This window comes from Pseudomonas sp. MCal1 (genome assembly GCF_026341415.1).
Lineage (GTDB): Bacteria > Pseudomonadota > Gammaproteobacteria > Pseudomonadales > Pseudomonadaceae > Aquipseudomonas.
Map to the genome: position 1 here is coordinate 55,528 of NZ_JAKUMP010000018.1, position 55,727 is coordinate 111,254.

Here is a 55,727-nt window from a genome sequence, read left to right on the forward strand (position 1 = left end):
GGAAGAACAATGCTCAGCCCAACCCGACTTTTCATCGCCCTAGGCTTTCTGGCCGTTACCACTCAGGCACACGCTGCCTGTCAGGTAAAAAAACTCGACGGCCACTCCCTGTCACGCTGCAAAGTGTGGCCGGCCTTCCCCGACAAGGCGATTTCGGCGAAGTCCACGTTCGTGCCCGATTCCGAAGGTGACCAGGATGGAGTGTTCGACCTGGAACTGTCGCTGCTCAACGCTTCCGACGCCAAACCGCTGGCGACTTATACCAAGCCCGGCGCCTACAACTCTGATGCTACCCGGTTCGATGATCTGAAGATCGATACCGCCCGTTACCGTCTCGCATCGGAGGTTCGCGCGTTCGGTCTGCGCTCGGATTTCTCTGTCCATCTCTCCAGAGCCAATCCCTATGCGAGGACAGACTTGGCGCTGTACGTCCGCGAAGGCGCCAAGCTACGACCTGTACTGGAAGGTCTGGTCATTCGCAAGGAGTTCGGCGAGGGTACGGGGGAGTGCGAAACCAGGGACACGAAAATCCTCAGGACCTTGGAAATCGGCCCATCCAGCCATAATGGCCTCGCTGACCTGATCGTTTCCTCAAGTGGTGTGGTGTACACCTCGACCCAGTCAGGCAAAGAGTGCGTTTCCAAAACCACCGACCTGAAGAAAACCCAAATCACCCTGACCTACGACGGCAAGCAATACACCATTCCCGAAGACCTCAGAGGTTACTGACCGATGCTCACCGGCCTCAACCACCTGACCCTCGCCGTCAGCGACCTGGACCGCAGCCTCGCGTTCTACCGCGATGTGCTGAAGCTGCACGTCGAGGCCATCTGGGACGGCGGTGCCTACCTGTCGCTCCCGGGCCTGTGGTTGTGCCTGTCGCTTGATCCGAAGCGCCATCCCGAGCCCGCCGCCGACTACACCCACTACGCCTTCAGCATTGGCGCTGCGGACTTTGCGCTGTTCGTGCAGCAGCTGCGTGCCGCCAACGTGCAGGAATGGCGCGACAACCGCAGTGAAGGCGCGTCGTTCTACTTCCTCGACCCGGACGGGCACAAGCTCGAAGCCCACGTCGGTGATCTCGCTTCGCGGTTGGCCGCGTGTCGGCAAAAGCCCTACGCGGGCATGCGTTTTTTCAACGAGCCGTGAATATCCACAAACCGCTGGGATAGACTGGCGGCCACGTTTTCCGGGACTTGCAGGTTTTCCATGACTCCATCGTTGCTAATGGCCGTGCTGGCCTCGGGTTTCATCTACGGCATCACGCCGGGGCCGGGTGTGCTGGCGGTGTTCGGCATCGGCGCCGCACGTGGGCGGCGGGCCGGGGCGGGGTTCTTGTGCGGGCATCTGCTGGGCGATGTGATCTGGTGCAGCACCGCGTTGATCGCGATTGTCGGCGCCCGGGAAATCGGCAGCACCGCGTTCGATGTGCTCGGCGTACTCAGCGGCCTGTACCTGTTCTGGCTCGGCTGGCGCGCGGTGCGGACCAAGCGCAGCAACGGCGAACAGCCGCAGGGTGCGGCGCGTCAGCCGTTCTGGCACGGCATCCTGTTCGGGCTGACCAACCCCAAGGCCTACCCGGTGGCGGTGGCGACGTTCACTGCGTTGCTGTCGAGCCGCGCCGAACTGCTTAACTGGTCGATGCTGCCGATGCTGATCGCCTTGAGTTTCCTCGGCGGATTGCTCGCCTACGCTATCCTCATTGGCATCGTCGGGGCGCGGCAGGTGCGTACGCTGTATCAGCGCCACGAACTGGCGATCACCCGGTTGTGCGGGATCATGTTCATCGGTTTTGCCATCAACGCGCTGGTGCATGCGCTGCCGGGGTTGATGCCGAACAAGGCTTGAAAACAGTCGCAGGGATGCGAGGTCGAGGTCATGGATGGTTGAACAGTGCTGCATTGCCCGGACACCTACGCTGAACCATGGAAAGCCGAAATTCCGCGCCGCTGGCGAGTTACATCGATCTGTTGCTGGACGCCGTTTGCGCGGTCGACAAGCAAGGTCGTTTCGTATTTGTCAGTGCGGCCTGCGAGCGGATTCTCGGTTACACGCCTGACGAACTGATCGGCCAGGCGATGATCGACTACGTCTACCCGGCGGATCGTGAGCGCACCCTGGCCGCCGCCAGCGACATCATGGGCGGCGAACCCAAGCTCAATTTCGAAAACCGCTATGTACGCAAGGACGGCAGCGTCGTGCACATTCTGTGGTCGGCGCGCTGGTCGGAAGTCGATCAACTGCGCATCGCCGTGGCCCGTGACATTACCGAACGCAAACTGGCCGAATCCCGACAGGCGGCGCTGTACGCGATCTCCGAAGCGGCCCATGCGGCGGAGGATCTGCTGGCGCTGTTCAAGCGCATCCATATGATTATTGGCGAGTGGCTGCCGGCGCTGAATTTCTCCGTGGCGCTGTACGACGAACATTGCGCGCAGTTGAACTTTCCCTATCACGTCGACGATAACGAGTTGCAACCGGAGCAACCCGGCACCGTCACCGGGCGCCTGTGTACGGAAGTGATTCGCAGCGGCCAGCCGATCCTCCTGACCCCGGATTGCCCACACGCGCCGCCGGAGTTCGCAGCGCTGGTAACCGGTCAGCAATCACCGTGCTGGCTCGGCGTGCCGCTGAGTTCGAAAGACCGCACCATCGGCGCGCTGATCGTCAAAAGCCTGCCCGGCGGCGAGCGCTACACCGAGCGCGACAAGGAATTGCTGCAATACGTCTGCGCCCAGGTCGCCACCGCCATCGAACGCCAGCGACTGCACGCCCGTCTGCGGCGCATGGCGCAATACGATCAACTGACCCAATTGCCCAACCGCGAACTGCTGCGCGACCGCCTCAAGGCAGCGCTGAGCCGTGCGCGGGAACAGTCCGGGCACATGGCGCTGCTGTATGTCGATCTGGATCGCTTCAAACAGGTCAACGACACCTTTGGTCATGGGGTCGGTGACATGCTGCTGCAGACGGTGGCCAACCGGCTCAAGGGCTGTGTGCGCGAAACCGACACCGTGGCGCGGATCGGCGGCGACGAATTCGTGGTGCTGTTGCACAGCGTCCACGCCGCCGACGATGCCGACAGCGTGGCGGAAAAAATCCGACAGGTACTGGTGCAACCCATGCGCCTGGACGGACACAACCTGCACATCGAACCGAGCATTGGCGTGGCCCGTTACCCCGAGCATGGCGACGAGGAACAGCAACTGTTCCGCCACGCCGACCAAGCCATGTACAGCGCCAAGCGCCAGAATCATCGGCGGCTGGACAGCTGATTGGCGGTTCACCGTTCGTCGCGGCAACCGCAACTTTTCTAAACCTTTGGCGGCGAGGAAATTCTCAATCTAGGCGGGCACCTGCTCGCTTACGATCAATGCCAAGAGGTAGAGAATCATGCCTAACTCAAGAAACTCGAACTCGGGAAACTTCGCCAACGATCGAACGAAGGCGTCTGAAGCCGGTCGCAAAGGTGGGAAAACTACCACTACGACTGTCGACAAAGAGCCTAAAACCGACATGGGCCGCAAGCCTGCTCAGAAATCGAAGTAGTCGGCGAAGGTTGTTTTGATTGAGAGGCGGGGGCGCAAGCTCCCGCTTGAATCTGCAAAGAAGGAGGGCGCGACCATGAGCCGGATGGCCACCCGAGTACGCCGCATCAGTTTTGTCAGCCTGTTGGGGTTGTTTGCCAGCAGTGCGTTTGCCCAGTCGCCAGCCGACTTCATCAACGAAGCCTCGGCCAAAGGCATGGCCGACATCGAGGCCAGTCGTCTGGCGCACAGCAAGGCGGAGTCCAAAGAAGTCAAGGATTACACCATCGTCGTCATCAACGACCGCACCACCGCCAACCAGCATCTGGCGAAAATTGCCAGGAAACTGGATCTTCCGGTCGCGCCCCGCGAAGAAGTCGCCGACAAGGCCAAGGCGTTGATGCCGGAGGTCAAAGAGGGCGCGAGCTTCGATCAGGCGTACGCCGCCAGCCAGGTCAAGGCCACTGAAGAAGCCATCGAGCAGATCCAGCAGGAAGCCCAGACCACCGACGTGCCGGAGATCAAGGCGTTTGCCGACGAGACTCTGCCGAAATTGCAGAGTCATCTGGAAATGGCCAAGGCCCTGGCCAGTCGCTAACGCCGAGGTAAAGAAAACGGCGCTCATGGCGCCGTTTTTGTTGTCTTCAACAGTCGTTCAGATTCTGTTTCGGCTTGCTCTTTTCCCCCAGGCCTTCCAGGTCAAACACCTCGTTTTCACCCATTGCCCGGTAATGCCGGCGCAGCGCTTCCAGCTGCTTGAGATCCAGCGACTCCAGCCCGAGCATCGCGTTCTGCGCTTCCTTGGTTACCCGCAGCAACTCATCGAGTTTCAAATGAATGATGTCGGTGTCGCGGTTCTGAGTGTTCTGGATCAGGAACACCATCAGGAACGTGATGATCGTGGTCGAGGTATTGATGATCAGTTGCCAGGTGTCGTTGTAATCGAAAATCGGCCCGCTCAACCCCCAAAGCCCGATCAGAATCAAAGCCCCCATGAACGTCTTGGGGCTACCGGCCCAGAGCGCCAGCGTTTGTGAAACCTTTGCGAATTTCATGACCGTGTTCCTTGTTGGGGGGCTTGAAATTCAGACATCGGGGGCCGTGTGAAAATTCTACTTACAGTTTTCTGAATCCCTGTGCGCATGGTGAAGACAGCGCTCCCGGCGATATCGGACGTACGTAGGGGAAGGCAGATAAACACGATCGCTGTATCGTGACGGCAGCCGCTTTTGCACGTTTCGCCAAAACGTCCACGACAGGAGAACGCAATGACCTGGTCCGCCAAGCAATACGTCACTTTCGAAGATGAACGCACCCGCCCGGCCCGCGATTTGCTGGCGGCGATTCCGACGCCCGATGCACGTTCCGTGGTTGATATCGGTTGTGGTCCCGGTAACTCGACCGAGCTTTTGGTGGAGCGTTTTCCGGGGGCGAAAGTGCGGGGGCTCGACAGTTCGCCGGACATGATCGATGCCGCGCGCAAGCGTCTGCCGCAGTTGCAGTTCGAGGTGGCGGACATTGATCAATGGGCGGATGCAGGGCCGTTCGATGTGATTTTTGCCAACGCCGTTTTGCAGTGGGTGCCGGATCACGCGACCTTGTTGCCGGCGCTGGCGGGCAAGTTGGCGCAGGGTGGCAGTCTGGCGATTCAGATGCCGGACAACCTCAACGAGCCGTCCCATCGGTTGATGCGTGAAGTGGCGGCCAACGGGCCGTGGGCCGACAAACTGGCGGGCGCGGCGGGGCAGCGGACCGAGATGGCGGATGCCAGTTCTTATTTTTCGATGCTGCGTCCGCATTGCGCACGGGTCGATGTGTGGCGCACCACGTATCACCATCAGTTGGCGGGCGGGGCTTCGGGCGTTGTCGAGTGGTTCAAGGGCAGCGGTCTGATTCCGTTCCTCAGCCCGCTGGCGGAAGCGGAACGGGCGGAGTATCTGGCGCACTATCTGGCGGAGGTCGCGAAGGCGTATCCGGCACTGGCGGATGGTTCGGTGCTGTTGCCGTTTCCACGGTTGTTCATTGTCGCCACACGTTGATACGAAAAAGGGCCGATTTGATCGGCCCTTTCTTTGGCGGTCAGCGCTGTACGGCGACCAGCATCATCATCGGCCGCTCACGCTCTTCAGCGAGCGCTGGTTGCGCGGCGACTTCGGCATCGCTCGGGCCCCATTCGTTGACGTGTTGAATCTTGAACCCGGCGTCGATCAACGCGTTGAGTAGCGTGCCGACCGTACGATGCTGCTTGATTACGCCGTCGGCCAGCCAGTTGGTCACCCGCTCGCCTTCCATCTGATAACTGTCCAGCGGCCAGCGCTTGTTGCCTTCGCTGTCGACCAGCCAGCCCGGATTGCGCGGCGCCATGAAGATCGGATGCTCAATGGAAAACACAAAGTGCGCACCGGGTTTAAGCGCCGCGTGCAGTTTGGCGAACAGCCCCGAGAGATCCTTGATGTAGTGCAGGGCCAGTGAGCTGTAGGCCAGATCGTAAGTGCATGCAGGCAAGTCGAGATGTTCCAGGTCGGCACGTTCGTAGCGGATGTTCGCGGCCGAGGTGGTTTCCTTCGCTCGTGCGAGCATTTTCTCCGAGACATCCAGCCCCAGCACCTCGGCTGCGCCGTGTTCGCTGGCCCAGCGACAGAACCAGCCATAGCCGCAGCCCAGATCCACCACCTGCAAACCGTGCAGGGAGGGCAACAAAGCTTTCAGCGCCGGCCATTCCGGCGCGGCATCGAGGCCGCCGATGGAGCGGTTCATCTGGCTGTAGCCCTGGAAAAATTCGGGGTCGTCGTAGATGTTTTGGGTCATGGGTTTGCTGCTCTTTTGAATTTGATTTGGGTGGCTCGGAGGCCACGGATTTGAATCCCTCGAAACGTGAAGGCGCGTATTCGTCGATGGCCGCGCAGGGGGAGGGTGGTGGGCGATGGGGAAATGCTAGCGGGTCGTGGCGAGCGTGAGAACCGGGGGAATGTTGGGGATCTGTAAACGTGGTTTTTCGATTCGGGATGTTTAAAGAGTGGGTTCCGTTCACTGAACCTTCCCACAAGGTTTTCAGGTTGTCCGTCGGAAGTGCGGGCTCTAGCCTGTGAGGATCGCTGATGAATCGGCGATCGGGATTGGAACCCCGAGTAGAGTTGACGACGCACAAGCGTTGTTCATGACGTATGCTGCGCACCTTGAATGTGTGCACTCAGTTATGGCGGCTGTGCGCGGGAGACCTTTGTGTCTGTCGGGTTGTCTCTCCCCGGGTTCCAACCCGCGTACAGCTGCCTCCTCTCGCGTGGAACCGAGTGGATCAGCTCAAACCTATACTTTGAGAGATGAAATCATGTTCAAGCCAACACCTAATCCCCCTGAAGTCGAAACCGACCCGACGTCCCCGTATGTCTCTATCGACTGCAGAAAACTCAACGACGCCGCCAACCGCGCCCTCGACCACTACCTCAGTCCAGGCGCCCATGTCATGGGCACGACCAACCAACCCGACCCGATGTACTTCGCCAACCCGGCCTACGACACCGAATCCCTGCTGGCCAACGCCAGCGAGTCCCTGGGCTCGGCCTCCGAGATGCTCAACAACTTCGCCGCCACCCTCGACCCCGCCCACCGCAGAACCGCGATAGGCATTGCGCAACTGGTGATGCTGGGGGAATTGGCGGTGAATCAGGCGCTGGATCATGTTGAGGTGAAGGACTGATTTGCAGATGTTTTGGCAGGTATAAAAAAACCGGTCATCGCGACCGGTTTTTTCATTTTTGGCGCTTTGGCAGAGCAATCTCAGCGAAGCCGCTCGACGTTTTCATCGATTCGTTTCTGGATAGTCTGCAACGTGTCCTGAGTGATGATGCCGGGGTACATCTTTTCTGCCATCGTCGCGAACTGATCAGCCACCTCGCAGAATCGGGCGATGATGCCGTCGGCCGTTTCAGCCGATACTTCCGCTTCCTCTGCAAGGTCGAGCATGGCTTTTCGTCCGATCTCCAATGCTTCGCCCATGACGTCCATCTGGTGGTATCCGCCGGGACCCTCACAGAAGGTCACATCGTAGGCGGGCGCCAGCGTCCATTGGCCCGATTTAGACATGATGTAGGCGAAGTTCTTGGGGTGGTCATCGCGGTTGTTGAACGCGACGTTGAAGACTACACGCTCAAACGCGAGCGCTTTCTCTCGTACGTCATTGGTGCAGAGATGGGTCGCACGCAAGAAGTTGACGTAGTCCAGCGCACCGGCATTCTGGAAGTCGGCGGCAGTGAAGGCCGCGAGACTTTGCATCGGCACGCGTAAGTTGTCTTCGCGATCAAAGCGTTTGGTAGCAAACGCTGCCAGCCCGTTTGGCAGGCTGAAGTACTGAGTGTCAGGTGTGTTTATTCCACACATCCGCAAGCATTCGGCGTAGACCATTTCGATGGCACATACCTCGGGGTGCTCCTGCCGGGCGGGAAACTTGACCAGCCAGGCCTCGAAGCCTGATCTGGCTATGGTGGTAAAGATGCCTGTTCGCGGATCGCGATAGACCAAGGCTTTGGGTCTGGCACCCTGCGGAGATCCACCCACCAGCAACAGCTGTTGCAAGAACTCGCCACCCTCACCCTTGAGGACTTCCTGCACCTCGGCAGCCAGCAGATCAATGGAGACCTCAACTTGCGGCTCCAGCGCCTCGGGTGCTACCGGCTCGAATGACATTGCGCCCATGGCATTGTTGCCGATGTAAGCGAGGCGCTCGAGTGGGCCGATACGTGCGGAATTAAGGCCGCGCCGCTTGAACAATCGATCCATCAGCAGCATGCCCCAGCCATCCGGCAGCGCATCGTAGACCGGTCCAGGCAAACCCAATTGATGGAGCGGAAAGTCCCGCCGTAACTTGGGGCCTTCCAATGGAAGTCTGTACGCCGACAATTCCAGACCTCTGTTCTTTGCCTCGTCGCTGTACTCGAACACGATCAGTGGGCGACCGGTGATAGCCGTCGTGGAAACGAGCGTGCCCCACCGCCAGTGTTCACCCCAGCCATCGTAGTAGACGTCCACTTGTTCAAGCATTTCCTGATTTCCTTTTTATGCGCTGACGCCTGGAGCTGTCTTCGTAACGAAGGATGTCGTCCAGGCTGTCCAGTTTTGGCAAGAACAGGTCTTCGATTTCCTGGACGCGCCCCACAACCATGGCCACTCGAACTACGGTTTCGAAACTGACATTGCGCCCGGCTTCAAGGTTGGCCACCGTATTGGTGCCGACACCTGCGCGAGCAGCCACATCGGCTTGCGTCATCTGCAGGGCTATCCGCTCTGTGCGCAGGCGTTGGCAGAGCCGTTTGACGATCTCGCTTGGTTTGCTGAGGCTTAATTCCAGCATGGTGTGCCTTATGTCGCATAAAGGTCGGTTAATACCCAAAATTATAGAGTTAACCTTCATTGCGTCAAATCAGTTAACTCCATTTTGATGTGGGTTATATGCGATTAATGCCGATAAAACACAATAATTCAGAATTAAATTGTCGGTGTTAAAACCGCTTTAGCTTGGCTTTACGTTGAGACTCCATCGAAACCCTTCGCATACCCTTGATCGCCTCTGTCCTAGAAGCAGCCGGGGAAGCATGCGGATCTCTCCCTTGAAGCCGAACGCTTCGATAACGAGCGCTCACGACATGAGTGACTGACTGTCAGGAGCGTAAGCGCAGATGGGGGGAATTCAATCAACGTGTTGTTTCTGAATGGTTCAAAGCTGGCTTGCTCGCTACTAAATCCCGGACACAAAAAAACCGGCCATCAAGGCCGGTTTTTTCTGTTTGCGCATCCTTCGTCAAACCACGACGCAGGACATGAATTCGGTTGGAGCGGGTGAAGGGAATCGAACCCTCGTTATCAGCTTGGGAAGCTGGAGTAATGCCATTATACGACACCCGCTCAGAGCGGCTGACTTTGTACCAGACTCGGCCACGGATTTGAAGTTTTCTTTGCACGCGAACTACGGAAAGTCCTGAAACAGAGCCGAAATCGGTCAATCGCGGGCAAGCGCTGCGGGCTGGACGACGGCTGAATCTCAGCTCTGCAGGCTTGCTCGCGAGGACGCTGTTTCAAATGGCCAATGCATGGTGATCCTGGACTAACTGGTAACGCGTTCGGCTGGCCTGTTGCGCCGGTTTCAGGAAACCGAGCAGGGCGTTCTGGCTGTCCCGGCAGGCGGACTTGTGTTCCATGTCGAGGAAGTGTCCGGTGGCCTGCAGGGTGGTGAAGGTGCTTTGTGCGACATGGTTGCCGAACAGGCGCGCGTCTTCGGCGGCGGTGTATTCGTCCCATTCGCCGTTCATGAACAGCACCGGCACGTTGATTTTCTTCGCCGCGTTCAGATAGCACTGACGGTCGCTGTGCAGCACGTCGTTGATGTGGAAATGCATCTGCCCGTATTCGTGCTCGGCCAGGCTGCTGACGTGGCGATAGTTGAAGCGCTTGAACAGCGACGGCAGGTGTTTGCCGATGGTGTTATTGACCAGGTGCCCGACCCGGTCGCCGTCACGTTGGCCGAGGCATTCGACGCCGCGTTCCAGGTAGTCAAGCATGTGCGCGTTGATCACCGGGGAGAACGAGCTGATCACGGCTTTTTCGATTCGCCGAGGCTGATGGGCGAGGGCGACCATGGTCGCGGCGCCACCCCAGGAGAACGACAAAACGTGTTCAGCGGCGAAGTGATCGATCAGCTCCAGCAGGATCAGACCTTCGACTTCTTTCGTCAGATGTTTCTCGTGGCGATTGTGGACTTTCGACTTGCCCGCGTAGGGCTGGTCGTAGCAGACCACATTGAATTGCGGGTGCAGGTTTTTCACGGTTTGTGCAAACGACGCAGTCGTGGCCATCGAGCCGTTGACCAGGATGATGGTCTTTTCTGCGGCGTCTGCGCGATAGAACTCCGTGTAAACCCGATACTGACCCTGTATATCCAGCACAGCGATTTCTGGCCTCATGTCATAAGACTCCTGGCAAGCAAGCGGGTATGCGCGCAAATAGAGATTGCACGAGCTTTGTGACAGGTAGGCATACGCCTGGAATTTTGGAGCCCATGTCGATCCGGAACGGCAGGTCGACGGGTATTGTTATTGGCGGGCAGTCTGTCGGCTGAGGCGCAGCCCTGATGGGCTGTCTACCGACAAAAAGTTTCTTGGATGTTATGTGTGACTCATCGGTCACAATTTGGCCGACGTCCTGATTCAAGCAGGGGGATCCGGATCGCGCAAGTGCCGTTGGTAAATTGTTCGACAACTTCTGCTGAGCGGTCGGCCGCTTGGAACAAATGAATCTCTTCGGTGCGCAAGGCCCGGTATTCGCCCGGTTTTAGCGCGTTATCCAGGTTCAGCAGGCCCATGGATTCGCGGTGCAGCCGCAGCACTTTGTTGTTGAAGTGACCGAACATGCGCTTCACCTGATGGTAGCGACCCTCGACGATGCTCAGCCGCGCCGTTCGCGGGCCGAGCACTTGCAGTTGCGCCGGTTGGGTGGTCAGGTCTTCGAAGGCGAAATAGATCCCCTCGGCGAACTTGATCGCATATTCCGGGCCGATCTCCTGCTCGGTCTCGACGTAATAGACCTTCGGCAGCTTGGTCTGCGGTTGGGTCAGGCGCCGCGACCAGGTGCCATCGTTGGTGATCAGCATCAGCCCGGTGGTGTTGAAGTCCAGACGCCCGGCGATGTGCAGGTCGTCCTTGTCCGGCTCATGGATCAGGTCGAGCACGGTCGGGTGCTCGGGATCGCGGGTGGCGCTGACGCAGCCCTGCGGTTTGTGCAGCATGAAATAGCGTGCCGGTTTGCCGCTTTGCAGCACTTCGTCGTCGACTTCGACACGGCTGAATTCCAGGACTTCGCTGTGGGGATCGCTGACGATTTTTCCGTCAATGCGCACGCGCTTTTCCACCAGCAACAGGCGAACCTGCTTGCGGTTGTAGCGGGGCAGGTTACTGAGGAAACGGTCGACACGCATGATCAGGAATCGGCAGGCAGCGGGGCGCGCATCTTACGGGATCGACGGCTTGGCCGCTTGCAGTTGCGCTTCGACCTGGGCGCAACGCGGGCACAGGCAGGATTGGTCGCGCAGTTGCGGCGGCAGGGCTTCGAGCACTGCCGGATCGATGGTGACGCCGTAGCACCAGCAGGCGCGGTCGGCGGTGCGCGGGTCGGCCAGGGTGCAGTCGTTGCGGGCGCCACAGGCCGGGCAGAGGTCAGGTTTGTTCATGGGCTTCAGGCATAGGTCGAGTGAGGCATTTCCACGCAGGTGCGATTGCGGCCAGTCTGTTTGGCCCGATACATCGCATGATCGGCCCGGGACAGCAGGCTGTGCAAGGTGTCATCCCGTTGCAGGGTGGTGGCGCCGATGCTGACCGTCAGATTCAGCGTGTGGCCGTTGTAGGCATATTCATGCTGTTCGACGTGCTGGCGGATCTTCTCGGCAATCTTCTGACCGGTCTCGCCGTCGGTGTCCTTCAGCAGCACGATAAATTCCTCACCACCCCAACGGCAGACGATGTCGGAATGGCGCAGGCAGCTTTGCAGGTCCCGGGCAAAGCCGATCAAAACCTGATCGCCGGCCATGTGTCCGAAGGTGTCGTTCAACTCCTTGAAGTGGTCCAGATCCAGAAGCAACGCTGTCAGTGGTTTTGGCTCGCGGCGGGCTTCCTGCAGGGCTTGCGCGGCGAGCAGGTCGAAGCCGCGGCGGTTGGGCAGTTCGGTGAGGCTGTCGAGGGTGGCCTGGGCGTGGATCTTGTCCTGGTAGCGTTTGATCAAGCGGTTGACCAGCCACAGCACGATCAACGTCACCAGCAGGCAGATCAGCAGATTGATATACAGCGACTGGCGGATTTCGCTCAGCGCGCCGTCTTCACGTTTGTCGACGAACAGGTACCAGTTCAACTCGGGAATGAACCGCACGTTGAGGAAATGTCCCTGGCCGTGGGCGGAATATTCGTAGCTGCCGCTGTGGGGTTTGGGCAACTGGCTGACCAGGCTTTTCATGCTGTCGAGATCGTTGAGGCTTTTCCCGACCCGCGCACCTTCCGGGCCGCCCTCGGCGCCGGTCAAGACCAGTCGGCCGAAGGTGTCGACGAAGTAAACGCTGCGTTGATAACGCTGCTGGTACTTGTCGATCAGCTTGATCACCGCATCCACCGTCAGCCCTACGCCGGCGGCGCCGATGAAGCGATCGTTGTAGTCGTAGACCTTGTAGTTGATGAAGAAGGTCATGTTGTCTTTGTTGGCCAGGTCCGGGTCGACATTGATCTCGTAAGGATCCTTCATGTCGCGCACGCGGAAGTACCAGGTGTCACGCGGCTCGTCGATTTTCACCTGCTTGAGCACGCCCTTGGCGTGGTAGTAGGTGTGGGTGCTGTTGGAGACGAAGAACGCGGTGTAGGCGCCGTAGTGGGTCATGACCTCGTCGAGGTAACGGGTCATCTGGTCGCTGTCTTTTTCGCCGTTCACCACCCAGTCGCGCATGAAGGTGTCGCGCGACATCATCGAGGAAATCAGGATTGGTCTGACGAGGTCTTTCTGGATTTCCGAGTACACCGTGTCGGAGGTCAGCGGCAGTTCGGTGTTGACGATGTTGTCGCGGATCGAGGCCCGCGAGGCGTAGTAGCTGAGCAGCGAGGTGGCGAGGAAACCTGCGCCGAGGAAGGCGACCAGAGTCAATACCAGCGAACGTTGGGAGTAAAACGCAGATCTGAGCGGCATTGGCAATTCCGTTGACAGTGACCCGATGGGCAGCATTCTAGTGGCACGGCGGGGAAAAGACTGCGGGATTTGTGCCTGAAATGCGGGGGGATCAGCCGGGCAGGTGTGTCTGGAGAATGGCTTGCTCATCCAGCCCCCCTCCCGGAACGAGAGGGGGCCGGTTTTCGAATCAGGTTCTGGTTTGCAGATACGCTCGCCACCCACCCAAATGGCTGATATCGGTTGCACCTTCCAGGCCGTAAGGTTCGCAGATGAATCCGCTTTCCCATCGGCCGTCCGCCAGTTGCACCTTACCCAGGCCCAGCGGCGCCGGGATCCCGGTCAGGAACGAGCCCAGTTCACTGCTCGGTAACTCCCAGACTTCCACCGCGATGGCCACGCCACCGTCGGCCACGCGCAGCATGCCCGGGCGCAACGGCGGGCCACCGGCCAGGGCATAAAGTTTGTAGTCCTTCGAGCTGCAGGTGGCTTCGATCAGGCGTGCGCCGCGCTGACGCAGTTGCCAGTTCAGGGCCAGTCCGTCCAGATGCGCACCGCAGACCACCAGTCGTGCACGGTCATGGCGCGCCGGGTTATTCGGCGTCGGCAGCGCGCGATCCTGCTGGCGCTGCAAGGCATCGGCCACGCCCAGCAGATACTGATCGGTGAACGCTCGACCAAACAGTGTCACACCCCACGGCAGCCCGTTGGCCATGAGACCGCCGGGTACGGCGACGGCGGCGTAATCGAGCAGGTTCATGAAGTTGGTGTAGTAGCCCAGTTCGGAATTGCGCAGCACCGGTTCCGCGTCGAGCTCCGCCAGCGTCACCGGACGACCAATAGTGGGCGTGAGCACGCAGTCGAGTCCTTCCAGTGCTTTATCGCAAACGGCTTTCAGTGCTTGCAGGCGATATTGCGCACGGAACGTCTGCACGCCGCTGACGGCTGGTGCTTTGGCCAGCACCGCGCGGATCACCGACAGCACCGCCGCAGGATTTTCTTCCATCAACTCGCCGGCCACGCTGTAGCGCTCGGCCACCCACGGCCCTTCATAGAGCAACCGCGCCGCTTCGAGGAATGGCGACAGGTCCAGCTCGACAGCCTCACCGCCCGCTGCCTTGAGCCGGTCAATGGCATCGCCGAACAGCCGCGGGCCCTCCTCACAGCCGAAAAATTCCAGGTCTTGCGCACGTGGTACACCGAAGCGGAACGGCCGTGGTACGCCGAACGCGGAACCGTCATTCCATGACGGATTACTGCGGCTGTATTCGTCCCTCGAATCGAGGTGCGCGGTCAGCGCCAGTAGCTGACTGGCTTCCCGCGCCGTTGCGGTGAACGTGGTGACGCAATCGAGCGTGCGGCAGGCCGGCAGCACGCCGGCGGTGGAGATCAGCCCTTTGCTGGCCTTCAGACCCACCAGATTGTTCAACGCCGCCGGCACCCTTCCGGAGCCCGCGGTGTCGGTGCCCAACGCGAAACTGGCGACGCCGAGCGCCACCGCCAGCGACGAGCCGGCACTGGAACCACCGGAGGGATATTCCGGCAGCACGCTGTTCGGGCAAGCGCCGTACGGTGATCGGCTGCCATTGAGGCCGGTGGCGAACTGGTCGAGGTTGGTCTTGCCGAGCGGAATTGCGCCCAGCGCCAGCAACTGTTCGACGATGGTGGCCGAACGTTCGGGAACGTAGGCGAATGCCGGGCACGCGGCCGTGGTCGGGACACCGGCCAGGTCAATGTTGTCCTTGATCGCGAACGGCACGCCATACAGCGGCAAGCTCTCTGGATCGCGACCGTCGAGGCTGGCGAGGTACGGCTCCAGTTCCTCGACGCTGAGCAGATGAATAAACAAGTGATAGTCGGGATTGAGCGCAGCGGCTTTTTCCCGCAGGGCCAACAGCAATTTGCGGGGTGTGGTCTGGCCGTCGCGGTAGGCCTGGCGCAGGGCATCGAGTTGCAGATTCATGGGGTCATCCTTTGCAAAAATGGGTTCAGTCGAGTTCCAGCACCACGACCCGTTGACCGGCGCGTACCGCCGAACCGGGTTGCACGCGAATCTCCCGGACCACGCCGGGCAGCGGTGCGAGTACGGGGATTTCCATCTTCATCGACTCCAGGATCACCAACGCATCGCCGGCGGCGACGCGACTTCCGACCTCGACCTGGACCTGCCACAGGTTGCCGGCGATATGGCTGTCGACACTCTGCTGACCGCAGGCCAGTGGCATTTCTTCGCAGCTTTGCGACACGGCCTCTTCGCTGTCGAAATGCGCCTGGCCGCTGGCGATCCAGCGTTCGCGCTCGGCGTTGAACGCGGCTTGTTGCTGCAGGCGAAAGGCGTGGATGCTCTCGGCCTCGCGGTTGAGAAACGCTTGATATTCGCCGAGGTTGAGCTGGCTCTGTTCGATGTTCAGGTCGAAGCGGCCGAGAGGAAAGTCGCGGCGGATGCGCAGCAGTTCTTCGGCGGTGACCGGGTAGAAACGGATCTGATCGAAAAACCGCAGCAGCCACGGTTTGCCTTCGAACGCGGCGACTTCGCGATATCGGTTCCACATCTGCAAGGTACGCCCGACGAACTGATATCCGCCCGGGCCTTCCATGCCGTAGACGCACAGGTAGGCGCCGCCGATGCCCACCGAGTTTTCGGCGGTCCAGGTGCGCGCCGGGTTGTACTTGGTGGTCACCAGCCGATGGCGCGGGTCGAGCGGTGTGGCGACCGGCGCACCGAGGTAGACATCACCGAGGCCCATCACCAGATAGCTCGCATCGAACACTGTGCGTTGCACCTCGTCGAGGTTGGGCAGGTCATTGATGCGGCGGATGAACTCCAGATTGCTCGGGCACCACGGCGCGTCCTTGCGCACGGTGGTCATGTATTTCTCGATCGCCAACTGGCAGGCCGGATCGTCCCAAGACAACGGCAGGTGGACGATGCGCGACGGTACTTGCAGATCCCCGGCAGCGCACACGGCATCCCACTCGCCCGCGACGATCCCGAGCAGATCGGCCAGCGGCAGTTGTTCGGGCTGATAGTGGATCTGCAGTGAACGAATGCCGGGTGTCAGGTCGATCACGCCGTGCAGGTTTTTGCCTTCCAGCGCCTGCATCAGTGCGTGGGCCCGGAAGCGCAGGACCAGATCCAGCTCCGCAGCGCCGATTTCCAGCAGCAGATGGGTATCGCCGGACACACGCCCGACCAGCCGCTTGTCGTCCTGACCCAATTCCAGAACCACAGGCGAAACCAAGCCCTGTGGGAGCTGGCTTGCCAGCGACAGGGCCCGAGCAGACACCGCGTCAACTTCATCGCTGGCAAGCCCGCTTTCACAGGAATCCCATTTCAGAGCGAGATCGCGTGCAGTCTTGAGGTCAACGGGCACGAACTGCACTTTGTCCCCGGCCTTGAGTTGACCCAGTTGCCAGAGATCCGCCTCGATCACCGTCACCGGGCACACGAAACCGCCAAGGCTCGGGCCGTCCGGGCCGAGGATCACCGGCATGTCACCGGTGAAGTCCACCGCACCGATGGCGTAGGGATTGTCGTGAATGTTCGACGGATGCAGGCCGGCCTCGCCGCCGTCAGCGCGCACCCACTCCGGTTTCGGCCCGATCAGGCGTACGCCGGTGCGGCTGGAGTTGAAATGCACTTCCCATTGCGTGGCGAAAAAGGTGTCGATGTAGTTTTCAGTGAAATACTCAGGCGCGCCATGGGGGCCGTAGATGACGCGGATCCGGCGCACGGCAGGTAATTCGCTGACGTGATGGGGGGGCAATGTCTGCCCGGTGCTGCGCTCACTCAGGGCGGCCAGATGCAGTACGTCGCCGGCGCGCAAGGCCCGTCCGCCATGACCACCGAACTGACCGAGGGTGAAGGTGCTTTTGCTGCCCAGATAATCCGGCACTTGCAACCCGCCGCGCAGGCACAGGTAGCTGCGGGCTCCGGCGCCCGACAGATTGCCCAGATGCAGCTGGCTGCCCGCGGGGATCAGCAGGGCGGTATTCATCGCCTGCGGCTGACCGTCGAGTGTCAGGGCAATCGGTGCACCGGTCACGGCCACCACCGCATCGCAATTGAAGCGCAGCAACGGCCCGCTCATGGTGATTTCCAGCGCCGCCAAGCCTTCATCGTTACCCAGTAGACGATTGCCCAGACGCAGCGCGCGACTGTCCATCGGCCCCGAAGGTGGCACGCCGACCGCCCAGTAACCGAGGCGACCGGGGTAGTCCTGGACGCTGGTCTGGGTGCCGGCGCTCAGCACTTCAAACGTGTTGGCCCGGTACACCAGGCCTTCCAGGCAACGGGTCCAGGGCTGGCCGCTGGCGAAAGGCGTATCGAGCAGAATCTGCCGCAGGTAGTCGCGGTTGGTTTCCACGCCGTACAGCTGGCTGTCGCCGAGGGCCTGATGCAGATCGGTGCGGGCCTGTTCGCGGGTCGGCGCCCAGCTGATGATTTTGGCGATCATCGGATCGAAGTAGGGCGGGATCTCACACCCGGCCTCGACCCAGGTGTCGATGCGCAGGTGCCGGCCATTGGCGACCGGGAAATCGACCGCCGTCAGCAAGCCGGGGCTGGGCTGGAAATCGCGGCCCGGATCCTCGGCATACAGCCGCGCCTGAATCGCATGCCCTTGCGGTTGCAGGCCTGCGAACAACTCGGCCAGCGGCGGCAAGTCACCGGCCGCCAACTCGATCATCCAGCGCACCAGATCGACGCCCCACACCTGTTCGGTGACGCCGTGCTCAACCTGCAACCGGGTGTTCACTTCCAGAAAATAGAAGCGCTGCGCATCGCTGTCGAAAACGAATTCGACGGTGCCGGCGCTGCGGTAATTCACTGCCTTGGCCAGTTTGATCGCCGCTGCGCACAGCTCATCCGCCATGCCTTCGGGCAGGTTCGGTGCCGGGGTTTCTTCAAGGACTTTCTGATTGCGCCGCTGCACCGAACAGTCGCGCACGCCGAGGGCGATCACCGCACCGTGGCCGTCGCCGAACACCTGCACTTCCAGATGCCGCGCACGCTGGATGTACTTCTCGATGAACACGCCGGCGTCGCTGAAGTTGTTCTGACCGAGGCGCTTCACCGCGTCGAAAGACTCGCTCAGTTCGCCGGGGTTACGGCACACGCGCATGCCGATGCCACCGCCACCGGCAGTGCTTTTGAGCATGACCGGATAACCGACCTGTTCGCCGGCAATCAGTGCGGCTTCAAGGCTGTCGAGCAGTTCGGTGCCTTCGAGCATCGGCACACCGTGCTGTTTGGCCAGGGCGCGTGCGGTGTGCTTGAGGCCGAACACCCGCAGTTGCTCCGGTGTCGGGCCGATGAAGGCAATGCCATGGTTTGCGCAGGCTTCTGCGAACGCGGCGTTTTCCGAAAGGAAGCCGTAACCGGGGTGGATTGCTGTGGCGCCACTGGCTTTGGCGATGGCAAGAATCTTGTCCACGGCCAGATAGGTGCCGGCCGCTGCGCCTTCGCCGAGGCTGTGCGCTTCTTCAGCTTGCAGGATGTGCAGGCTGGCGGCATCGGCTTCAGAGTAGACCGCGACGCCTTCGACGTGCAGTTCACGCAAGGTGCGCAGAATGCGGCAGGCAATCGCGCCACGGTTGGCAATCAGGACTTTTTCGAACATGGAAAATCCCCCGGAGCCCGCGCAGGTGGCGGGCTCGACTGGGAGGCGGGCCGTCCCGCCGTTTTTGTTCAGGCGCCAGGGTCGTCCCCGACGGCGAAATCACTTCACTTTTTCAGGCACTGGCCCGAGCGCGCCTGGCACAGGCCAAACAACCAGCGGCGCAGACGGACGAATTTCAGTTCCATACCAGTAGCTCCGCAGGTGTCGGGTTGTAGGCGTTGCACGGGTTGTTCAGTTGCGGGCAGTTGGAAATCAGCACGATCACGTCCATCTCCGCGCGCAGGTCGACGTATTTGCCGGGGGCGGAAATTCCGTCTTCGAAGGTCAGGCCGCCCTCGGCAGTGACCGGCACGTTCATGAAGAAATTGATGTTCGGCCCGATGTCACCTTTGCCCAGGCGCCCGTCGTGGGCGCAGGCGCGCAGGTAGTTGTCGCGGCAGCTGTGCATGTAGCGTTTTTCCAGGGCGTAGCGCACGGTGTTGCTCTCTTGCGCGCAGGCGCCGCCGAGGGTGTCGTGGCGGCCGCAGGTGTCGGCGATGATGGTCAGCATCGGTTTGCCGATGTTGGAATACAAAACGCTGCCGGTGCTCAGGTAGACGTTGTTTTGTCGACGCAATGTGCGCTGCACGTCGTAGCGCTCACGGGGATTGGCGGCGCTGTAAAACAAGGTGTCGACCGCCTGATTGCCTTCCAGATCAAGGATACGCAGGGTCTGGCCGGCCTTGACCTCCATCAGCCAGGGTTCGCCGGCGGGAATGGTGGCGCGGTATACCGCAGTGTCCGGTTGTTTTTGCGAAGTGGCGATAGCAACTGACATGGCGACGATCCTCAGGCGAACAAACGGTCGGTGTTGATGAAGCCGCGCTCGTTCTCCGGGCGCGAGGTACGGCAGTGCTCGGCGACGCTCGGGTCGGCGTTCATCCAGCTCAGCTTCAGCGGTTTGGGCGCGTATTGCGGCGACGGATCCAGCGGATGTTGCAGGGCAGTGAGCACAACCAGGGTGTCCATCGGTGCATAGAGTTCGATGTAGTCACCGGCCTGCGAATGGCCTTCGACAAAGTGCAAACGCCCGCTGTCGTCGACGTTGACCCGGCTGAACAGGTTGAGGGTCATCAGCAGGTCGGACAGGCCCAGCCCCCACTTGCCGAGCTCCACCAGCAGGTTGTCGGTGCCGTTGCGAAAGAAGCCGTTGCGCAGTTCCTGATAGCGGCCCTGGCCGTATTTCTCCGCGACCTCCTCGGCGCACAGCACGCCGCCGAGACTGTCACTCCAGCCGCAGGTATCGGCCGTGATCGCCGCCAGCACGCGGCCCATGTCCGAGTAGAGGCAATGGCCCGCGGTCAGCTTGGCGGTGTGTTGACATTTGAGGCTGTCGGGCAGGTTCAGGCGCTCGGTTTTTTCGTTGGCGTTGAGCAAGGTCAGGCTGACGTTGGCACCACCGCGCAGATCCGTCAGGCGCAGCAGCTGCCCGCGTTTCAAGACGAAGGAGCGATGGCCGCCGCCGGGCAGGGTTTCTTCGGCGAAGGGCGGGAAAATTCGGGTTGAATCAGTCATGGGAAATTCCTCTCAAGCGGTTCGAAGGGCGCTCACCAGTTGCTCCGGCAGGGCGTCGACGGCGGCGCGTTGGGCACGGCGGTCGCTGTTCAAAGGGATGTCGTAGGTGATGCGGGCGCCATAGGCACCGGGGGCGTGCGGATCGAGGCGGACCTTGTCGAACACCAGCAGACGGGTGCCGAGGCTGAAGCCTTCGGACAGGTCGTGGGTGACCATGAATACGGTCAGTTGCGTCTCGCGCCACAGCTCCAGCAGCAGCGCGTGCATGTCCTTGCGAATGCCCGGATCGAGCGCGCCGAACGGTTCGTCGAGCAGCAACACGCGCGGTTTCATGATCAACGCCTGGGCGATCGCCAACCGCTGTTGCATGCCGCCGGACAGTTGCGCCGGGTACTTGTCCAGCGCGTGGCCGAGGCCGACTTTTTGCAGCAGCGCCGTGGCCTGTTCGCGGGCGTCGCGTTTGGCGCTGCCGAACAGACGTCCGAGCAGTGGCGCCCGGGGCAGTTCGAGGCCGAGGGCGACGTTGTCCAGCACACTCAAGTGCGGGAACACCGAGTAGCGCTGGAACACCACGCCACGGCTGGCATCCGGTTCGCGGGCCAGTGGCTGGCCGTCGAGCAGAATCTCGCCGCGACTGGCGGTTTCCTGACCCAGTAGCAGGCGCAGGAAGGTCGATTTACCGCAGCCCGAAGCTCCGACCAGCGTGCAGAACTCACCCTCGTTGACGTTGAGGTTCAGCCCTTCGAGCACCACTTGGTCGGCGTATTGCTGCCAGACGTTTTTCACTGTGATGAAGCTCATTTGGCTGCTCCCTCATACCAGGGGAATGCACGCCGGGTCAGGCACTTGAGGCCCCAGTCCATCAGCCAGGCGAGCAGGGTGATCCACACCACGTACGGCAGAATCACATCCATCGCCAGGTAACGACGCACGAGGAAAATCCGGTAGCCCAGACCGTCGGTGGAGGCGATGGCTTCGGCGGCGATCAGGAACAGCCACGCCGAACCGAGCATCAGCCGCAGTGAAATCAGCAGACGCGGCAACAGCTGCGGCAGAACCACACGCAGCATCAGGGTCCAGGTCGAGGCGCCGAGGGTCTGCGCCTTGATCAGCAGTTCGACCGGAATGTCCCGCGCGCGCTGTTCCAGATCTCGGGCGAGAGCCGGGGTGATACCGATCACGATCAGCATCACCTTCGACAACTCGCCGAGGCCGAAGACGATGAACAGAATCGGCAGGATCGCCAAGGGTGGCACCATCGATAACACCGTCAGCATCGGCGACAACGGTGCGCCGAACAGCGGCAGGGTTCCGGCCGCGATGCCCAGGCACAGCCCGGCCAGCGCGGCGATACCGAGACCGATGGCCAGGCGTTGCAGGCTCGCGGCGGTGTCCTGCCAGAGCAGATATTCACCGGTGCGGCTGTCGGCATTGAATGCCAGGCGTTTCACCGCATCGGTCATCTGCACGGCACTGGGCAGCAGTTTGTCGTTGGGGTTCTCCGCCAGACGTTCGGCCGAGCCCATGAAATAGGCGAACAGCACCAGGGCGAACGGCAGGATCACCAGCAGCAGACGACTGGGGCGATCCGGGTGGCGATTGATCAGGCGCATGGCCAAATCCTCCGTGGCTTACAGCTTGGCGTCGGCGGCCATCTGCACGTAGGTCGGATCGAAACGCAGCTTGAGATTGGCGGTGTCGCCGCTGGTCACGCCGTTGGCGAACGCCATGCCGACCGCACTGGTGTCTTTCGCGCCTTCGCCGAGCAAACCGTGCTCAAACGAAAACTCGGCGACCCTGCGCATGGTTTCCGGCAGTTGCTTGCTGGTGGCGAACGCCAGGGCTTCTTTGGGGGTGGCGAACAGTTTGGTGGTGTCCAGTTGCGCCTGGAATCCGGCCAGGTCGGTGCCCGAGGCCTTGGCCATGTGCTCAAGCGCGGCTTTGCTCGCAGCGTTTTTTGCGTTCATCAGCTCGACCACTTCGAACCACGCGCCGGTCAGCGCCTTGCCCAGGGCCGGGTTGTCTTTGAGGGTGGCGCTGTTGACCACCATCATGTCCATGATTTCGCCGGGGATCTGGCTGGAATTGAAGACTTCGGTCACGCCGGGTTTGGCCTTGATGTCCGAGAGCATCGGGTTCCAGGTGGTGACGGCGTTGACCTGCTCGGTGTTGAAGGCGGCAGAAATGTCGGCGTCGGAGGTGTTGACCACTTTCAGGTCTTTCTCGGTCAGGTCGACCGAGTCCAGCGCGCGGGCCAGCAGGTAATGCGAGACCGACAGTTCGACCAGGTTGACGTCCATGCCCTTGAGGTCGGCAACTTTCTTGCCCTCGCCTTTGAGAACGATGCCGTCGTTGCCGTTGGAGAAATCGCTGACGATCAGCGCGGTGCTGTCGACGCCGCCGGCGGCCGGGATGGTCAACGCGTCCATGTTGGTCATGGTGCAGCCGTCGAACTGACCGGCGGTGTACTGATTGATCGATTCGACGTAATCGTTGAGCTGGACCACGTCGATCTTGATCCCGTATTTCTTCGCCCATTTATCGACGATGCCCTGGCTGCCGGCATATTCCCATGGCATCCAGCCGGCGTAGATCGTCCAGCAGACACTGAAGTGGTCTTTCTGCGCGGCGGGGGATTGGGTGCTGACGAGCGCGGCGAACGCGGCGGCGAGCAGGGCGGGCAAACGTAGTCGGGACATGGTGGCTTCTCCAGTTGATCGAGGGCGGGCAGGAAGGCAACGCGGCACCGCGAACGGTGGCTTGTCTCCCGGGCTTTTGTCCCGCCGTGTAACCTCAACTGGAGGTCGCCAACTCTCGGACCAGCCACTCGCAGATGCGAGCCGGAACCCTAGTCAGCCATTGCAAATTGTGGTGCCGCGAACCTGTGATGACTCCTGCACGGGTTTGCTAAAGCGAGAGGCGTGCCAAGTCGCGGCGAGCCTTCTGCGACGCGGCTTGCGGGTGGAAGGATGCGGTTGGCAGGTGGCGGCGACGCTTTGTGTTGGTGCGCGCCTGCACCGTGATGCAGCGCGATGGCCGCTGATCCGATGCTCGGTGGGGCGTGGGCACTCGGTAGCGGTCAGCCAGTCAAACGTGATGTCAGCCGGTCTGTGCCGACTGCTGTCACAGGTCTTTCAGGAGGCCGCCATGCGTATTTCAAAATTGCTGCGTTGGGTGCTGCCGGGAGCAGTGCTCGGTCTGGGGCTGTCCGGTTGTTACTACTACGCCGGCGGCTACGATGTTTATTCCTCGCCCTATTACTATCCCGGCTATTACTCGCCCTATTACTACGGTGGTTATTACGGTCCGCGCTACTACGGCGGTGCCCGCTATTACTACGGCGGTTATGGCTATCGCGGCGGCTATGGACGGGGTTATCACGGCGGTGGATACCACGGTGGGCACCACTAATCAGCGGCTGAATGAAGGCGTTTTTGGATGAACAAGGTTTCATGAAGCACTTGTTTCAAGTTGTTGCAGAAACGCACCAGATGCCGAAAACGCTGTCTGATTTTTCGTCAGTCGCCGAATAAAAGACTGACGCCTGCCAGCGTCGCTGGTGTGGCTACCCGCGGTCCAGGAGGCCGCCATGTATCGCCGAATTCTTCTGTTCACCGTGATGCTTTTTTCCCTTGGCGGATGCGTCCCTTATTCCTACGGAGATGGCTACTACAGCTCAGAGGTCTACACATCGCAGGCACCTTCGTATTACAGCGGTGGCACTTATTACACCGGCGGCAGCACGTACTACTCGGCGCCGCGCTACTACCAGCCAGCACCGCGCTATTACCAACCGGCTCCACGCTATTACTCGGCGCCTCGTTATTACCAACCGGCCCCGCGCTACTATGAGAGCCGTCGCTGGCACGGTCATGATCGCGGACGCTGGGATGACCATCGCCGCGGTGGCTGGGATGATCGTCGGGGTCGCGGCAACTACGACCGTCACAGCGGACGCGGCGATTACAACCGGCACGGCAACCGCTGGTAACCCCTCGCAAAAAAGCGGCGCATTGAGCGCCGCTTTTTTTGTGCCTGCTTTTTGTGCTGGTGTGGATCGCACCATCTCCTAGGGGGTTCTCGGATCCCTCCTACAGTTTTACTTCTGAACATTTGTTAGCGTTTGTATGCACATGTTGATGTTGAAAAACTTCAATTTCATGGAGGTGTATAAGCGCGGGATATTGCTCAGATATGAATCTTCTTATCATTCATCAGAATTTTCCCGGTCAGTTTCGTCATGTGGCGTTGGAAGCATTGCGCAGACGTTTGGGAGTTATTGCAATTGGACGCGATACAGCGCCAGGTATTGCCGGGGTAAGGTTATTTCGATACCGACCATCAAGGCATATGGCTAATGGCGTTCATGGCTATTTGCATAGATATGAAGAGGCCGTTTCGGACGGGCAACAAGTTCAACGAATATTGAAGAGGCTCAGCCAGGCAGGCTTTCGGCCTGATGTGATTCTTGCCCATCCGGGGTGGGGTGAAACGCTATTCGTCAAAGATGTTTACCCCGATGTGCCGCTAGTTCATTTCTGTGAGTACTATTACCGAGCGCGTGAGGCAGACTCTGGTTTCGATCCTGAGTTTCCCTGTGCGATGGATGCGTCCTCAAGGCTTAGAGTCTTGAATTCGATGCATCTCCTGAATATTGAGCAGTGCGATGCCGGGATTGCACCTACACAATGGCAGCGCAGTCTTTTTCCGAAAATATATCAGTCGAAAATTCGTGTCATTCATGAAGGCATTGTTCAATTTTCCGAATCAGAAAAGGTCGAGTCTGTAACGCTGCCGAGTGGGCGCGTGATAAAAGCAGGTCAGTCTATCGTGACTTATGTCGCCAGAAACCTCGAACCGTACCGAGGCTTTCATAGTTTTATGAGATCCATTCCCTATATCCATGAAAAGTGCCCCAGTGCACAGGTTGTTGTAATCGGTGGTGATGGTGTCAGTTATGGGCGGATGCCCATTGGATACCCCAACTGGCGAAGCAAGATGATTGCGGAGGTGGATATTGATATTTCCAATGTTCACTTTGTTGGGAAGTTGCCTTATCAAACATACAGATCGGTTCTGGGTCTTTCAAAGGCTCACGTGTATTTGACGTATCCGTTCGTACTGTCGTGGTCTCTGTTGGAAGCAATGGCTTCTGGCTGTGTTGTCGTAGGTTCAAATACCGCTCCCGTACAGGAAGTTGTCGAAGATGGAGTCAGCGGGATGCTTGTTGATTTTTTTGACGCTGAAGAAATCGCCTCGGCAGTTTGCAGGGTTATAACTTCTCCCGGTGAGTTTGACTCAATGAAGGAAGCGGCGAGGTTGACGGCAAACAAATTCGATGTGGTTAAGGGTGTAAGCGGATACTTTGATGTGTTTAAAAGCTTAACGGATGGTGGTCGCGTCGAGTGATGGGTTAGTCATTTTAAAATGGAGATTTGAAATGCTTAAGATGTCTCGCAAGGAAGTTTTTCGCCAGTGCGGAAGGGGAATTAAATATGGAGTGTTACTAGCGATCTGTTATTGGGTCGTTGATTTCTGTATCCGATGGGAGGAGGCCGCAAAAGCGCGGGCCATTTATCAGAAGAAACAAGGGGCGTGCAGCAGGAAGCTGGCGGGTATGGAGCAGGTTCCGATACTTGGCGGCAGTCTTCTGGACCGAACAAAGATTCCCGGGTTTCATTTTGGATCGACATTAAGGAGCGACGGTTCCTGTATTGCCGATCTTCTTGATGGCTCATTCTGGTGGACGGGAAAAGAACTGTTTCCTGTGTATGAAACTCTTGGGGTAGAACCACCCAGCAGCTGGACGCATTACCACGTTACCGCCAGGCTTTTCACCAGAGGGAATACCACGGCACCGCACAATATGGGCGGGCGGCATGTGAGTTGGCCGGATGAACTGATTGTTAAGCTGAAAAATTATCCAGGCCTGGAACTTTGGCTTACCGCGCCTCCACCCAGTATCAAAAATGAATTCTCTGTTCGAATTTTTGTTATGCCCGACTGGCGCCGGCGTGATGGAACACCACGGAAGATAAATTGTATTGGTTTAAATTCGCCCGAATCTAAAGCTTCTGCCAGTGGTTTGAGTAAAGCATATCTTTTGAAAATGAATAAGGAGCAGTTGGAGAATTTGGAGTTTGGGAGTTTACGTACGTATTGCACGGTCGAGTTGCACCATTTCGACTTTGCAGGTGGGGATGCTCGTATACATTTGGGTACCGAGGGCTTGCGGGGTGCTCCAGAAGCGCTTAAGGCTGTCAGCGACTATCTTTCACATTCAATTATTACAGGGAAATGAATATGAGCTATATATTCAGTGGTTTGGAAAAGTTGGAAATTTTGCAGGCTGCAAATATTTGTGAGGGAATGAAATTCAATGTCGAGGAGGAAGAGTATTTTGCGATGGCAGTGGAGGGGCGAAACTGCGCTGTACTTTATCGTACATTGTCGAATATTTTGGGTGGGAAATTCTTAGGCGGTTCTGCGTTCGATGAGAGCGTAATGGGCATTTTTAAAGATGCCAAACTCTGGCTCGATGTAGCAATTGATGCAAATGGCGGAGTGGGCGCTTATTCTGCATTGATCCGAGCTTATACCCTGCGGCAGGGGGAGTTAAGGTTAAATAAAAAAATCAGCGATTCGAAGATGCAACAGTCATCTAATCAGGTGGCTGTCAATCTCATGAATACGTTGATAAAAGGCTCCGTTGAGCATGATTTGGCTCCATGGACTGTGCCCTCCATAAGCCAAATTGCAGAAATCGATGCGAGCGCTATTGGTAAAGTATTATTTCGTGAAGATGTTGATGAAATTGATACAGCTACCAGTCGTAATGCGGGATGGTCTGGAACAATCGGCTTCAGCCTGTTGGGTGGAGAAAAACCATATGAAACTTGGAGGTTGATCTCCGCCGGTGATCCGGATTCCCATATAAAAGGGAATCATGGTATTGCCAAGTTCAACAGACTAGATGATCTAAAAAATATTTTGTTTGCCGTGGATTCATACGGTATAGCCTTGCAGGCAGTGATCAAAAACTTCGGGTTGAATATGGTCGAAAGCCTGTTCTCAGTCCTGCCTGAACAGATAAACATCGCTCTTGCCAGTGGCAGCATCAATCCGCTTATTCAGCACGTGGTGAAAGGTACGCCCATTTCACCTATTGTCAGCCTGATATTGCGATATAGCCTGAATGACTTCTTTGACATGCTCAGGCGAACCTACGACGGGAACTCGGCCGCCACACCGACCACCGATGAAACCTTCGCCTCCAACGCCTACACATTTTTCTCCGCACTTTCTCCGTCTCAATCGCAAAGCATCGTTACCAGAACCATTGGCGAGTATGGCAGTGCCAAGGACTGGGCAACGTTGGCCAGTCAGGCAACGCCAATCGGCGCCGCGTTACGCAATTCCCTCAAGCAACTAAGCGAAATCGTGATTGAGCGGGCCGACGGTTTTTCCGGACGCAGCCTGGAGCTTTACGACCCCGAAACGGGCGAGGGCTTCATCACTGAACAGTGGCTTGCCGATCGCTCTGAAATGCTGGCCCGGCTGATTTCCCGAACCAATGGATCGTTCGGTCGAAATACTGTCCAGACCTTTTCCTATTCAGACTTGGCTTCGGGCAAACAGGCCCTTATGACCACCGGCGTCTCAAACCCTCTGGTCATGTTTGGTGATGATGGCGGACGATCATTTGGTGGCGGGGCAAATACCGATCATCTTTACGGCGGTGGCGGCAACGATTCAATCAGTGGGCTGTCCGGTAATGACTTTATCCAGGGAGCTCGCGGCAATGACTCTTTAACAGGAGGCGATGGCAATGATGCGTTGTACGGTATGGCCGGTGATGATGTGTTGGTGGGTGGCAAGGGTAACGACTCTCTCGCTGGTGGGCCAGGTAACGATCGGTATGAGTTCTCCAGCGGAGATGGAATCGACGAAATTTTTGATGCGCACGTTGGGGGCGGATTGCTGATAAATGGACTTCCGATCCCACCTCTCGAACGCAGTGCTCCGCTCAGCAATATCTGGCTTACGGAAGATCGAGCCATCAGCTTGACGCTCATTGAAGATCAGGCTGAAAACACGCTGAACATTAAATACGGACTGAGTGATCTCATCGTCGTGAAGAACTTCAATCCGGGGATGCTCGGCATTGATCTTCCTGATTACCAGGACCAGGCGTTCCCCGCTCCCGATCTGGTCCTTCAAGGCGACTGGAAAATTAAAGATAACGACCCCAATGTTCGCGGAGATCAGCCTTCTTACGATGAGTTGGGCAACGCTTTGCTTTTGCCCAATGTTAAACAGAGGAACAAAGCGGACCTGCTTTACGGATCACCGAAAGATGACCTCATCGTTGGTCTTGGCGGGTCTGATCGACTGTTCGGCAAAGAAGGCAACGATCGTTTATTCGGTGACAAGCAGACGACGCTGGAAAATGCATTTGCCGATGCAACAAAAGGAAAGGCTAGCCGTGGCGATTGGCTGGATGGCGGGCAGGGTGATGACCTGCTTGTCGGCACTGTCTCGCGAGACGTGCTGCTCGGCGGCAACGGTCGAGACACGCTGATTGGGGGAGCAGGTGATGACAATTTGTCCGGTGATCAAACAACCGGTGCACATGAGCAAAATTGGACAGTCAAGCGCATCGACGTTCCACTCAGTGATGGCGTCATCAGCATGCGTAGCGTCTTTGACAAATTTTCATTGAATAGTCCCACCGAGGGCGGTGACGACATCCTCTATGGGCAGGGTGGCCGGGATTTTATTATTGGCGGCAGAGGAGATGACCTGCTCGATGGAGGAAGTGACGACGACACGCTGTGCGGCGAAGAGGGTAATGACACGCTGGCTGGCGGGAGTGGCAATGACACATTGCAAGGAGACAACCTCGATTGGGGTGGCGGTCTCGACAGCCGCCATCATGGCAACGATTTGTTGGCGGGAGGCAGTGGCGATGACTACCTTGATGGCAATGGTGGTGGCGACGTGTTGTACGGAGGCAGCGGCAATGACGTTCTGAAAGGTGATGACGACGTACTGCGAGGCGTTTCGGGTGTTGCCGCAGACTTTTTCGGAAGTGATTTTCTGGATGGCGGCGAGGGAAATGACACCCTTTGGGGCGGCGGTGCCGGTGATTCGCTTTTCGGTGGCAGCGGTAACGACGAATTGGTCGGTGATTACCATGAACACCCGATTCGTTATCACGGTGATGATTATCTCGATGGCGGTGCGGGTGACGACACACTCCGTGGCTTGGGTGGCTCCGACACACTGATAGGCGGATCAGGCGCCGACGCTCTGGATGGCGATGAGCCCAACTTGAAAGCGGGCGGAACCAACGATGACCACATTCAAGGTAATTCAGGAAACGATACGCTCTGGGGTGGTTTGGGCGCCGATACGCTTTTGGGCGGTGCCGATGATGACCTTTTGGTGGGGGACTACGAGCAAACATCCGAAGCAGAACATGGCGCCGATTTTCTTGACGGCGGCTCAGGCAACGACACTTTGCTGGGCAGTGGTGGAAACGACACGCTGGTTGGCGGGGAGGGAGTCGATTATTTGCGCGGCGGCCCTGGCGATAACGTGTTTGAGGGTGGTGCCGGCAACGATTATCTGGAAGGGATGCAGGGTAACGATGTTTTCTACTTCGGAGTGGGTGATGGACTGGATGTTGTTACCGATACAGGTGGCAACAATGTCGTAAGTTTTGGTGATGGATTTTCTGCGGAGAACTTGCAGGCCAAGATCGTCAATCTTGATGTGGGCACGGCGTTGCGGCTGTCGAATGGTATTGGTGACGCGCTTCTGATTCTTCACCATGAAAAGTGGGCAGGTTCGACGTTCAGGTTCAGCGACGGCGTGATCCTGAATTTCCAGGATGTAATCAAATTAACGGTGCAACCGGTAGATATAACGGATCCGTCTACGACAGTTGCTGCGGTACCCGATCCCGAAAAAAAGCAGGACATTGAGAGTGAGAGCGAAGCAGTCGTCCAGACACTGCCCGATGACTTAGCCGCTTCTACTGAGAGGGAAGGCAGTGAAACGGGTCGTCACACCCGGTGGGATAGCCTTTTTCTTTCGGAACTGAACACAAAGCGCTCAGCGGCCCGGCAGGCATCAGGATTTGCACTGAACGATCAGGGTGTTTGGGTTAGAAGTCATATTGCTACCGACAAAAGTGGCTATGTCATCAGCGCCGAACTGATCCATGAGGACGTTGAAGCCGGAGTCTTTTCCAATACACCTGAGTGGATGGGGGCGATTGCCGCTGACGCTGTGGTGACTGAAAGGCAGTCAAATTCTGCAACGAAAACCACGTTCAAGTTTGTAAAAGCAGAAACTGCGCAATTACCGAAACAAAAGCCAAAATATTACCCGTCTGGCTCCAGTTATTCGGGGTTCTCGTTCAACGTGGGTGATGCTGTAGTCGAAGATATAGACCACTCGGGCGCTATTCTGGGGTGGTACGTGTACCCCGCTGGCAGTTTTGAAAATCATGAAATTGTTCGTAAAGCGTTTCGCTGGAGCTCTACTACCCAAACGATCAAGCATAAAGTTGTTCATGGTAATGACGCTGGCGGCAGGGTAAATCTCGAAGTGGGAAATCTCTTTCATGGCGGTGCAGGAGATGACTTGGTGGTTACCTATGCTGGTTCAGTGCTTAAGTACGGCGGGGTGAGCGACAGGATCCCAGGCGCATTTTTATCAGCTGGCGCAGGCAACGACACACTGCTCGGCTCCGCGGGTGCCGATTATTTGATCAGTGGGCCGGGAGAAGATTGGCTTTACGGCGAAAACGGTCCCGACACTTACATAGTTGAAGCGCATGATGGCGCAACCACCATTATTGCCGACGTTCTTGACCCTGTTTTTTTGCGCCCCGAGGTTGGAGCCTCTGGGTGGCATGAAGAGTTTGGGGGGCTTGATATTGATACCGTCGTTCTTCCGGAAGAGGCGAAACCAGATAAGTTGAAACTAACCTGGGGTGCTGTGTTGGTTGAGGCGGTAAATATTGAACTGTCACCCACCCCACCGCGTGGGGCTCATCGTCAACCGCCTCGAGCCCAGATGCTGTACACCACACTCGATATCGAATGGGGCGGAACTCAAAAAGTACGAATCGTTTTGCCCAATCCGAACGATCTCAGTGGTTCTGGAATTGAAAGGGTGAGGTTTGCTGATGGCTCGAGCATCAATTTTAAAGACGTCGTTAGCCGCTTAGGCATTGCCCCCGATACTTATCATCATGGCATCACCGTTCAGTACGCTACTCAGGTTAAGTCTTTTCGAGACAACCGTTTTCTACCGCTCGTGGGCGGTCGCGGTAATGACACCCTCAGCGGCACTGGTGAAATAAGAGGGATGCAAGGAGATGATCTGCTCGGCGGTGGCTCAGGTGATGAAGTGCTTTACGGTGGGCCGGGCAATGACACCTTGTCCGGTGGCGGGGGCAATGATGTTTATAAATATGATGGGCTTGGGCGAGACCTGGTAATCAATGCCGGCGGCGGAACTGACGGTATAGATTTTTCGGAGGTCGGACTGTCGATTGGTCAACTCAAGTTCCACCGTGAACGGAATGATCTCGTCATCGTAGTGAGTTATGGCATGTCTCCAAAGGTTCGTGTCTCCGAACACTTTTCAGGAGGCGATGCCGCTATCAGCTTCATCAGCGTTCAAGGAGAAGAGGGCGCTGTTAAAAATTACACGGCGAACCAGCTCACTGAGCTTTTGCACCCTCTACCTCCCTTACGGGACGTAGAGGATATCTTGCCGAGAAATGATGAAGAGGCGTTGCGGGCAATGAAGGAAATAATCGCGTTTTATGAGTTGAATATTTGATCGCAGATAGTTTCGCAACGGGCTCAAACTTCCCGCGACAGAGCCCAAAAGACTGCCATCGCGGGTAACGATAGGTTCTAGTATTGCGACAGATCCGCCAACGGATGCCGCCCCTCCCACACCTTGTGAAAGTGCGCCTCGACCACCGCGTCCGGCACCCGGGCGATGTCCGGCCAGTGCCAGTGCGGTTTTTGATCCTTGTCGATCAGTCGCGCCCGGACCCCTTCGCTGAATTCCGGATGGCGGCAGCAATTGAGGCTCAGGGTGTATTCCATCTGAAAGACTTCGGCCAGTGACAAGTGGCGGGCACGAATGATCTGTTCCCAGACCAGATGCGCCGTCAGTGGCGAGCCTTCACTCATGGTTTTCGCCGCACGGGCAATCAACAGGTCGCTGCTGTCCCGATGCAGGCTGATGGCTTTCCAGGCGCAGGTCACGTCGCTGACATCCAGCCATTCATCGATCTGCTGCCGACGCGGCAGCCATTGCGCCTCAGGCATTTGCGCCACGGCTTCCTGCTGCAGCGCTTTGAGCAGGCTGTTGAGCTGCATGGCGGTCTGTTCCTGCCAGTTCAACTGCAACAAGCCGTCGATCAGTTCCTGTTGCTGGTCGTCAAGCAGGAAGCGGTCGGCCAGATCCAGATCGATCGCATCGCGACCGTTCATGTGTGCGCCGGTCAAACCCAGGAACAAACCGAGCCTGCCCGGCAGCCGCGACAGAAACCAACTGGCGCCGACATCCGGGTACAGGCCGATGCTGATTTCCGGCATCGCCAGTCGACTGCTCGGCGTGACGATCCGGATGCTCGCGCCTTGCAGCAGGCCCATGCCGCCGCCGAGCACATATCCATGGCCCCAGCAGATCAGCGGCTTCGGGTAGGTGTGGAGGCTGTAGTCCAGCCGATATTCAGCATTGAAAAACTGCGCGGCCAGCGGCGGAACCTCGCCGGGATGGGCGCGACAGGCTTCCACCAGGCTGCGCACTTCGCCACCGGCACAGAAGGCCTTGGCGCCGTTACCGCGCAGCAGCACGCAGACGATTTGCGGCTCCTTGGCCCAGGCGTTCAGTTTGTCGCTCAGGGCGTGGATCATCGGCAGGGACAGCGCATTGAGCGACTTTTCGGCATCCAGCGTGGCCACGCCGATGCGTGCGCCGTCGGTGCCGGTGAGTTCTTCGAAGTGCAGATTCATCGTGACCTCGATCGGGAATTTGAACGATCAGTATGATCGCTGTGTGGGAAAGTGCCGGATCTGCGTCAGATCAATTGACAAGCGTGGTCGGCTTTCCTAGGGTTCGCCCCACTGATTTTGCCGGGTATGACCATGACTGCTGACGACCGTATCAAACTCGAACCGAGCTGGAAGGAGGCACTGCGTGCCGAATTCGACCAGCCCTACATGGCAGAGTTGCGCACTTTTCTGCAGCAGGAGCGGGCGGCCGGCAAGGAAATCTATCCGCCGGGACCGCTGATTTTCAATGCGTTGAATTCGACGCCGCTGGACAAGGTGAAAGTGGTCATCCTCGGCCAGGATCCGTACCACGGCCCGGGCCAGGCCCACGGCTTGTGTTTCTCGGTGCAACCGGGCGTGCCGGCGCCGCCTTCGCTGGTCAACATCTATAAAGAGTTGAAGCGCGACCTGAACATCGACATTCCCAACCACGGCTACTTGCAGAGCTGGGCGGATCAGGGCGTGCTGATGCTCAACACCACCATGACCGTAGAGCGCGCCAACGCCAATGCGCACAAGGACAAGGGTTGGCAGTTCTTCACGGACCGGATCATTGAGGTGGTCAGTCAGCGGCAGCCGCATCTGGTGTTCATGCTCTGGGGTTCCCATGCCCAGAGCAAACAGAAGCTGATCGACGCCACCAAGCATCTGGTGTTGACCTCGGTGCACCCGTCGCCGCTGTCGGCCTATCGCGGCTTTCTCGGTTGCGGGCATTTCAGCCGCACCAACAAGTTCCTGGAGCAGAACGGCGAAGCGCCGATCGAGTGGCGTCTGCCGTCGGTGGTCTGATGCTCAGGGCTGGCGGTTAATCTCGTTCCCACGTCGAGGCGTCCGCGTGGGAACGATCAAAACCGGATCAGGCTTCGGGATTACGGTTCCAGTACTTGAACAACGGTTCCGCCAGAAACAACACGAACAACAACCGCATCACCTGCATCGCCGTCACCAGCGGCACTGACAATTGCAGGGTTTCTGCCGTCAGGCTCATCTCGGCGATTCCGCCGGGCATCATGCCCAGGGTCAGCGATCGCAGATCCAGATGGGTCATGGCACTCAGTCCCAACGCCGCCAGTGTCGCGATCAACATGGTCAGCGCCGTGCCGATCAACGTCCGTCCCATGAACGACGGTGCCCGGCGGAAGAACTGGCGGTTGAAGTGACAGCCCAGACCGCTGCCGATCAGCCACTGGCCGATCTGACTGCCGCCATTGGGCAGACCGATGTGCAGATCCCAGCCGATGCTCACTGCTGCGCTGACCAGCAGCGGGCCGAACAGCCATGGGTTGGGTTGACGCAAACGTTGCCAAAACCAGGCGAGCAGGCCGCCCGCCGGAAAAAGAATCGCCAGCCAGCGCCAATCGACGCTGCCGGCGTGAGAAATCGGTGCGCCATCGCCCAGCAGATATTTGAATGCCGCCGGCACACACAGCACCACCACCAGCACCCGCAAGCTCTGCCCGGCCGCGACATGGCTGAGCATCGCGCCGTTGCGTGCGCCGAGGTTGACCATCTCGCCGGAGCCGCCGGGCATGCTGGAGAAGAATGCCGTGGCGCGATCCTCACCGGTGCGGCGCATCAGCCACACGCCGACCACCGCCGACAGGCTGGTGACCAGCGCGCCGAAAAAGATCAGGCCGAAGTGGCTCAGTACCTGCTCCATCACCAGCGGGGTGAAGTGCAGGCCGATGCCGATCCCGACGATCCACTGGCCGCATTTGCGGCCGCCAGGGATTTCGGTCAATTGCCACGGGGTCAGGCAGCGCACCAGGATGATCGCCAGCAACGAGCCGACCATCCACGGCAGCGGCCAGCCGATCTGGCTGGCGATGTAACCGCCAAGCAGACCGACCAGCGGGGTTCCCCACCACGTTTTAAGGGAGAGCCGATCAGACATCGGCGATAGCGCGTTGCGCGGCCGAGCGTTTGCGCCAGATGCGCAGCAGTGGCATCAGCAACATGATCGCTGTCAGCACCCAGACACCGAAGGTGATCGGGCTCGACCAGAGAATCTCCAGCGCACCGTTGGAAATCGACAGCGCCCGGCGCAGATTCTGCTCCATCAGGCCGCCGAGGATGAAGCCCAGCAGGACTGGCGACAGCGGGAAGTCCAGTTTGCGCAGGATGTAGCCAAAGATGCCGATGCCTACCATCAGGAACAGGTCGAACGTGGTCGCGTGCACGGCGTAGACGCCGATCCCGGTAATGATCGCGATCACCGGCACCAGTGCCCAGTTCGGTACAGCGAGGATGCGGGTGAAGATACGGATCATCGGGATGTTCAGGATCACCAGCATGATGTTGGCGATGAACAGCGAGGCGATCAGGCCCCAGACGATGTCCGGTTGTTGCTGGAACAGCAGTGGGCCCGGAGTGATGTTGTACAGCGACAGGGCGCCAATCATCACCGCCGTGGTGCCCGAACCCGGAACGCCGAGGGTCAGCATCGGCACCAGCGCGCCGCAGGCGGAGGCACCGATAGCGGTTTCCGGCGCAGCGAGGCCGCGCGCGTCGCCCTGACCGAACTTGCCGCTGGCTCCGGCGATGCGTTTCTCGGTCATGTAGGCAACGGCGCTGGCCAGGGTCGCGCCAGCACCCGGCAACACACCCATGATGAAACCGAGCAGGCCGCAACGGATGTTCACCACGAACACCGAAGCCGCTTCCTTGAAGTTGAACATCATCCGGCCGGTGGCTTTTACCGCTTCCTGGCCGCGATGGGTTTTTTCAAGCAACAAGAGAATTTCGCTGACCGAGAACAGGCCCAGTACCAGCACCACGAACTGAATGCCGTCGGTCAGGTGAATGTTGTCGCCGGTGAAACGGTACACGCCACTATTGGCGTCGATGCCGACGCTGGACAGGAACAGGCCGATCAACGCCGCGATGAAGGTTTTCAGCGGTCGGTCACCGGCCATGCCGCCCAGGCAGACAATTGCGAACACCATCAGCACGAAATATTCCGCCGGCCCGAAGGCAATCGCCCATTTCGCCAGCAGCGGTGCGAACAGCACCATGCCGCAGGTGGCGATGAAGGCGCCGATGAACGAACTCCATGCCGACAACGACAGCGCCACGCCAGCCAGGCCTTTGCGGGCCATCGGGTAGCCGTCGAGAGTGGTCATCACGGTGGAGGCTTCGCCGGGGATGTTCAGCAGAATCGAACTGATCCGGCCGCCGTATTCGCAGCCCAGATACACCGCTGCCAGCAGGATCAGAGCCGATTCCGGTGGCAAGCCGAGGGCGAATGCGATGGGGATCAGCAGCGCTACGCCATTGATCGGCCCCAGACCCGGCAACAAGCCGACCACGGTGCCGATCAGCGTGCCGGTCAGGGCCGTGACCAGGTTGTACGGGCTCAGCGCGACGCCGAAGCCCTGACCCAAATAACCGAGAGTATCCATATCAGTTCTCCAGAACGTCGAGCAGGCCGAGGGGCAGCGGAACGTCCATCAAACGGTCGAACAGCAGGTAAAGACCTACGGCCATCAGGCTGATGATCACCACACTCGGCAACCAGCGGCCGCCGTACAGTCGGGCCATGGGTACGCCGACGATGATGCTGGCGACGATGAAACCAAGGGGTTCGAAAGTGCCGGCGAACACCAGCAGCAGGGCCACGCAGATGCCGATCTTGGTCAGGGTTTCGCGGTCCAGTGGCGGCTCGTCGTCGCTGTGCTTGATGGGCGCTGGACGAAAAACCATGTACAGCAACGCCAGGCCCATCAGGCCGAGCATCAGCAATGGAAACGCCCGGGGGCCGACCGGTTCGTAGGAAAACGCCGCCTGGTAAGGCCACGCCATCAGTGCCAGGCCGACGCAGGCCAGCAACAGCACCGAGGCAAAAATGCGTTGAATAAGCATGAGGGAACTCCTGCCATGGCCCCGGTGAAAGGGCCATGGACGCTAGACAGAGACGATCACTGAATCAGGCCGAACTCTTTGGCCAGCACCTTGTAGTCCGCCACTTGCTTCTTGACGTAGGTGTCCAGCTCGGGACCGGTCATGGCGAACGGGAAGAGTTCACGCTGATCGCGCAGCTTGGCGAAGTCGTCGGAGGCCAGCAGTTTGTCGAAGGAGGCTTTCCACCAGGCGTAGTCTTCATCGCTGACTTTCGGCCCGAGATAGAAACCGCGCACCACCGGCCAGACGATGTCGTAACCCTGTTCGCGGGCAGTCGGGATGTCTTTCATTTCCGGCTCGTCCAGGCGTTTCTCGGCAAACACGGCCAGCAGGCGCATGTCACCACTCTGGATGTGCGGCATGGAGTCGGAGATGTCGGTACTGCCAACCTGGATGTGGCCGCCGAGCAGGGCGGTAGCGATCTCGCCGCCACCTTCGAGGGCGACGTAGCGCAGGTCGCGCGGGTTGATCCCGGCGGCTTTAGCGATCAGTGCGGTCTGCATCCAGTCCTGGCTGCCGACGGTGCCGCCGGAGCCGATGACCACGGAGCTCGGATCTTTCTTCAGCGCTTGCACGAGATCGTCGAGGGTTTTGTAGGGGGAGTCGTTTTTCACCGCGATGGCGCCGTAGCTGGTGCCGACCGCCGCCAGCCAGCGCACGTTGGTTTCATCGAACCGACCGAACTTGCCTTGGGCCAGGTTCAACAGCGAACCGCTGGACCACGCCACCAAAGTGCCCGCATCAGCCGGACGCTGCGCCACGACGGCGTTGTACGCCACCGCGCCGACACCGCCGGGCATGTAGGTCACGCGCATCGGTTTGGTCAGCAGTTTTTCGTTGACCAGCGCGCTTTGCGCCAGTTTGCAGGTCAGGTCGAAACCGCCGCCGGGGGAGGCGGGGGCAATGCATTCCGGACGTTTGGGTTCGGCCATCAGTTGGCCGGCGAACAATACGCAACCGGCGGCGAGGGCGAAACGGCGCAGGGATCGGTTCATGAGTGTCTCCATGGGAGTTGTTGTTTTTGGGGATATTTCAGGTGCGGCAGTTTCGCGCGTGCAGGCTGACAGGCTCAGACCCGGACGGGTTGAACGCCGCGCAGCCGACGATGGCGCTGACAAGCGAAAACGGGGAAATACGAGAGGAAGAATGAAACGGGTCAACCTGAAGCTGTGTGGACAGCATGATGCAGTACCTCGTTATTGTTCTTATTGGCGAAAACGCATCGTGGCGTTTTTCGAGAGCTACGTTTTGAAGCTATGGTGCAGGAACGGAGAAAACGGCGAAGGTCGGCAGTCGGGACCCTCGGTGAAGCGACTGTAACGGCCCAACCTTTCGCTAACCTTTCAGTATTCTTTCGCGTGTTTTCGGGCTTCACAGTGGCGGTTGCGGCTGTAAACTCCGCCGCAAAGAATGGCGTCGGCCATCCCTGAATGAGGTAGAGATCCATGCGTGTCCTGCTCGTCGAAGACCATTTGCCGCTGGCCGAAAGCGTTGCCCAGGCGCTCAAGAGCACCGGTCTGACCGTGGATGTCTTGCACGATGGCGTTGCTGCCGACCTGGCCCTGGGCAGCGAGGAATACGCGGTGGCGATCCTTGATGTCGGCCTGCCGCGCATGGACGGTTTTGAGGTGCTGGCGCGCCTGCGGGCCCGGGGCAAGAACTTGCCGGTACTGATGCTGACCGCCCGTAGCGACGTCAAGGATCGGGTCCATGGGCTCAATCTTGGGGCCGACGATTACCTCGCCAAGCCGTTCGAACTCACGGAACTCGAAGCGCGGGTCAAAGCCCTGTTGCGCCGCAGCGTACTCGGCGGCGAACGTCAGCAACGTTGCGGCGTGCTGGCCTACGACCTCGATACCCGGCGCTTCACCCTCGGCGAAGAATTGCTGACGCTGACCTCCCGCGAGCAGGCGGTGCTCGAAGCGTTGATTGCCCGTCCGGGAAGGGTGATGAGCAAGGAGCAACTGGCTGCTCAGGTATTCGGTCTCGACGAAGAGGCCAGCCCCGACGCCATCGAAATCTACGTGCACCGCCTGCGCAAAAAGCTCGACGGCCATTCAGTGGCCATCGTGACCTTTCGCGGTCTGGGCTATCTGCTGGAAAGCCGCGATGCATAAGCCCAGCAGTCTGCGCTGGCGGTTGGTGTGGAACCTCGCGCTGCTGCTGGTGGTGTTGATGCTCGCCAGCGGATTGAGCGCGTACTGGAACGGTCGCGAAGCCGCCGACACCGCCTACGACCGCACACTTCTCGCGTCAGCACGGACTATCGCCGCCGGTCTGTCCCAGCGCGATGGCAGTCTCAGTGCCGACGTGCCTTATGTGGCGCTCGATACCTTCGCTTACGACAGCGCCGGGCGCATCTATTACCAGGTCAACGACATCAACCAGAAGTTGATTTCCGGCTACGAAAACTTGCCGGGCCCGCCGCCGGGCACACCGAGAACCGACAGCTATCCCGCCTTGGCGCGCTTTTACGACGCGAAATATCAGGGGCAGAACGTGCGCGTGGTGAGTTTGCTCAAGGCAGTGAGCGAACCGAACATGAACGGCATGGCGGAGATTCGCGTTGCCGAAACCGACGAGGCGCGCGTCAGCATGGCCCGCAGTCTGGCGGCCGATACGCTGCTGCGGCTCGGGATGCTGGCGATTGGCGCGTTGTTGCTGGTGTGGTTTGCGGTGAGTGCGGCGCTGCGGCCGATCGAGCGTTTGCGCACGGCAGTGGAAGAGCGTCAGCCCGATGACCTGCGGCCCTTGCCTTTGGTCGAAGTGCAGCACGAGTTGTGGCCATTGGTGCGAGCGCTCAATCACTTTACCGAGCGCCTGCGCGGGCAGTTCGAGCGGCAGGCGCAGTTCATCGCCGATGCGGCTCACGAGTTGCGCACGCCACTGGCGGCGCTCAAGGCACGGCTTGAACTGGGCTTGCGCTCAAACGAGCCGCAGACCTGGCGCGACACGTTGGAATCTTCGGCGCAAAGCACGGATCGCCTGACCCATCTGGCCAACCAGTTGTTGTCGCTGGCCCGCGTGGAAAACGGCGCCCGGGCGATTGCCGAGGGCGGTGCGCAGTTGCTCGATCTGAGTCAGTTGGCGCGGGAACTGGGCATGGCCATGGCGCCGCTGGCCCACGCGCGGGGTGTCGCGCTGGCGCTGGAGGCGGACGAGCCGGTCTGGCTGCGTGGCGAGCCGACGTTGCTCAACGAGTTGCTGAGCAATCTGGTGGATAATGCGCTGGCGCACACGCCGCCGGGCGGCAACGTGATCCTGCGGGTTACGGCGCCGGCGGTGCTGGAGGTCGAAGACGATGGGCCGGGCATTCCGCTGGAGGAGCGGGATCGGGTGTTCGAACGCTTTTACCGGCGCAACCAGCAGGTGGCCGGTTCCGGGCTCGGGCTGGCGATCGTCGGGGAAATCTGCCGCGCGCATCTGGCGCAGATCAGTCTGCACGATGGGGAACAGGCGGGTTTGAAGGTGCGGGTGAGTTTTGTCGCCGGTTGATCAGTAGAACATCGACCGCGATTCTTCCAGATCGGCGCACAGCGCCTTGTTTTCCGGATCGATGCCGAGCTTGCGGAACGCCGGCACGCTGAACGGATCGATGCGGGCCATCGGGTGGTCGGTGTCCTTGTGGCAATACAGGCTGGCCACTTGCACGATGTCGACGTAATCGATCTGTTGCGATTCGCGCTTGAGGTCCTCATACAGACCCGGCAACTCCACCAGACGCTCGGGGAATTCCCAGACCCGCAGCAGCTTGTCGCCGAGCAGCGGGTGAATGTGGTCGATCACATGGTTGAGGCTGACCGGATCGGACAGCAATTCGTAGTGGTCTTCAGCGTAAGTCAGGATCGGCAGCACGCCGATCTGATGAACCAGTCCACCGAGCGCGGCTTGATCGGGTTTGAGTTGGGTATAGCGGCGGCACAGGGCGTAGCTGACGCCGGCGATCTCCAGACTCTTGCGCCAGACTTCGCGCATCTTTTGTTCTACCACGTCGGAGCGGGCGTGGAAGATTTGCTCCATCACCAGACCGATCGCCAGATTGCTGCTGTAGTTGACGCCGAGCCGAGTGATGGCGGTGTGCAGGTCGGTAACTTCCTGAGTGGCACGCAGCAGCGGGCTGTTGACCACTTTGATCAGGCGCGCCGACAACGCTGTGTCGCGGCCGATCACTTTGCTCAGGTCGCTGACGCTGATGTCCGGATCTTCAGCGGCCTTGCGAATCTGCAGAGCCACTTCCGGTAACGTTGGCAGAACCAGGTCATCGTTATCGATGGCCTCAACCAAATCCTGTTGGACCTTATCCGCCAGCTCACTCATGTCGTTTCTCTAGGGTGTTGCAACAAATGCTGCGATCAACGCTGGATTTCGCGGTCGCGATCCAGTTCGTAAGGCAGGTCGAGCAAGTGCAGCGCCGGGCCTTCGGCTGCGCCCAGATGCAAATCGCCTGCGTCGGCAGCTTCGGCCTGCAACACCGCCAGCAGTTCAATATTCTTTTCGGCACGGGCAGCCAGTACCACTTCGCCGATGGAGCTGCCGTGGCTCGGGGCGAACAGCGGGGTGCCCGGCTCCGGCAATTCGCTGGCGTCCAGTTGCACGCGGTACAGGCGACGCTTGAGTTTGCCGAGGTACTGCATGCGCGCGACGATTTCCTGACCGGTGTAGCAGCCTTTCTTGAAACTCACGCCGCCGACGGCCTGCAGATTGAGCATCTGCGGGATGAACAGCTCGCGGGTGCTCGGCATGACCTGACCGATCCCGGCGCGGATCTGGCCCAGCAGCCATTGATTGAGTTCGGCTTCGCTCAAGTGCGCGGTCAATTTGCCTTTGACGGTGTCGGCCTGATCGGCGGGCGCCCAGAGTTCGGCACGGTTCGGGGAGACGCGAATCGCGATCAGACCTTCGTGGCGGGCCACGCTGTCGGTTTCTGCCGGCAGTTCCAGACACAGACTGCTCAGGGCCGCATCGCCATGATCGAGGCCGAAGCGTACCCAGGAGGCGCTTTCGTCGGTCAGTTTCGATTTGGAGAACACGGCGTACTTTTTCAGATCCGCCAGTTGCGGCTCCAGCAGCTCGCCGGCCATCGCCAGCAGCACGCCGTCGCCTTCCAGCACGATGCGGAAACTCGACTGCATGCGGCCTTTCTGCGTGCAGCGTGCACCGAGGCTGGCCTGGGTTTCGCTCAGATAATTGATGTTGCAGGTCAGTTGGCCTTGCAGGAATTTGCCGGCATCCGCGCCGCGAACCGCGAGAACGCCTTCATGAGAGAGGGTGCAGAAAAAAGCAGAATCGGCCATGGGTCATCGCAGGGTAAATAGACTGGGGCACATCATAAGGGGGTGCTGTTGAAATGGGTAGTTGATAAAGGATCGGTGGTGCCCGACCAAAGCCGACTGTTCGGCCTGCTTCGGGCCTGTATACTTGCGGCCTATTTGAGGAGGGCTCCATGGTCGAACAAGTTGAACTGAATCGCCTCTTTTGGCACAGCCGTCGCGGCATGCTGGAACTCGACGTGTTGCTGGTGCCGTTCGTGAAAGAGGTCTACGCCAATCTGAATGAGGTGGATCGCGCGTTGTATGTCCGCCTGCTCGAGTGCGAGGATCAGGACATGTTCGGCTGGTTCATGGAGCGCAGCGAATCGGAAGATCCCGAGCTGCAACGCATGGTTCGCATGATTCTGGATCGTGTCCAGCCCAAGTAACACGTTCGAATGCCGCTGGCACGCCTCACGGCAGTTGCTGGCGGCGTATCTGCTGGCCCAGGCATTCGCGCTGGGTTCTTTGTTTCTGTTGTCGATTCCTTTATGGGGTTCTCTGCTGGGGGCATTCGCATGTCTCGCCCATGCTGTCTGGGTGTTGCCACGGCAGATTCTGTTGAGTCATCCCAAGGCATTTTGCCGATTGCGTCGGGACGCGGATGGCTGGCAGCTGTGGAACAAGGCCGATGGCTGGCAAGCGGTGCAATTGCGCCCGGACAGCCTGGCGCTGCCGCTGATCGTGGTGTTGCGTTTTCGATTGCGTGGTGAGCGGCGCGTCAGGTCGATCTGCGTGCCGCGGGATGCGCAGGCGTCGGATTTGCACCGACGCCTGCGGGTACGCCTCAAGTTCAGCCGGCGTAGGTGGGCGGCACCAGAATAGTGTCGAGCGCTTCAGGCAGCAGGTCCGGGTAGTCGAGGGTGTAATGGAGGCCCCGGCTCTCCTTGCGTTCCATGGCCGAGCGGATCATCAGTTCTGCCACTTGCGCCAGGTTGCGCAGCTCGATCAGGTCACGGCTGACCTTGTAGTTACTGTAGAACTCGTCGATTTCGTCCAGCAGCAGACGCACGCGATGCTGTGCCCGTTGCAGGCGCTTGTTGGTGCGCACGATGCCGACGTAGTCCCACATGAACCGCCGCAATTCGTCCCAGTTGTGGGCGATGATCACGTCTTCATCGGAGTCGGTCACCTGGCTGGCGTCCCAGGCGGGCAGGGCGCGCGGGATCGCGACGTCGGGCAGTTGCTCGAGAATGTCCGCTGCAGCTGAGCGGGCGTAGACGAAACATTCGAGCAGCGAGTTGCTGGCCATACGGTTGGCGCCGTGCAGGCCGGTGAAGCTGGTTTCGCCAATGGCGTACAGGCCGGGCACATCGGTGCGGCCCTGTTGATCGACCATCACGCCGCCGCAGGTGTAGTGCGCCGCCGGTACGACCGGAATCGGTTGCTTGGTGATGTCGATGCCGAAGCCGAGGCAGCGCTCGTAGACAGTCGGGAAGTGCGATTTGATGAAGGCTTCGGGCTTGTGGCTGATGTCGAGGTAGACGCAATCGACACCCAGGCGCTTCATTTCATGGTCGATGGCGCGGGCGACGATGTCCCGTGGTGCCAGTTCTGCACGTGGGTCAAAACGTTGCATGAAGCGTTCGCCGTTCGGCAGCTTCAAATGGGCGCCTTCGCCACGCAGGGCTTCGGTTACCAGAAAGCTCTTGGCTTGCGGGTGGTAGAGGCAAGTGGGGTGGAACTGGTTGAACTCCAGGTTTGCCACGCGGCAGCCCGAACGCCAGGCCATGGCGATGCCGTCACCGCAGGCGCCGTCGGGGTTGCTTGTATATAGATAGACTTTCGCGGCGCCGCCGGACGCCAGGATCACAAAGCGTGCTCCGAAGGTATCGACTTCTCCGGTTTTTCGATTGAGCACGTAGGCGCCCAGGCAACGTTCGCCTTCCAGCCCCAACCGACGCTCGGTGATCAGGTCGACCGCTACCCGCTGTTCGAGCAATTCGATGTTCGGGCGTTCTTTGGCCTGGGCCAGCAGGGTCGTGAAAATCGCAGCGCCAGTGGCGTCAGCTGCGTGGATGATCCGGCGATGGCTGTGGCCGCCCTCGCGGGTCAGGTGGAATTCGAAACCGCCGTCTTCCGTACCGGACTGCTCGTCGCGCGTGAACGGCACGCCCTGGTCGATCAGCCACTGGATTGCTTCCTTACTGTGCTCGACGGTGAAACGCACCGCGTCTTCATGGCACAGGCCGCCACCGGCATTCAGAGTGTCATCGACATGGGACTCGACGGTGTCGGTGTCGTCCAGCACGGCCGCGACGCCACCTTGTGCCCAATAGGTCGAGCCGTTGGCGAGGTCACCTTTGCTCAATACGGCGATGCGCAAGTGACCGGGCAGGGTCAGCGCGAGACTCAAACCGGCAGCACCGCTGCCAATCACCAGAACATCGTGTTGAAACTGTTGGCTCATTTCAGGATTCCGCTCAAAGCGACCCGGGTCGGGGTTGGCGCAGGACTGGCGGATGGGCGAGTCGAGGCAGCCACACAGCCCACTAGTATATAGAGGGGTTGGGCGGCACAATAGCCGGGCCGATATGGCATTGTGAAACTACCGTGACGGAAAATCCCGACGCTTTGTCGTCAGTTTTTTCAGCGGTTTTGGGGAAAAGCGACTGTATCGACGATGAAACAGGCTTTTTCCGCTCACGGTTGCACAAGGTCGGTGCGACACGTCTATAAATATTTGGAACTTTTGCCAGAGGCCCAAGATCAATAGACAGTTGCCCGAAACAAGGGACAGTGTCGGCTTCAATGCGGAACCTGCGGTTGGGTTCTTGCCGGCGAGCCGATGACAAGATTATTCGCGCAGCCGGTTCATCCCGCGCTGCGTTTTTCGTGCGTGCCAAATCAGAGCTCGCAGGAAACTTGCTTGGAGGGGGAGAACTTTTGCGAAAAGCCCGAGTCTATGTTTGCAAGTCCGGTCGATTGGTCATGCAAGCCTCCTCCGAGTTTATCGAGGAGTGTTCATGCTAACCCAGGAAGAGGATCAGCAGCTGGTCGAACGCGTTCAGCGTGGCGACAAGCGAGCTTTCGATCTGCTGGTGCTGAAGTATCAGCACAAAATTCTCGGGTTGATCGTGCGTTTTGTGCACGACACCCATGAAGCCCAGGACGTCGCACAAGAAGCCTTTATCAAGGCATATCGAGCGCTTGGAAATTTCCGCGGCGACAGTGCGTTTTATACGTGGCTGTACCGCATCGCCATTAACACGGCGAAGAACTATCTGGTTTCACGCGGCCGTCGGCCGCCGGATAGTGATGTAAGTTCCGAAGATGCAGAGTTCTATGACGGCGATCACGGCCTGAAGGATCTCGAGTCGCCTGAACGTGCATTGCTGCGGGATGAGATCGAGGGCACCGTCCATCGAACCATTCAGCAACTGCCAGAGGATTTGCGCACGGCGTTAACTTTGCGTGAATTCGATGGTCTGAGTTACGAGGACATCGCGAGCGTCATGCAATGTCCGGTTGGTACCGTGCGCTCCCGGATTTTCCGCGCCCGGGAGGCCATCGATAAAGCCCTGCAGCCGTTGTTGCAGGAAAACTAAAGACAGCGGCGACAGCCAAGAGAGGAACGCCATGAGTCGTGAAGCCCTGCAGGAATCGCTGTCCGCAGTGATGGATAACGAAGCGGACGAACTGGAATTGCGTCGAGTGCTCAATGCACTGGACGATGTTGAAACCCGTGAAACCTGGGCTCGTTACCAGATCGCTCGGGCAGCCATGCACAAGGATCTGTTGCTTCCACGTCTGGATCTCGCTGCGGCTGTTTCTGCTGCACTGGAAGACGAAGCGACCCCTGCCAAAGTGTCCCGCGGTCCATGGCGCAGCCTCGGTCGTCTGGCCGTAGCCGCTTCGGTGACCGTTGCCGTTCTGGCGGGTGTTCGCCTGTACAACCAGGACGAAATCGCCGGCGTGGAACTCGCCCAGCAATCCAATCAGCCAGTGTTGGCCACTCCTCAGGTCAAAGGCCCGGCGGTATTGGCGGGCTACAATGAGAGTTCGGAAGCCACAGGCCCAATGGCCAATGGCGTATTGCAAGGTCAGCCAGGCTGGCATGATCAGCGTCTGCCAGGTTACCTGCGTCAACACGCTCAACAGGCTGCCCTGAAAGGCACCGAAAGCGCGCTGCCCTATGCACGTGCAGCAAGCCTGGAAAACCGTTAAGGGGGATCATGCGCGCCATACCTCTACTTTCGCTTCTGCTCAGCGGCTGGTTCATTGTTCCAGCCCACGCCGACGAGGCTCAGGACTGGTTGACCCGCCTGGGCCGGGCCGAGCAGCAGCAAAGCTTTCACGGCACATTCGTTTACGAGCGTAACGGTAGTTTCTCTACCCATAACATCTGGCATCGGGTCCAGAATGGCCAGGTCCGCGAGCGTTTGCTTCAGCTCGACGGTTCGGCTCAGGAAGTCGTGCGCATTGATGGACATACTCAGTGCGTCAGCGGCACCCTGATTGCGGGTCTGGGAGACTCTCCCAATACTGCCGCTCGTCCTCTGGATCCTCAAAAGCTTAAGAACTGGTATGACCTTGCCGTCATCGGCAAGTCGCGCGTAGCCGGGCGGGAAGCGGTGATCGTATCGCTGACGCCGCGGGATCAGCACCGTTATGGATTCGAACTGCATCTGGACAAGGAAACGGGTCTGCCGCTCAAGTCGCTGCTGTTGAACGACAAGGGACAGTTGCTCGAAAGATTCCAGTTCACGCGGCTGGACACGTCTGATGTCCCGTCCGATAAAGATCTGCAAGCCGATTCCGATTGCAAGACGGTTACTCTAGACAGCGACAAGGCGTCTGCAGTCAAGACCGCCCAGGTCTGGCGTTCCGACTGGCTGCCTCCTGGCTTCGAGCTCACCAGCAGCTCCTCCCACAAGGATCCGGAAACCAAGACCCAGGTCAACAGCCTGATGTACGACGATGGTCTCGCCCGTTTCTCTGTCTTCCTGGAGCCGCTCAACGGCGCAACCGTTACCGATACCCGGACTCAACTGGGCCCGACCGTTGCCGTATCCCGCCGTTTGACAACGCCTCAAGGCGAAATGATGGTCACGGTGGTTGGCGAGATCCCTATCGGGACAGCCGAACGAATTGCCCTGTCGATGCGCAATGATGGCGCTGCAACCAGCAAGCAGTGAGCTGATTCCAGCTATCTCCACTTCGTCTTCGAGACGTGAAATGTTTGCTGAGCTTTTTCATTTGCAAAACACCCGAAAATTTTTTATAGGTCAGAGCCTCTCGGCTCTGGCCTTGTTTGTTGTTCCCGGAACAAAAATGCCGGCCTGTGGTTTCCGGTGTTCCTTGCTCCATATCGCTTAACCCTGCTCGTCGTAACGGGAGCTGTATGTCGATACCAAGCTTGAAATCTTATCTCTCCATTTTCGCCACTGTGCTGGTGCTCGGTCAGGCTGTTCCTGCAGTCCAGGCGGCCGAAGCAGCCAGTCCGGTCAACCTGCCTGATTTCACTCAACTGGTCGAACAGGCCTCGCCTGCCGTGGTGAACATCAGTACCACGCAAAAACTGCCGGATCGCAAAGTGAGCCAGCAGATGCCTGATCTGGAAGGCTTGCCGCCGATGTTGCGCGAGTTCTTCGAGCGCGGCATGCCGCCGCAACAGCGTTCTCCGCGTGGTGATCGTCAGCGTGAAGCGCAGTCGTTGGGTTCGGGTTTCATCATTTCGCCGGATGGCTACATTCTGACCAACAACCACGTGATCGCCGATGCCGATGAAATCCTTGTCCGTCTGGCTGATCGCAGTGAGATGAAAGCCAAGCTGATCGGCACCGATCCACGCTCCGACGTGGCGCTGTTGAAAATCGAAGGCAAGGATCTGCCAGTGCTCAAGCTTGGCAAATCCCAGGATCTGAAAGCCGGTCAGTGGGTCGTGGCAATCGGCTCTCCATTCGGCTTTGACCACACCGTGACCCAAGGCATCGTCAGTGCCGTCGGCCGCAGCCTGCCGAATGAAAACTACGTGCCGTTCATCCAGACCGACGTGCCGATCAACCCGGGCAACTCCGGTGGCCCGCTGTTCAACCTGAACGGTGAAGTGGTCGGGATCAACTCGCAGATCTACACCCGTTCCGGTGGCTTCATGGGTGTGTCGTTCGCCATTCCGATCGACGTGGCGATGGACGTTTCCAACCAGCTGAAAAGCGGCGGCAAGGTCAGCCGTGGTTGGCTGGGTGTCGTCATCCAGGAAGTGAACAAGGATCTGGCCGAGTCGTTCGGTCTGGACAAACCGGCCGGTGCGCTGGTTGCTCAGATTCAGGATGACGGCCCGGCTGCCAAAGGCGGCCTGCAAGTGGGTGACGTGATCCTGAGCATGAACGGCCAACCGATCGTCATGTCCGCTGACCTGCCACATCTGGTGGGGGCATTGAAGGCGGGTGCCAAGGCCAACCTCGAAGTGATTCGTGACGGCAAGCGCAAGAATGTCGAGTTGACGGTCGGCGCCATCCCGGACGAAGACAAGGAGCTGGATGCCCTGCCGAAATCCGGTGCCGAGACCAATAGCAATCGTCTGGGTGTTTCGGTGGCAGAGCTGAGCGCCGAGCAGAAGAAAACCTACGACCTGAAGGGCGGTGTGGTGATCAAGGAAGTGCAGGACGGTCCTGCAGCTCTGATCGGTCTACAGCCGGGCGACATCATCACCCATCTGAACAACCAGGCCATTGGTTCTTCCAAGGAGTTTGCCGAGATTGCGAAGGCGCTGCCAAAGAACCGTTCGGTGTCGATGCGCGTACTGCGTCAGGGCCGTGCCAGCTTCATCACCTTCAAACTGGCTGAATGATCCAGTTGTCCAAGAAGTAAAAAGAAACCGCCTCGAAAGAGGCGGTTTTTTTTGTCCGGAATTTGTCTCGGCGCGGGCTTAACCCATCATGTCCTTGACCATGCGCTCCTGCTCCATCAGCTCGCGCTGGCGGGCATCGATACGTGAGGACAGCGGGAAGTTGCTGCCGGCCTTGCGTTTGGCGAAGTCCAGTTGCTGAATCGCCTGGCGATAATCACCGACCAGCGCGAAGTACTCGGCACGCGCCTGATGCAGGCCGATGATGTTGCCGGACAGCCCGCGAGTTTCTGCAACTTGATACCAGACGTCCGGATCGTCCGGACGTGATTTCAACAAACCTTCCAGCGCCTTCTCCGCATCGGCGGTGCGGTTCTGTTTCAGCAGCAGATCGACGCGAACCTGATTCAGCGGGTAATTGCCAGGATACTGACTGAGCATCCGGTCAACCCGAGTCTGTGCATCGGCCAGTTTGTTGTTGGTGATGTCCAGATCGATCTGCGCCAGGTTGTAGATGATCTCGTTCGGTGATTTGGCCAGCAGTTGCGTGAGATTCGCCCGTGCTTCGTTCAACTGGCCGCCCTTGATCTGGGCGATCGCCAAGCCATAGCGAGCCACGTCGTTTTTCGGGTTCTCATCGAGTTGGGCGCGGAAGCGCTTGGCACCAAGGCCCGGCGTTTCTTCGTAGGTCAACTGCACCCGCGCACGGATCAGTTGATAGCGCATGCTGTCTTCGATGCCCCCGGGTTTAGCCTGTTCGGCACGGTTGCGGGTGTCGGCGATCCGCGACTCGGTGACTGGGTGAGTCAGCAGGAATTCCGGTGGCTTGGCGTCGAAACGATACTGGCGCATCAAACGCTCGAACATGGTCGGCATCGAGCGCGGATCGTATCCGGCCTTTTCCAGGTTAAGGATGCCGATGCGGTCGGCTTCCTGCTCGTTCTGACGCGAGAAGCGCCGTTGTTCCTGGATTGCCGCCGCCTGGGTGCCGGCAATCGTCGCGATGCCAGCATCACCGGCGCCGGCCGCGGCGATCACGATACCGGCCAGCAGCGCCGCCATCATCGGCACCTGCATCCGCTGCGAGGCTTCGACGCCGCGTGCGAAGTGACGCTGGGACAAGTGCGCCAGTTCGTGAGCCAGTACCGAGGCGTATTCGCCTTCGGTCTGGGCATTGAGGAACAGGCCGCCGTTGACCCCGACAATTCCGCCCGGCGCCGCGAAAGCGTTGAGCTGCGGGCTGTTGATCAGGATGAATTCCAGGCGTCGGTCATTGACCTGGCTGGTTTCCACCAGTTTGTAAACGCTGGACTCGACGTAGTCCTTGAGTTGTGGATCGTTGAGCTGCGAAACCTGGCTGCGCAGCAATGCCAGCCAGGCGCGACCCAATTGATATTCCTGTTGTGGCGAGACGATGGCAGAGCTGGCGTCACCGAGTGACGGCAGGTCGTCGGCGAAGCCCGGTGAGGCGAGCAGGCAAGCGAGCGTCAGCAGGGTGGGGCGCAAAAAAGTCATGCACAAAGCCTTAGTCGACAAAGACCTTACTGTAGCCGGACACCGAGCTTGCGACCAGATATTCTAGGCAGCCTGACCACCTGATCCGGAGTGACGCATGACCGACGCTGTAGCCTATGACTGTGAGCTGGACGCCAGTGGCCTGAATTGTCCGTTGCCGTTGCTCAAGGCCAAAATGGAGCTGAACAAGCTGCCCACTGGAGCGGTACTCAAGGTGATTGCAACGGATGCCGGTTCGCAGCGCGACTTTCGCACCTTCGCCAAGTTGGCCGGTCATACGCTGCTGCGTGAAGAAGACGAGGCGGGTGTCTACCGTTACTGGCTGAAAAAAGCCTGAAACCGACCGCGTAAATGACCTAAGGAAAATTGATGTTCAAAGTGTTGCGCGACTGGATTCAGCGCTACTTCTCCGATGAAGAAGCGGTGGTACTGGCTGTTTTGCTGTTTCTCGCCTTCACCGCTGTACTGACGCTGGGCGGAATGCTCGCGCCGGTGCTGGCCGGGATGGTGCTGGCGTACCTGATGCAGGGGCTGGTGGTCACGCTCGAGCGCCTGCGCGTACCCGGCGGCGCGGCGGTCGGTCTGGTGTTTGCACTGTTCATGGGCGTGCTGATGGTGTTTATCGTCGTGGTGCTGCCGCTGCTCTGGCATCAGTTGATCACCCTGTTCAACGAGCTGCCGGGGATGCTCGCCAAGTGGCAATCGCTGCTGCTGTTACTGCCGGAGCGTTATCCGCATCTGGTGTCCGACGAGCAGGTGCTACAAGCGATCGAAGCGGCGCGGGGTGAAATCGGCAAGTTCGGCCAGTGGGCGCTGACGTTTTCGTTGTCGAGCTTGCCGCTGCTGGTGAACATCATGATCTACCTGGTGCTGGTGCCGATACTGGTGTTCTTCTTCCTCAAGGATCGGGCAATGATCGGCGAGTGGGTGCGCGGCTATTTGCCGCGTGAGCGAGCGCTGATCACCCGGGTCGCCGAAGAAATGAACCGGCAGATCGCCAACTACATTCGCGGCAAGGTCATCGAGATCGTAATCTGTGGTGGCGTGACATACATTGCCTTTGTCGCGCTAGGGCTCAACTACGCAGCGTTGCTGGCCCTGTTGGTCGGCGTGTCGGTGGTGGTGCCGTATGTCGGAGCGGTGGTGGTGACCGTGCCGGTTCTGCTGATTGCGCTGTTCCAGTGGGGCTGGAGCGATCAGTTCATCTATCTGATGGCGGTCTACGGCATCATTCAGACGCTGGATGGCAACGTGCTGGTGCCGTTGCTGTTCTCCGAAGCGGTCAACCTGCATCCGGTGGCGATCATCTGCGCGGTGCTGTTGTTTGGTGGGCTTTGGGGATTTTGGGGCGTGTTCTTCGCGATTCCGCTGGCGACCCTGTTCAAGGCTGTGCTGGATGCTTGGCCGCGCAAGGAGCCGGCGGTGGCGCCGCTGCTTTGAAAATGAAGGGGCGCCCGCAAGGGCGCCAACAGCATCAGGCCTTGTTCAGCGCCTGAGCAGCAGCCAGCACTGCATCGACATGTCCTGGCACTTTCACGCCGCGCCATTCCTGACGCAGTACGCCGTTCTTGTCGATCAGGAAGGTGCTGCGATCAACGCCCAGGTATTCCTTGCCGTAGAGCTTTTTCAACTTGATCACGTCGAACAGCTGGCAGACGGCTTCGTCCTTGTCGCTGATCAGCTCGAACGGAAACTCCTGCTTGCACTTGAAGTTCTCGTGGGATTTCAGGCTGTCGCGGGAAATCCCGAAGATTTCCGTGTTGGCAGCCTTGAACGCTGCGTATTGATCGCGAAAGCCCTGGCCTTCGGTGGTGCAGCCCGGAGTGCTGTCCTTCGGATAGAAGTAGATCACCACTTGCTTGCCCTTGAGGGCTGACAGGCTGATGGTCTGCCCGCTGGTGGCAGGTGCTTCGAAATCCGTAACCGGTTGGTCAATGACAACGGCCATGAAAGCTTCCTTACATTGGGTTCTGTGGGCGCCACGGTTCGATCAGTGCATCCAGGTTCATGGCGTCGGCGAAATCCAGAAACTGGTCGCGCAGCCAGCTGATCTGGGTGCCGGCGGGCAGGGTCACGGTGAACGTGGCGTTGAGCATGGTGCCGCCGGTCTGTGGTGCCTGATAGGTATCGCACGTCAGGTTTTCCAGCTCGACGTTGTGATCCATGAAGAACTGGCACAGCTCGTTGATGATGTCCGGGCGGTACGCCGAAGACACGTAAGCCACATACGGCAGGGCCTGCGGACGATTTTCCAGGGCGGCGCTGCGTACCACGTTGACGGTGAACGCATGACGCTTGGCCAGCACCGGCAGGCTGCCTTCAAGGCGAGCCAGGGCGTCCCAGCTGCCGGAGACTTCGAGCACCAGCGCACTGCACTCGCCGTGGCGGGTCAGGCGCGAGGTGACGACTGCGCAACGGTTTTCATGGCTGGCGCGGCACAGGACGTTGGTCAGCTCCATGGGATTGGCGCCGAGGGCACTGATGACAAGGAATTGTTCGCGAACTGTGGGGGTGGACATGCAGCATTCCTAAAGCGATGAGCGGTCGGTAGGGAGAGGGCGTTGATTGCCGGGGCAATGACTGTCCGGAAGGCTCGATTCGTGTGGCGCTACGGCTCCATGAACAAGCAAGCGTACGGCAACGACACTGGAACGGAGCCCGGGAGGCCGAAACGGGAGACTGGAACCCGGCGTACAAGCTGATCAGTACCGATCAAAGTCTGAAGGGTAGCGAAAAGCGGCGCCAAGGGGAATGGCGGCACAGTACTTCGCTTGTGCAAGCATCTTGGCGCCAGTACCATTACCGCTCTCTTTTTCCGGCAGGAGCGGTTTCATGATTGCGGGCAGTATGGTGGCACTGGTCACACCCATGGATGCACAAGGGCGTCTTGACTGGGACAGCCTCAGCAAACTCGTGGACTTCCATCTCAAGAACGGCACCCATGCCATTGTCGCGGTCGGCACCACCGGCGAGTCGGCAACCCTTGATGTAGAAGAACACATCGCCGTCATCAAAGCCGTGGTCAAACAGGTTGCCGGTCGCATTCCGGTGATCGCCGGTACCGGTGCCAACTCGACCCGCGAAGCGGTCGAGCTGACCCGCAATGCCAAAGAAGCCGGCGCCGATGCCTGCCTGCTCGTAGTCCCGTATTACAACAAGCCGACCCAGGAAGGCCTGTACCAGCACTTCAAGCACATCGCCGAAGCGGTCGACATCCCACAGATTCTCTACAACGTTCCTGGCCGCACCTCCTGCGACATGCAGGCCGAGACCGTGATCCGCCTGTCCACCGTGCCGAACATCATCGGCATCAAGGAAGCGACCGGCGACCTGAAACGCGCCAAGGCGATCATCGACGGCGTGAGCAAGGACTTCATCGTGCTGTCCGGCGATGATCCGACCGCAGTCGAGCTGATCCTGCTGGGCGGCAAGGGCAACATCTCCGTCACCGCCAACGTCGCCCCGCGCGAAATGGCCGACCTGTGCGAGGCCGCGCTCAAGGGCGATGCCGAGACCGCACGGGCCATCAATGAAAAACTGATGCCGCTGCACAAGGACCTGTTCATCGAAGCCAACCCGATTCCGGTGAAGTGGGCTTTGGTCGAAATGGGCCTGATGCACGAAGGCATCCGCCTGCCGCTGACCTGGCTGAGCGCTCCTTGTCATGAAACGCTGCGCTCGGCCCTGCGCCAGTGCAACGTCCTGGTTTAATTGAGGAAGTACAACGCATGAAGCGAATGGCCGGACTTTCCGCACTTGCCTTGATTATCTCCAGCACCAGTGGCTGCGGATGGATCTGGGGCCCGGAAGGTTATTTCCGTGACCGTGGTAGCGATTACCTGGAAGCGCAACAGACTGCACCGATGCAACTGCCACCAGACGTCAGCACTTCCAAGCGCCTGGATCCGCTGCTGCCGATCCCGCGCAACGTGGCCGACGACACCGCCAAGGGTGAATACGTCGTTCCGCGTCCTCAACCGCTGTCGACCGTTGCCGATGCCAGCGACTACTCGCTGCAGAAGAGCGGTGATTCGCGTTGGGTCATGGCCCAGCACCCACCGGCCGAAGTCTGGCCAGTGGCGGTGCAGTACTTCCAAGACAACGGTTTCCGTCTGGATGAACAGCGCCCGCAAACCGGCGAATTCACCACCACCTGGCAGCATTCCGATGAACTGTCCGCCGCCATGGCCAAGCGCCTGAGCGCCGCCGGCGTCAGCACCGACAGCGAAACCCGCGTGCGGGTGCGCATCGAGCCTGGCGTGCAGCGCAACACCAGTGAAGTCTACGTGGTCAGCGCCGAGCGTCCTGCCGGCAGCACCGCCAATGTCGATTTCACCAACCGTTCGGTCAACACTGGCCTGGACGCTGCGCTGGTTGACGACATGCTCGCGAGCATGAGCCGGACCTCCGAGAAGGGTGGTTCGGTGTCGATGCTGGCTTCGCGTGATTTCGACACCCCAAGCCGTGTCAGCCTGAGCGAAGACGGCAGCGGCAACCCGGTACTGAACGTCGGTACGGATCTGGATCGTGCCTGGTCGAGCGTCGGTCGTGCGCTGGAACAGGGCGAATGGCGCGTTGAAGACATCAACCGCAGCCTGGGTCTCTACTACATCAACTTGTCCGAAAAGGCCGAGAAGAAAGACGAGAAGCCAGGTTTCTTCAGCAGCCTGTTCGGCAGCGCGCCGACCAAGGAAGAAGTTGAAGCCCGTGCCGAGCGTTATCAGGTTCGCCTG

General features: G+C 59.3%; 52 protein-coding genes, 1 tRNA gene, 1 pseudogene and 1 riboswitch (1 of these 55 running past the window's edge). Of the genes and pseudogenes, 27 read left to right on the plus strand and 27 right to left on the minus strand.

Going from position 1 to position 55,727, the window contains the following annotated elements; translation table 11 throughout:
- The first annotated feature begins 9 nt into the window (after positions 1–9).
- The 6 genes from MKZ87_RS25840 to MKZ87_RS25865 all read left to right on the plus strand — a co-directional run bounded on the left by MKZ87_RS25840 (position 10) and on the right by MKZ87_RS25865 (position 4,125).
- The gene (locus tag MKZ87_RS25840) at positions 10–729 is read left to right on the plus strand and encodes a hypothetical protein (protein WP_266202136.1); all 720 of its coding nucleotides are present in this window, start codon (positions 10–12) and stop codon (positions 727–729) included.
- Positions 730–732: 3 nt separating this feature from the next.
- Positions 733–1,149, plus strand: a complete 417-nt coding sequence (gene fos / locus MKZ87_RS25845) for a fosfomycin resistance glutathione transferase (protein WP_085700563.1) — start codon at positions 733–735, stop codon at positions 1,147–1,149.
- Positions 1,150–1,209: 60 nt separating this feature from the next.
- Complete coding sequence (locus MKZ87_RS25850) at positions 1,210–1,848, plus strand: LysE family translocator (protein ID WP_266202137.1); 639 nt, start codon at positions 1,210–1,212, stop codon at positions 1,846–1,848.
- A gap of 77 nt (positions 1,849–1,925) precedes the next feature.
- Positions 1,926–3,275 carry a bifunctional diguanylate cyclase/phosphodiesterase gene (locus MKZ87_RS25855; RefSeq protein WP_266202138.1) on the plus strand — a complete coding sequence of 450 codons (1,350 nt, stop codon included), beginning with the start codon at positions 1,926–1,928 and terminating at the stop codon, positions 3,273–3,275.
- A 118-nt stretch (positions 3,276–3,393) separates the two neighbouring features.
- Positions 3,394–3,549, plus strand: a complete 156-nt coding sequence (locus MKZ87_RS25860; RefSeq protein ID WP_077045875.1) for a KGG domain-containing protein — start codon at positions 3,394–3,396, stop codon at positions 3,547–3,549.
- 75 nt (positions 3,550–3,624) lie between these two features.
- Complete coding sequence (locus tag MKZ87_RS25865; RefSeq protein WP_085700566.1) at positions 3,625–4,125, plus strand: DUF4142 domain-containing protein; 501 nt, start codon at positions 3,625–3,627, stop codon at positions 4,123–4,125.
- Positions 4,126–4,171: 46 nt separating this feature from the next.
- Here the strand turns inward: MKZ87_RS25865 and MKZ87_RS25870 are convergent, their stop codons facing one another.
- Positions 4,172–4,582 carry a low affinity iron permease family protein gene (locus MKZ87_RS25870; RefSeq protein WP_266202139.1) on the minus strand — a complete coding sequence of 137 codons (411 nt, stop codon included), beginning with the start codon at positions 4,580–4,582 and terminating at the stop codon, positions 4,172–4,174.
- A gap of 213 nt (positions 4,583–4,795) precedes the next feature.
- Here MKZ87_RS25870 and tam point away from each other — a divergent pair, with 213 nt between their 5' ends.
- Positions 4,796–5,566 carry a trans-aconitate 2-methyltransferase gene (gene tam, locus MKZ87_RS25875; RefSeq protein WP_266202140.1) on the plus strand — a complete coding sequence of 257 codons (771 nt, stop codon included), beginning with the start codon at positions 4,796–4,798 and terminating at the stop codon, positions 5,564–5,566.
- A gap of 40 nt (positions 5,567–5,606) precedes the next feature.
- Here tam and MKZ87_RS25880 read toward each other — a convergent pair whose 3' ends face one another.
- Positions 5,607–6,335: a class I SAM-dependent methyltransferase gene (locus tag MKZ87_RS25880; protein WP_266202141.1), complete on the minus strand. Its 729-nt coding sequence runs from the start codon at positions 6,333–6,335 to the stop codon at positions 5,607–5,609.
- A 520-nt stretch (positions 6,336–6,855) separates the two neighbouring features.
- On the opposite strand from MKZ87_RS25880, the gene MKZ87_RS25885 reads away from it, so the two are divergent.
- Positions 6,856–7,224 (plus strand): DUF6124 family protein, encoded by a 369-nt coding sequence (locus MKZ87_RS25885; RefSeq protein ID WP_085700570.1) that lies wholly within the window; start codon positions 6,856–6,858, stop codon positions 7,222–7,224.
- A gap of 80 nt (positions 7,225–7,304) precedes the next feature.
- On the opposite strand, the gene MKZ87_RS25890 is transcribed toward MKZ87_RS25885, so the two are convergent.
- From MKZ87_RS25890 to MKZ87_RS25955, 14 genes and pseudogenes are all read right to left on the minus strand, one after another.
- Entirely contained in the window at positions 7,305–8,564 is a 1,260-nt protein-coding gene (locus MKZ87_RS25890; protein ID WP_266202142.1) for a type II toxin-antitoxin system HipA family toxin, read from the minus strand.
- Entirely contained in the window at positions 8,557–8,874 is a 318-nt protein-coding gene (locus tag MKZ87_RS25895) for a helix-turn-helix transcriptional regulator (protein ID WP_064384151.1), read from the minus strand. Before MKZ87_RS25895 ends, MKZ87_RS25890 begins: the two co-directional genes overlap by 8 nt.
- Before the next feature lie 477 nt (positions 8,875–9,351).
- Positions 9,352–9,425: transfer RNA gene (locus tag MKZ87_RS25900), tRNA-Gly, on the minus strand.
- A gap of 170 nt (positions 9,426–9,595) precedes the next feature.
- Positions 9,596–10,480 (minus strand): alpha/beta fold hydrolase, encoded by an 885-nt coding sequence (locus MKZ87_RS25905; protein WP_085700572.1) that lies wholly within the window; start codon positions 10,478–10,480, stop codon positions 9,596–9,598.
- A 323-nt stretch (positions 10,481–10,803) separates the two neighbouring features.
- A pseudogene (locus tag MKZ87_RS25910) lies at positions 10,804–11,490 on the minus strand (pseudouridine synthase); the annotation flags it as partial.
- A gap of 33 nt (positions 11,491–11,523) precedes the next feature.
- The gene (locus tag MKZ87_RS25915) at positions 11,524–11,742 is read right to left on the minus strand and encodes a cysteine-rich CWC family protein (protein WP_085700573.1); all 219 of its coding nucleotides are present in this window, start codon (positions 11,740–11,742) and stop codon (positions 11,524–11,526) included.
- A gap of 5 nt (positions 11,743–11,747) precedes the next feature.
- Positions 11,748–13,235: a sensor domain-containing diguanylate cyclase gene (locus tag MKZ87_RS25920; RefSeq protein WP_085703833.1), complete on the minus strand. Its 1,488-nt coding sequence runs from the start codon at positions 13,233–13,235 to the stop codon at positions 11,748–11,750.
- Positions 13,236–13,404: 169 nt separating this feature from the next.
- The gene (atzF, locus tag MKZ87_RS25925; RefSeq protein ID WP_266202143.1) at positions 13,405–15,177 is read right to left on the minus strand and encodes an allophanate hydrolase; all 1,773 of its coding nucleotides are present in this window, start codon (positions 15,175–15,177) and stop codon (positions 13,405–13,407) included.
- A 25-nt stretch (positions 15,178–15,202) separates the two neighbouring features.
- Positions 15,203–18,835 carry an urea carboxylase gene (gene uca / locus MKZ87_RS25930; RefSeq protein WP_266202144.1) on the minus strand — a complete coding sequence of 1,211 codons (3,633 nt, stop codon included), beginning with the start codon at positions 18,833–18,835 and terminating at the stop codon, positions 15,203–15,205.
- 175 nt (positions 18,836–19,010) lie between these two features.
- Positions 19,011–19,652, minus strand: coding sequence for an urea amidolyase associated protein UAAP2 (locus MKZ87_RS25935; protein ID WP_266202145.1), 642 nt, complete (start codon positions 19,650–19,652; stop codon positions 19,011–19,013).
- Between the two features lie 11 nt (positions 19,653–19,663).
- On the minus strand, positions 19,664–20,389 hold the full coding sequence (locus MKZ87_RS25940) for an urea amidolyase associated protein UAAP1 (RefSeq protein ID WP_085700578.1): 726 nt from the start codon (positions 20,387–20,389) through the stop codon (positions 19,664–19,666).
- A 12-nt stretch (positions 20,390–20,401) separates the two neighbouring features.
- Positions 20,402–21,190: an ABC transporter ATP-binding protein gene (locus tag MKZ87_RS25945; protein WP_266202146.1), complete on the minus strand. Its 789-nt coding sequence runs from the start codon at positions 21,188–21,190 to the stop codon at positions 20,402–20,404.
- A complete protein-coding gene (locus tag MKZ87_RS25950) occupies positions 21,187–22,002 on the minus strand; it encodes an ABC transporter permease (RefSeq protein ID WP_085703829.1) in 816 nt (271 codons plus the stop codon). The genes MKZ87_RS25945 and MKZ87_RS25950 overlap by 4 nt, the downstream gene beginning before the upstream one ends.
- An 18-nt stretch (positions 22,003–22,020) precedes the next feature.
- Complete coding sequence (locus tag MKZ87_RS25955; protein WP_085703828.1) at positions 22,021–23,088, minus strand: putative urea ABC transporter substrate-binding protein; 1,068 nt, start codon at positions 23,086–23,088, stop codon at positions 22,021–22,023.
- A gap of 63 nt (positions 23,089–23,151) precedes the next feature.
- A riboswitch (guanidine-I (ykkC/yxkD leader) is annotated at positions 23,152–23,252 on the minus strand.
- Positions 23,253–23,536: 284 nt separating this feature from the next.
- Between MKZ87_RS25955 and MKZ87_RS25960 the strand changes: the two genes are divergently transcribed.
- The 5 genes from MKZ87_RS25960 to MKZ87_RS25980 all read left to right on the plus strand — a co-directional run bounded on the left by MKZ87_RS25960 (position 23,537) and on the right by MKZ87_RS25980 (position 32,251).
- On the plus strand, positions 23,537–23,800 hold the full coding sequence (locus MKZ87_RS25960) for a hypothetical protein (protein WP_085700677.1): 264 nt from the start codon (positions 23,537–23,539) through the stop codon (positions 23,798–23,800).
- 178 nt (positions 23,801–23,978) lie between these two features.
- A complete protein-coding gene (locus MKZ87_RS25965) occupies positions 23,979–24,380 on the plus strand; it encodes a hypothetical protein (RefSeq protein ID WP_085700582.1) in 402 nt (133 codons plus the stop codon).
- A 203-nt stretch (positions 24,381–24,583) separates the two neighbouring features.
- Complete coding sequence (locus MKZ87_RS25970) at positions 24,584–25,798, plus strand: glycosyltransferase family 4 protein (RefSeq protein ID WP_085700583.1); 1,215 nt, start codon at positions 24,584–24,586, stop codon at positions 25,796–25,798.
- A 31-nt stretch (positions 25,799–25,829) separates the two neighbouring features.
- Positions 25,830–26,690, plus strand: a complete 861-nt coding sequence (locus tag MKZ87_RS25975; RefSeq protein ID WP_266202147.1) for a hypothetical protein — start codon at positions 25,830–25,832, stop codon at positions 26,688–26,690.
- A 2-nt stretch (positions 26,691–26,692) separates the two neighbouring features.
- Positions 26,693–32,251, plus strand: coding sequence for a calcium-binding protein (locus MKZ87_RS25980; protein ID WP_266202148.1), 5,559 nt, complete (start codon positions 26,693–26,695; stop codon positions 32,249–32,251).
- Positions 32,252–32,328: 77 nt separating this feature from the next.
- On the opposite strand, the gene MKZ87_RS25985 is transcribed toward MKZ87_RS25980, so the two are convergent.
- Positions 32,329–33,441 carry an enoyl-CoA hydratase/isomerase family protein gene (locus MKZ87_RS25985; RefSeq protein WP_085703825.1) on the minus strand — a complete coding sequence of 371 codons (1,113 nt, stop codon included), beginning with the start codon at positions 33,439–33,441 and terminating at the stop codon, positions 32,329–32,331.
- 132 nt (positions 33,442–33,573) lie between these two features.
- On the opposite strand from MKZ87_RS25985, the gene ung reads away from it, so the two are divergent.
- The gene (gene ung / locus MKZ87_RS25990) at positions 33,574–34,269 is read left to right on the plus strand and encodes a uracil-DNA glycosylase (protein ID WP_085683353.1); all 696 of its coding nucleotides are present in this window, start codon (positions 33,574–33,576) and stop codon (positions 34,267–34,269) included.
- 67 nt (positions 34,270–34,336) lie between these two features.
- Here ung and MKZ87_RS25995 read toward each other — a convergent pair whose 3' ends face one another.
- The 4 genes from MKZ87_RS25995 to MKZ87_RS26010 are packed head-to-tail and all read right to left on the minus strand — an operon-like array spanning position 34,337 to position 38,375.
- On the minus strand, positions 34,337–35,374 hold the full coding sequence (locus MKZ87_RS25995) for an AbrB family transcriptional regulator (RefSeq protein ID WP_085700586.1): 1,038 nt from the start codon (positions 35,372–35,374) through the stop codon (positions 34,337–34,339).
- Complete coding sequence (locus MKZ87_RS26000) at positions 35,367–36,881, minus strand: tripartite tricarboxylate transporter permease (RefSeq protein ID WP_085703824.1); 1,515 nt, start codon at positions 36,879–36,881, stop codon at positions 35,367–35,369. Before MKZ87_RS26000 ends, MKZ87_RS25995 begins: the two co-directional genes overlap by 8 nt.
- 1 nt (position 36,882) lies before the next feature.
- On the minus strand, positions 36,883–37,341 hold the full coding sequence (locus MKZ87_RS26005; RefSeq protein WP_227234728.1) for a tripartite tricarboxylate transporter TctB family protein: 459 nt from the start codon (positions 37,339–37,341) through the stop codon (positions 36,883–36,885).
- 56 nt (positions 37,342–37,397) lie between these two features.
- On the minus strand, positions 37,398–38,375 hold the full coding sequence (locus tag MKZ87_RS26010) for a Bug family tripartite tricarboxylate transporter substrate binding protein (RefSeq protein ID WP_085700589.1): 978 nt from the start codon (positions 38,373–38,375) through the stop codon (positions 37,398–37,400).
- On the opposite strand from MKZ87_RS26010, the gene MKZ87_RS26015 reads away from it, so the two are divergent.
- From MKZ87_RS26015 to MKZ87_RS26025, 3 genes are all read left to right on the plus strand, one after another.
- Complete coding sequence (locus MKZ87_RS26015; RefSeq protein ID WP_170929780.1) at positions 38,374–38,700, plus strand: hypothetical protein; 327 nt, start codon at positions 38,374–38,376, stop codon at positions 38,698–38,700. The two genes, MKZ87_RS26010 and MKZ87_RS26015, sit on opposite strands and share 2 nt — an antisense overlap.
- 125 nt (positions 38,701–38,825) lie before the next feature.
- Entirely contained in the window at positions 38,826–39,497 is a 672-nt protein-coding gene (locus MKZ87_RS26020; protein WP_085683189.1) for a response regulator, read from the plus strand.
- Positions 39,490–40,875 (plus strand): sensor histidine kinase, encoded by a 1,386-nt coding sequence (locus tag MKZ87_RS26025; RefSeq protein WP_085683188.1) that lies wholly within the window; start codon positions 39,490–39,492, stop codon positions 40,873–40,875. Before MKZ87_RS26020 ends, MKZ87_RS26025 begins: the two co-directional genes overlap by 8 nt.
- On the opposite strand, the gene MKZ87_RS26030 is transcribed toward MKZ87_RS26025, so the two are convergent.
- Both MKZ87_RS26030 and MKZ87_RS26035 read right to left on the minus strand, forming a co-directional pair.
- Complete coding sequence (locus tag MKZ87_RS26030; RefSeq protein WP_085700590.1) at positions 40,876–41,697, minus strand: HDOD domain-containing protein; 822 nt, start codon at positions 41,695–41,697, stop codon at positions 40,876–40,878. It lies immediately after the preceding gene.
- A gap of 35 nt (positions 41,698–41,732) precedes the next feature.
- On the minus strand, positions 41,733–42,674 hold the full coding sequence (locus MKZ87_RS26035; RefSeq protein WP_266202149.1) for a YgfZ/GcvT domain-containing protein: 942 nt from the start codon (positions 42,672–42,674) through the stop codon (positions 41,733–41,735).
- 149 nt (positions 42,675–42,823) lie between these two features.
- On the opposite strand from MKZ87_RS26035, the gene MKZ87_RS26040 reads away from it, so the two are divergent.
- Both MKZ87_RS26040 and MKZ87_RS26045 read left to right on the plus strand, forming a co-directional pair.
- Complete coding sequence (locus tag MKZ87_RS26040) at positions 42,824–43,078, plus strand: succinate dehydrogenase assembly factor 2 (protein WP_007957989.1); 255 nt, start codon at positions 42,824–42,826, stop codon at positions 43,076–43,078.
- Positions 43,062–43,514, plus strand: a complete 453-nt coding sequence (locus MKZ87_RS26045; protein WP_266202150.1) for a protein YgfX — start codon at positions 43,062–43,064, stop codon at positions 43,512–43,514. Before MKZ87_RS26040 ends, MKZ87_RS26045 begins: the two co-directional genes overlap by 17 nt.
- Here the strand turns inward: MKZ87_RS26045 and nadB are convergent.
- Complete coding sequence (nadB, locus tag MKZ87_RS26050) at positions 43,483–45,099, minus strand: L-aspartate oxidase (RefSeq protein WP_227234733.1); 1,617 nt, start codon at positions 45,097–45,099, stop codon at positions 43,483–43,485. The genes MKZ87_RS26045 and nadB overlap by 32 nt on opposite strands.
- Before the next feature lie 556 nt (positions 45,100–45,655).
- Between nadB and rpoE the strand changes: the two genes are divergently transcribed.
- From rpoE to MKZ87_RS26070, 4 genes are all read left to right on the plus strand, one after another.
- Positions 45,656–46,237 (plus strand): RNA polymerase sigma factor RpoE, encoded by a 582-nt coding sequence (rpoE, locus tag MKZ87_RS26055; protein WP_003172477.1) that lies wholly within the window; start codon positions 45,656–45,658, stop codon positions 46,235–46,237.
- Positions 46,238–46,268: 31 nt separating this feature from the next.
- Positions 46,269–46,856, plus strand: a complete 588-nt coding sequence (locus MKZ87_RS26060) for a sigma-E factor negative regulatory protein (protein ID WP_011332903.1) — start codon at positions 46,269–46,271, stop codon at positions 46,854–46,856.
- Positions 46,857–46,864: 8 nt separating this feature from the next.
- Positions 46,865–47,827, plus strand: a complete 963-nt coding sequence (locus MKZ87_RS26065; protein ID WP_085700594.1) for a MucB/RseB C-terminal domain-containing protein — start codon at positions 46,865–46,867, stop codon at positions 47,825–47,827.
- 206 nt (positions 47,828–48,033) lie between these two features.
- Positions 48,034–49,482: a DegQ family serine endoprotease gene (locus tag MKZ87_RS26070; RefSeq protein ID WP_085700596.1), complete on the plus strand. Its 1,449-nt coding sequence runs from the start codon at positions 48,034–48,036 to the stop codon at positions 49,480–49,482.
- 78 nt (positions 49,483–49,560) lie between these two features.
- Here the strand turns inward: MKZ87_RS26070 and MKZ87_RS26075 are convergent, their stop codons facing one another.
- Positions 49,561–50,994, minus strand: coding sequence for a M48 family metalloprotease (locus MKZ87_RS26075; RefSeq protein ID WP_085700597.1), 1,434 nt, complete (start codon positions 50,992–50,994; stop codon positions 49,561–49,563).
- A gap of 97 nt (positions 50,995–51,091) precedes the next feature.
- On the opposite strand from MKZ87_RS26075, the gene MKZ87_RS26080 reads away from it, so the two are divergent.
- Both MKZ87_RS26080 and MKZ87_RS26085 read left to right on the plus strand, forming a co-directional pair.
- Positions 51,092–51,331: a sulfurtransferase TusA family protein gene (locus MKZ87_RS26080; protein ID WP_085700598.1), complete on the plus strand. Its 240-nt coding sequence runs from the start codon at positions 51,092–51,094 to the stop codon at positions 51,329–51,331.
- Positions 51,332–51,363: 32 nt separating this feature from the next.
- On the plus strand, positions 51,364–52,434 hold the full coding sequence (locus tag MKZ87_RS26085; RefSeq protein WP_085700599.1) for an AI-2E family transporter: 1,071 nt from the start codon (positions 51,364–51,366) through the stop codon (positions 52,432–52,434).
- Between the two features lie 34 nt (positions 52,435–52,468).
- Here the strand turns inward: MKZ87_RS26085 and MKZ87_RS26090 are convergent, their stop codons facing one another.
- On the minus strand, positions 52,469–52,942 hold the full coding sequence (locus MKZ87_RS26090; protein ID WP_085700600.1) for a peroxiredoxin: 474 nt from the start codon (positions 52,940–52,942) through the stop codon (positions 52,469–52,471).
- Positions 52,943–52,952: 10 nt separating this feature from the next.
- Positions 52,953–53,513 (minus strand): glycine cleavage system protein R, encoded by a 561-nt coding sequence (locus MKZ87_RS26095; RefSeq protein WP_007958014.1) that lies wholly within the window; start codon positions 53,511–53,513, stop codon positions 52,953–52,955.
- 313 nt (positions 53,514–53,826) lie between these two features.
- Here MKZ87_RS26095 and dapA point away from each other — a divergent pair, with 313 nt between their 5' ends.
- Together dapA and bamC are read left to right on the plus strand one after the other, a co-directional pair.
- The gene (gene dapA / locus MKZ87_RS26100; protein ID WP_085683177.1) at positions 53,827–54,705 is read left to right on the plus strand and encodes a 4-hydroxy-tetrahydrodipicolinate synthase; all 879 of its coding nucleotides are present in this window, start codon (positions 53,827–53,829) and stop codon (positions 54,703–54,705) included.
- A 17-nt stretch (positions 54,706–54,722) separates the two neighbouring features.
- Positions 54,723–55,727, plus strand: partial view of an outer membrane protein assembly factor BamC gene (gene bamC, locus MKZ87_RS26105; protein ID WP_085700602.1) — the 5' portion only. It continues 111 nt past the right edge of the window; the window shows 1,005 of its 1,116 coding nt (coding positions 1–1,005); the start codon lies at positions 54,723–54,725; its stop codon lies beyond the right edge, outside the window.

What these genes read in the sequence shown, in the direction of transcription:
- MKZ87_RS26070 (WP_085700596.1), top strand. Translation starts at nt 48,034, where the DNA reads ATGTCGATACCAAGCTTGAAATCTTATCTCTCCATTTTCGCCACTGTG.
- MKZ87_RS25840 (WP_266202136.1), top strand. Translation starts at nt 10, where the DNA reads ATGCTCAGCCCAACCCGACTTTTCATCGCCCTAGGCTTTCTGGCCGTT.
- MKZ87_RS26025 (WP_085683188.1), top strand. Translation starts at nt 39,490, where the DNA reads ATGCATAAGCCCAGCAGTCTGCGCTGGCGGTTGGTGTGGAACCTCGCG.
- MKZ87_RS25920 (WP_085703833.1), bottom strand. Translation starts at nt 13,235, where the DNA reads ATGCCGCTCAGATCTGCGTTTTACTCCCAACGTTCGCTGGTATTGACT.
- MKZ87_RS25890 (WP_266202142.1), bottom strand. Translation starts at nt 8,564, where the DNA reads ATGCTTGAACAAGTGGACGTCTACTACGATGGCTGGGGTGAACACTGG.
- MKZ87_RS26020 (WP_085683189.1), top strand. Translation starts at nt 38,826, where the DNA reads ATGCGTGTCCTGCTCGTCGAAGACCATTTGCCGCTGGCCGAAAGCGTT.
- dapA (WP_085683177.1), top strand. Translation starts at nt 53,827, where the DNA reads ATGATTGCGGGCAGTATGGTGGCACTGGTCACACCCATGGATGCACAA.
- MKZ87_RS26090 (WP_085700600.1), bottom strand. Translation starts at nt 52,942, where the DNA reads ATGGCCGTTGTCATTGACCAACCGGTTACGGATTTCGAAGCACCTGCC.
- MKZ87_RS26010 (WP_085700589.1), bottom strand. Translation starts at nt 38,375, where the DNA reads ATGAACCGATCCCTGCGCCGTTTCGCCCTCGCCGCCGGTTGCGTATTG.
- MKZ87_RS25855 (WP_266202138.1), top strand. Translation starts at nt 1,926, where the DNA reads ATGGAAAGCCGAAATTCCGCGCCGCTGGCGAGTTACATCGATCTGTTG.
- MKZ87_RS25885 (WP_085700570.1), top strand. Translation starts at nt 6,856, where the DNA reads ATGTTCAAGCCAACACCTAATCCCCCTGAAGTCGAAACCGACCCGACG.
- MKZ87_RS25995 (WP_085700586.1), bottom strand. Translation starts at nt 35,374, where the DNA reads ATGTCTGATCGGCTCTCCCTTAAAACGTGGTGGGGAACCCCGCTGGTC.
- MKZ87_RS26015 (WP_170929780.1), top strand. Translation starts at nt 38,374, where the DNA reads ATGAGTGTCTCCATGGGAGTTGTTGTTTTTGGGGATATTTCAGGTGCG.
- MKZ87_RS25935 (WP_266202145.1), bottom strand. Translation starts at nt 19,652, where the DNA reads ATGTCAGTTGCTATCGCCACTTCGCAAAAACAACCGGACACTGCGGTA.
- atzF (WP_266202143.1), bottom strand. Translation starts at nt 15,177, where the DNA reads ATGAATCTGCAACTCGATGCCCTGCGCCAGGCCTACCGCGACGGCCAG.
- MKZ87_RS26085 (WP_085700599.1), top strand. Translation starts at nt 51,364, where the DNA reads ATGTTCAAAGTGTTGCGCGACTGGATTCAGCGCTACTTCTCCGATGAA.
- MKZ87_RS25870 (WP_266202139.1), bottom strand. Translation starts at nt 4,582, where the DNA reads ATGAAATTCGCAAAGGTTTCACAAACGCTGGCGCTCTGGGCCGGTAGC.
- MKZ87_RS26005 (WP_227234728.1), bottom strand. Translation starts at nt 37,341, where the DNA reads ATGCTTATTCAACGCATTTTTGCCTCGGTGCTGTTGCTGGCCTGCGTC.
- MKZ87_RS25880 (WP_266202141.1), bottom strand. Translation starts at nt 6,335, where the DNA reads ATGACCCAAAACATCTACGACGACCCCGAATTTTTCCAGGGCTACAGC.
- MKZ87_RS26000 (WP_085703824.1), bottom strand. Translation starts at nt 36,881, where the DNA reads ATGGATACTCTCGGTTATTTGGGTCAGGGCTTCGGCGTCGCGCTGAGC.
- tam (WP_266202140.1), top strand. Translation starts at nt 4,796, where the DNA reads ATGACCTGGTCCGCCAAGCAATACGTCACTTTCGAAGATGAACGCACC.
- MKZ87_RS25965 (WP_085700582.1), top strand. Translation starts at nt 23,979, where the DNA reads ATGTATCGCCGAATTCTTCTGTTCACCGTGATGCTTTTTTCCCTTGGC.
- MKZ87_RS25960 (WP_085700677.1), top strand. Translation starts at nt 23,537, where the DNA reads ATGCGTATTTCAAAATTGCTGCGTTGGGTGCTGCCGGGAGCAGTGCTC.
- MKZ87_RS25850 (WP_266202137.1), top strand. Translation starts at nt 1,210, where the DNA reads ATGACTCCATCGTTGCTAATGGCCGTGCTGGCCTCGGGTTTCATCTAC.
- MKZ87_RS25860 (WP_077045875.1), top strand. Translation starts at nt 3,394, where the DNA reads ATGCCTAACTCAAGAAACTCGAACTCGGGAAACTTCGCCAACGATCGA.
- MKZ87_RS25985 (WP_085703825.1), bottom strand. Translation starts at nt 33,441, where the DNA reads ATGAATCTGCACTTCGAAGAACTCACCGGCACCGACGGCGCACGCATC.
- MKZ87_RS26060 (WP_011332903.1), top strand. Translation starts at nt 46,269, where the DNA reads ATGAGTCGTGAAGCCCTGCAGGAATCGCTGTCCGCAGTGATGGATAAC.
- fos (WP_085700563.1), top strand. Translation starts at nt 733, where the DNA reads ATGCTCACCGGCCTCAACCACCTGACCCTCGCCGTCAGCGACCTGGAC.
- MKZ87_RS25970 (WP_085700583.1), top strand. Translation starts at nt 24,584, where the DNA reads ATGAATCTTCTTATCATTCATCAGAATTTTCCCGGTCAGTTTCGTCAT.
- MKZ87_RS25895 (WP_064384151.1), bottom strand. Translation starts at nt 8,874, where the DNA reads ATGCTGGAATTAAGCCTCAGCAAACCAAGCGAGATCGTCAAACGGCTC.
- MKZ87_RS26035 (WP_266202149.1), bottom strand. Translation starts at nt 42,674, where the DNA reads ATGGCCGATTCTGCTTTTTTCTGCACCCTCTCTCATGAAGGCGTTCTC.
- MKZ87_RS26065 (WP_085700594.1), top strand. Translation starts at nt 46,865, where the DNA reads ATGCGCGCCATACCTCTACTTTCGCTTCTGCTCAGCGGCTGGTTCATT.
- MKZ87_RS25905 (WP_085700572.1), bottom strand. Translation starts at nt 10,480, where the DNA reads ATGAGGCCAGAAATCGCTGTGCTGGATATACAGGGTCAGTATCGGGTT.
- MKZ87_RS25975 (WP_266202147.1), top strand. Translation starts at nt 25,830, where the DNA reads ATGCTTAAGATGTCTCGCAAGGAAGTTTTTCGCCAGTGCGGAAGGGGA.
- nadB (WP_227234733.1), bottom strand. Translation starts at nt 45,099, where the DNA reads ATGAGCCAACAGTTTCAACACGATGTTCTGGTGATTGGCAGCGGTGCT.
- MKZ87_RS25940 (WP_085700578.1), bottom strand. Translation starts at nt 20,389, where the DNA reads ATGACTGATTCAACCCGAATTTTCCCGCCCTTCGCCGAAGAAACCCTG.
- MKZ87_RS25865 (WP_085700566.1), top strand. Translation starts at nt 3,625, where the DNA reads ATGAGCCGGATGGCCACCCGAGTACGCCGCATCAGTTTTGTCAGCCTG.
- MKZ87_RS25950 (WP_085703829.1), bottom strand. Translation starts at nt 22,002, where the DNA reads ATGCGCCTGATCAATCGCCACCCGGATCGCCCCAGTCGTCTGCTGCTG.
- MKZ87_RS25945 (WP_266202146.1), bottom strand. Translation starts at nt 21,190, where the DNA reads ATGAGCTTCATCACAGTGAAAAACGTCTGGCAGCAATACGCCGACCAA.
- ung (WP_085683353.1), top strand. Translation starts at nt 33,574, where the DNA reads ATGACTGCTGACGACCGTATCAAACTCGAACCGAGCTGGAAGGAGGCA.
- MKZ87_RS26080 (WP_085700598.1), top strand. Translation starts at nt 51,092, where the DNA reads ATGACCGACGCTGTAGCCTATGACTGTGAGCTGGACGCCAGTGGCCTG.
- MKZ87_RS25980 (WP_266202148.1), top strand. Translation starts at nt 26,693, where the DNA reads ATGAGCTATATATTCAGTGGTTTGGAAAAGTTGGAAATTTTGCAGGCT.
- MKZ87_RS26075 (WP_085700597.1), bottom strand. Translation starts at nt 50,994, where the DNA reads ATGACTTTTTTGCGCCCCACCCTGCTGACGCTCGCTTGCCTGCTCGCC.
- MKZ87_RS25955 (WP_085703828.1), bottom strand. Translation starts at nt 23,088, where the DNA reads ATGTCCCGACTACGTTTGCCCGCCCTGCTCGCCGCCGCGTTCGCCGCG.
- MKZ87_RS25915 (WP_085700573.1), bottom strand. Translation starts at nt 11,742, where the DNA reads ATGAACAAACCTGACCTCTGCCCGGCCTGTGGCGCCCGCAACGACTGC.
- MKZ87_RS26095 (WP_007958014.1), bottom strand. Translation starts at nt 53,513, where the DNA reads ATGTCCACCCCCACAGTTCGCGAACAATTCCTTGTCATCAGTGCCCTC.
- MKZ87_RS26030 (WP_085700590.1), bottom strand. Translation starts at nt 41,697, where the DNA reads ATGAGTGAGCTGGCGGATAAGGTCCAACAGGATTTGGTTGAGGCCATC.
- rpoE (WP_003172477.1), top strand. Translation starts at nt 45,656, where the DNA reads ATGCTAACCCAGGAAGAGGATCAGCAGCTGGTCGAACGCGTTCAGCGT.
- uca (WP_266202144.1), bottom strand. Translation starts at nt 18,835, where the DNA reads ATGTTCGAAAAAGTCCTGATTGCCAACCGTGGCGCGATTGCCTGCCGC.
- MKZ87_RS26040 (WP_007957989.1), top strand. Translation starts at nt 42,824, where the DNA reads ATGGTCGAACAAGTTGAACTGAATCGCCTCTTTTGGCACAGCCGTCGC.